Source organism: Thermogemmatispora carboxidivorans, from assembly GCF_000702505.1.
Taxonomy (GTDB): domain Bacteria; phylum Chloroflexota; class Ktedonobacteria; order Ktedonobacterales; family Ktedonobacteraceae; genus Thermogemmatispora; species Thermogemmatispora carboxidivorans.
Genome location: NZ_JNIM01000001.1, coordinates 2994972 through 3052642 on the forward strand (window position 1 = coordinate 2994972; position 57671 = coordinate 3052642).

46 protein-coding genes, 1 CRISPR repeat array and 1 riboswitch (2 of these 48 cut by a window edge) are annotated in these 57671 nt (G+C 61.0%); of the genes, 12 read left to right on the forward strand and 34 right to left on the reverse strand.

Annotated elements, in window-relative coordinates:
• Together N688_RS11765 and N688_RS11770 are read left to right on the forward strand one after the other, a co-directional pair.
• Nucleotides 1-2090, forward strand: partial view of a tetratricopeptide repeat protein gene (locus N688_RS11765; protein WP_052889466.1) — the 3' portion only. 775 nt of this gene lie to the left of the window's left edge; the window shows 2090 of its 2865 coding nt (coding positions 776-2865); its start codon lies beyond the left edge, outside the window; it ends in the stop codon at nucleotides 2088-2090.
• A 313-nt stretch (nucleotides 2091-2403) separates the two neighbouring features.
• On the forward strand, nucleotides 2404-5760 hold the full coding sequence (locus N688_RS11770) for a type ISP restriction/modification enzyme (RefSeq protein WP_202901903.1): 3357 nt from the start codon (nucleotides 2404-2406) through the stop codon (nucleotides 5758-5760).
• Between the two features lie 546 nt (nucleotides 5761-6306).
• Here N688_RS11770 and N688_RS11775 read toward each other — a convergent pair.
• Together N688_RS11775 and N688_RS11780 are read right to left on the reverse strand one after the other, a co-directional pair.
• Nucleotides 6307-6633 carry a hypothetical protein gene (locus N688_RS11775; RefSeq protein ID WP_052889468.1) on the reverse strand — a complete coding sequence of 109 codons (327 nt, stop codon included), beginning with the start codon at nucleotides 6631-6633 and terminating at the stop codon, nucleotides 6307-6309.
• A 405-nt stretch (nucleotides 6634-7038) separates the two neighbouring features.
• Nucleotides 7039-7863, reverse strand: a complete 825-nt coding sequence (locus N688_RS11780) for an alpha/beta fold hydrolase (protein WP_162179548.1) — start codon at nucleotides 7861-7863, stop codon at nucleotides 7039-7041.
• A gap of 737 nt (nucleotides 7864-8600) precedes the next feature.
• Here N688_RS11780 and N688_RS11785 point away from each other — a divergent pair.
• Entirely contained in the window at nucleotides 8601-9566 is a 966-nt protein-coding gene (locus tag N688_RS11785) for a MerC domain-containing protein (RefSeq protein ID WP_052889470.1), read from the forward strand.
• 290 nt (nucleotides 9567-9856) lie between these two features.
• On the opposite strand, the gene N688_RS11790 is transcribed toward N688_RS11785, so the two are convergent.
• The 6 genes from N688_RS11790 to nhaA all read right to left on the reverse strand — a co-directional run bounded on the left by N688_RS11790 (nucleotide 9857) and on the right by nhaA (nucleotide 17086).
• Nucleotides 9857-10753: a response regulator transcription factor gene (locus tag N688_RS11790; protein WP_052889471.1), complete on the reverse strand. Its 897-nt coding sequence runs from the start codon at nucleotides 10751-10753 to the stop codon at nucleotides 9857-9859.
• 89 nt (nucleotides 10754-10842) lie between these two features.
• Nucleotides 10843-11670 (reverse strand): helix-turn-helix domain-containing protein, encoded by an 828-nt coding sequence (locus N688_RS11795; RefSeq protein ID WP_052889472.1) that lies wholly within the window; start codon nucleotides 11668-11670, stop codon nucleotides 10843-10845.
• A 290-nt stretch (nucleotides 11671-11960) separates the two neighbouring features.
• A complete protein-coding gene (locus N688_RS11800) occupies nucleotides 11961-13331 on the reverse strand; it encodes a CBS domain-containing protein (RefSeq protein ID WP_162179549.1) in 1371 nt (456 codons plus the stop codon).
• Nucleotides 13237-13986 (reverse strand): respiratory chain complex I subunit 1 family protein, encoded by a 750-nt coding sequence (locus N688_RS11805; protein WP_238321115.1) that lies wholly within the window; start codon nucleotides 13984-13986, stop codon nucleotides 13237-13239. The genes N688_RS11800 and N688_RS11805 overlap by 95 nt, the downstream gene beginning before the upstream one ends.
• Nucleotides 13987-14155: 169 nt before the next feature.
• Nucleotides 14156-14221: riboswitch (Fluoride riboswitch) on the reverse strand.
• Between the two features lie 129 nt (nucleotides 14222-14350).
• The gene (locus tag N688_RS11810) at nucleotides 14351-15649 is read right to left on the reverse strand and encodes a cation:proton antiporter (protein ID WP_052889475.1); all 1299 of its coding nucleotides are present in this window, start codon (nucleotides 15647-15649) and stop codon (nucleotides 14351-14353) included.
• A gap of 33 nt (nucleotides 15650-15682) precedes the next feature.
• Nucleotides 15683-17086, reverse strand: coding sequence for a Na+/H+ antiporter NhaA (gene nhaA, locus N688_RS11815; protein ID WP_202901904.1), 1404 nt, complete (start codon nucleotides 17084-17086; stop codon nucleotides 15683-15685).
• A gap of 1245 nt (nucleotides 17087-18331) precedes the next feature.
• Between nhaA and N688_RS22815 the strand changes: the two genes are divergently transcribed.
• Nucleotides 18332-18613, forward strand: a complete 282-nt coding sequence (locus tag N688_RS22815) for a cupredoxin domain-containing protein (protein ID WP_156025391.1) — start codon at nucleotides 18332-18334, stop codon at nucleotides 18611-18613.
• 211 nt (nucleotides 18614-18824) lie between these two features.
• Here the strand turns inward: N688_RS22815 and N688_RS11825 are convergent, their stop codons facing one another.
• The 4 genes from N688_RS11825 to N688_RS11840 all read right to left on the reverse strand — a co-directional run bounded on the left by N688_RS11825 (nucleotide 18825) and on the right by N688_RS11840 (nucleotide 24938).
• Nucleotides 18825-20711: a chloride channel protein gene (locus N688_RS11825; protein ID WP_081838773.1), complete on the reverse strand. Its 1887-nt coding sequence runs from the start codon at nucleotides 20709-20711 to the stop codon at nucleotides 18825-18827.
• Nucleotides 20712-20790: 79 nt separating this feature from the next.
• Nucleotides 20791-21399 carry a TetR/AcrR family transcriptional regulator gene (locus N688_RS11830; protein WP_052889477.1) on the reverse strand — a complete coding sequence of 203 codons (609 nt, stop codon included), beginning with the start codon at nucleotides 21397-21399 and terminating at the stop codon, nucleotides 20791-20793.
• A 247-nt stretch (nucleotides 21400-21646) separates the two neighbouring features.
• A complete protein-coding gene (locus N688_RS11835) occupies nucleotides 21647-23062 on the reverse strand; it encodes an ABC transporter ATP-binding protein (RefSeq protein ID WP_202901905.1) in 1416 nt (471 codons plus the stop codon).
• Between the two features lie 85 nt (nucleotides 23063-23147).
• Nucleotides 23148-24938: an ABC transporter permease gene (locus tag N688_RS11840; RefSeq protein ID WP_081838774.1), complete on the reverse strand. Its 1791-nt coding sequence runs from the start codon at nucleotides 24936-24938 to the stop codon at nucleotides 23148-23150.
• 970 nt (nucleotides 24939-25908) lie between these two features.
• Between N688_RS11840 and N688_RS11845 the strand changes: the two genes are divergently transcribed.
• A complete protein-coding gene (locus tag N688_RS11845) occupies nucleotides 25909-27069 on the forward strand; it encodes an MFS transporter (RefSeq protein ID WP_202901906.1) in 1161 nt (386 codons plus the stop codon).
• A 225-nt stretch (nucleotides 27070-27294) separates the two neighbouring features.
• Here the strand turns inward: N688_RS11845 and N688_RS11850 are convergent, their stop codons facing one another.
• Nucleotides 27295-28047, reverse strand: coding sequence for an MIP/aquaporin family protein (locus tag N688_RS11850; protein ID WP_081838775.1), 753 nt, complete (start codon nucleotides 28045-28047; stop codon nucleotides 27295-27297).
• Nucleotides 28044-28481, reverse strand: a complete 438-nt coding sequence (locus N688_RS11855) for an arsenate reductase ArsC (RefSeq protein ID WP_052889478.1) — start codon at nucleotides 28479-28481, stop codon at nucleotides 28044-28046. Before N688_RS11855 ends, N688_RS11850 begins: the two co-directional genes overlap by 4 nt.
• Before the next feature lie 349 nt (nucleotides 28482-28830).
• Between N688_RS11855 and pstS the strand changes: the two genes are divergently transcribed.
• From pstS to pstA, 3 genes are all read left to right on the forward strand, one after another.
• Complete coding sequence (gene pstS / locus N688_RS11860) at nucleotides 28831-29955, forward strand: phosphate ABC transporter substrate-binding protein PstS (RefSeq protein WP_052889479.1); 1125 nt, start codon at nucleotides 28831-28833, stop codon at nucleotides 29953-29955.
• Nucleotides 29956-30103: 148 nt separating this feature from the next.
• On the forward strand, nucleotides 30104-31099 hold the full coding sequence (gene pstC / locus N688_RS11865) for a phosphate ABC transporter permease subunit PstC (protein ID WP_081839201.1): 996 nt from the start codon (nucleotides 30104-30106) through the stop codon (nucleotides 31097-31099).
• Nucleotides 31100-31224: 125 nt separating this feature from the next.
• Complete coding sequence (gene pstA / locus N688_RS11870; RefSeq protein ID WP_052889480.1) at nucleotides 31225-32016, forward strand: phosphate ABC transporter permease PstA; 792 nt, start codon at nucleotides 31225-31227, stop codon at nucleotides 32014-32016.
• A gap of 269 nt (nucleotides 32017-32285) precedes the next feature.
• Here the strand turns inward: pstA and N688_RS23175 are convergent, their stop codons facing one another.
• The 20 genes from N688_RS23175 to N688_RS23180 all read right to left on the reverse strand — a co-directional run bounded on the left by N688_RS23175 (nucleotide 32286) and on the right by N688_RS23180 (nucleotide 50909).
• The gene (locus N688_RS23175; RefSeq protein ID WP_162179550.1) at nucleotides 32286-32489 is read right to left on the reverse strand and encodes a helix-turn-helix domain-containing protein; all 204 of its coding nucleotides are present in this window, start codon (nucleotides 32487-32489) and stop codon (nucleotides 32286-32288) included.
• Nucleotides 32490-32831: 342 nt separating this feature from the next.
• A complete protein-coding gene (locus N688_RS11880) occupies nucleotides 32832-33374 on the reverse strand; it encodes a hypothetical protein (RefSeq protein ID WP_052889482.1) in 543 nt (180 codons plus the stop codon).
• Between the two features lie 108 nt (nucleotides 33375-33482).
• A complete protein-coding gene (locus N688_RS22820; protein ID WP_156025393.1) occupies nucleotides 33483-33920 on the reverse strand; it encodes a hypothetical protein in 438 nt (145 codons plus the stop codon).
• Between the two features lie 111 nt (nucleotides 33921-34031).
• Entirely contained in the window at nucleotides 34032-34472 is a 441-nt protein-coding gene (locus N688_RS11890; protein ID WP_052889484.1) for a hypothetical protein, read from the reverse strand.
• Between the two features lie 88 nt (nucleotides 34473-34560).
• Nucleotides 34561-35283 (reverse strand): DUF6908 domain-containing protein, encoded by a 723-nt coding sequence (locus tag N688_RS11895; RefSeq protein WP_052889485.1) that lies wholly within the window; start codon nucleotides 35281-35283, stop codon nucleotides 34561-34563.
• Nucleotides 35284-35286: 3 nt separating this feature from the next.
• Nucleotides 35287-35946, reverse strand: a complete 660-nt coding sequence (locus N688_RS11900) for a hypothetical protein (RefSeq protein WP_052889486.1) — start codon at nucleotides 35944-35946, stop codon at nucleotides 35287-35289.
• Nucleotides 35947-36309: 363 nt separating this feature from the next.
• Nucleotides 36310-36648 carry an ArsR/SmtB family transcription factor gene (locus tag N688_RS11905; RefSeq protein ID WP_052889487.1) on the reverse strand — a complete coding sequence of 113 codons (339 nt, stop codon included), beginning with the start codon at nucleotides 36646-36648 and terminating at the stop codon, nucleotides 36310-36312.
• A 362-nt stretch (nucleotides 36649-37010) separates the two neighbouring features.
• Nucleotides 37011-37400 (reverse strand): hypothetical protein, encoded by a 390-nt coding sequence (locus N688_RS11910; protein WP_052889488.1) that lies wholly within the window; start codon nucleotides 37398-37400, stop codon nucleotides 37011-37013.
• Between the two features lie 203 nt (nucleotides 37401-37603).
• A complete protein-coding gene (locus N688_RS11915) occupies nucleotides 37604-37924 on the reverse strand; it encodes a hypothetical protein (protein WP_052889489.1) in 321 nt (106 codons plus the stop codon).
• 42 nt (nucleotides 37925-37966) lie between these two features.
• Nucleotides 37967-39232, reverse strand: coding sequence for a DNA polymerase III subunit beta (dnaN, locus tag N688_RS11920; RefSeq protein WP_052889490.1), 1266 nt, complete (start codon nucleotides 39230-39232; stop codon nucleotides 37967-37969).
• Between the two features lie 99 nt (nucleotides 39233-39331).
• Nucleotides 39332-40756 (reverse strand): hypothetical protein, encoded by a 1425-nt coding sequence (locus N688_RS11925; RefSeq protein ID WP_052889491.1) that lies wholly within the window; start codon nucleotides 40754-40756, stop codon nucleotides 39332-39334.
• Between the two features lie 109 nt (nucleotides 40757-40865).
• Complete coding sequence (locus N688_RS11930; RefSeq protein ID WP_052889492.1) at nucleotides 40866-42809, reverse strand: ATP-binding protein; 1944 nt, start codon at nucleotides 42807-42809, stop codon at nucleotides 40866-40868.
• 441 nt (nucleotides 42810-43250) lie between these two features.
• The gene (locus N688_RS11935) at nucleotides 43251-43532 is read right to left on the reverse strand and encodes a hypothetical protein (protein WP_156025394.1); all 282 of its coding nucleotides are present in this window, start codon (nucleotides 43530-43532) and stop codon (nucleotides 43251-43253) included.
• Nucleotides 43510-43794 (reverse strand): hypothetical protein, encoded by a 285-nt coding sequence (locus tag N688_RS11940; RefSeq protein ID WP_052889494.1) that lies wholly within the window; start codon nucleotides 43792-43794, stop codon nucleotides 43510-43512. The genes N688_RS11935 and N688_RS11940 overlap by 23 nt, the downstream gene beginning before the upstream one ends.
• A complete protein-coding gene (locus N688_RS11945; protein WP_052889495.1) occupies nucleotides 43787-44269 on the reverse strand; it encodes a hypothetical protein in 483 nt (160 codons plus the stop codon). The genes N688_RS11940 and N688_RS11945 overlap by 8 nt, the downstream gene beginning before the upstream one ends.
• A gap of 523 nt (nucleotides 44270-44792) precedes the next feature.
• The gene (locus N688_RS22825; protein WP_156025395.1) at nucleotides 44793-44960 is read right to left on the reverse strand and encodes a hypothetical protein; all 168 of its coding nucleotides are present in this window, start codon (nucleotides 44958-44960) and stop codon (nucleotides 44793-44795) included.
• Nucleotides 44961-45012: 52 nt separating this feature from the next.
• Complete coding sequence (locus tag N688_RS11955) at nucleotides 45013-46026, reverse strand: PP2C family protein-serine/threonine phosphatase (RefSeq protein ID WP_052889497.1); 1014 nt, start codon at nucleotides 46024-46026, stop codon at nucleotides 45013-45015.
• An 857-nt stretch (nucleotides 46027-46883) separates the two neighbouring features.
• A CRISPR array of direct repeats spans nucleotides 46884-47289; the repeat unit is 37 nt; unit sequence GTTTCAATCCCACAGCGGGCTTCACAGGTATTCTAAC.
• Between the two features lie 746 nt (nucleotides 47290-48035).
• The gene (locus tag N688_RS22830) at nucleotides 48036-48191 is read right to left on the reverse strand and encodes a hypothetical protein (RefSeq protein ID WP_156025396.1); all 156 of its coding nucleotides are present in this window, start codon (nucleotides 48189-48191) and stop codon (nucleotides 48036-48038) included.
• A gap of 991 nt (nucleotides 48192-49182) precedes the next feature.
• The gene (locus tag N688_RS11970; protein ID WP_052889500.1) at nucleotides 49183-50013 is read right to left on the reverse strand and encodes a hypothetical protein; all 831 of its coding nucleotides are present in this window, start codon (nucleotides 50011-50013) and stop codon (nucleotides 49183-49185) included.
• A gap of 212 nt (nucleotides 50014-50225) precedes the next feature.
• Nucleotides 50226-50909 carry an FH2 domain-containing protein gene (locus tag N688_RS23180; protein WP_052889501.1) on the reverse strand — a complete coding sequence of 228 codons (684 nt, stop codon included), beginning with the start codon at nucleotides 50907-50909 and terminating at the stop codon, nucleotides 50226-50228.
• A gap of 820 nt (nucleotides 50910-51729) precedes the next feature.
• Here N688_RS23180 and N688_RS11980 point away from each other — a divergent pair.
• The 4 genes from N688_RS11980 to N688_RS12000 all read left to right on the forward strand — a co-directional run.
• Nucleotides 51730-52533 (forward strand): hypothetical protein, encoded by an 804-nt coding sequence (locus tag N688_RS11980; protein WP_052889502.1) that lies wholly within the window; start codon nucleotides 51730-51732, stop codon nucleotides 52531-52533.
• A 75-nt stretch (nucleotides 52534-52608) separates the two neighbouring features.
• A complete protein-coding gene (locus N688_RS11985) occupies nucleotides 52609-52857 on the forward strand; it encodes a hypothetical protein (protein WP_052889503.1) in 249 nt (82 codons plus the stop codon).
• Between the two features lie 99 nt (nucleotides 52858-52956).
• The gene (locus N688_RS11990) at nucleotides 52957-55959 is read left to right on the forward strand and encodes a helicase HerA domain-containing protein (protein WP_052889504.1); all 3003 of its coding nucleotides are present in this window, start codon (nucleotides 52957-52959) and stop codon (nucleotides 55957-55959) included.
• A 525-nt stretch (nucleotides 55960-56484) separates the two neighbouring features.
• Nucleotides 56485-57671 carry the 5' portion of a type IV secretory system conjugative DNA transfer family protein gene (locus tag N688_RS12000; RefSeq protein ID WP_052889506.1) on the forward strand. 2008 nt of this gene lie beyond the right edge of the window, so the window shows 1187 of its 3195 coding nt (coding positions 1-1187); it begins with the start codon at nucleotides 56485-56487; its stop codon lies beyond the right edge, outside the window.

Sequence of the window (57671 nt, forward strand, 5' to 3'; positions counted from 1 at the left end):
CCGAGATCGTGACGGTCCCCCTGCCCCCCTGGTCTGCCGCGGAGATCGGTCACCTGCTTCTGGAGGGGGGACTCCAGGCCGGCACCGCCGGCGAGCGCTTGCACGGGCTGACCGGGGGGCATCCGGCTCTGGTCCAGCTGGCCTGCGAGCAGCTCGCCCAGGGGGGCCTCTCCCTGGAGGAGCTGCAGCGCCTGGAGCCGGCGGCCTTTGCCAGCCGGCTGCTCGCCCAGGTGGCCGCGCTGGAGGAACCCCGCTCCTGGTGGCTGCTGGTCCTGGCCCACCTGCAGCCGGCGGCGGATGTGCCCGTGCCTGCCTGGAGGCTGCTCAGCGTCCTCCAGCAGCTCCCGCCCTTCCCAGGGCAGGAGCCGCCCGAGGCTGAGCAGCTGCTGGAGGCGCTGGCCCGCGTCCTGGGAGTCCGCCTGAGCCAGCGCGGCAACGACGCCGCCGGACCCGACGCCGACGGCGAGCCGGGCTGGCTCGCGTTGCAGCCGGAGCTGCGCCAGCTGCTGCGGCAGGCGTGGGAGCAGCACGACCCTGATCGGCGCTTCCGCCGCGCGCTCAGCCGGCTCGTCATCGCCTCCGCTGCGCTGCAGCAGGAGCAGGCCCGCTCGGAAGCGGCCTGGCAGGCCAGCCGTGTGGAGCTGCTGCATCATCAGCTCACGCTGGACCTGGAAGAGGGCCTACGGCACTTTCAGCAGCTCTTTGGACCCGCCACGGTCGGCTGGCGCAGCGGCTTTGCTCGCATCCTGCTGGAAACCGTGCGGGAAGAGGAGCCCATCTTGACGCCTGCCCAGCGCTGGCAGCTCCGGCTCTGGGAGGCCCAGCTGCTGCGCATTGAAGAACAGCCTCAGCTGGCGCAAACGCTGCTTGCACGGTTGCAGCAAGAGGCCGACCCCTCCTGGCTGGCAACCCAGCAAGAAGCGCTCTGCTATGAGTTCGCGCGTTGTTCCTTGCAGCAACAGCAGTTGCTGCAGACGATTCACTATTACACGCAGTGTCTGGAGCTGGCCCGGCGCCGAGGGAATGAAGAAAAGGTCAGCACGCTGCAGGGCCAGCTCGGGTATGTCTACCGTCGGCTGGGGCAGTGGGACGAGGCGCTGCGCTGCTATCAGGCCTCGCTGGCCTATCACCGGCAGCAGGGGAGTCGGGCCTGGTATGCGAACCTGCTCAATAGCATTGGGCATGTCTCCCGCTTGCAAGGGCGCATTGACGAGGCCTTGCGCTACTGCTTACTGGGGCTGCGGGTGCGAGAGGAGCTGTGGCGGCAGGGCAAGTGGAATGAACGGGCCGTCGGCCTCTCCCACAGCACCCTGGCTCCGCTGTATCTGGCCACCGGGGACCTGCCCCAGGCTGAGCAGCATCTCCGCCAGGCCTGGGAGTGCTACGCGCAGGTGGGCGACCGCAGCGGATTGGCTGCGACCTTGAACCGCCTGGGGCAGGTGGCTCTGCTCAAAGGCCAACTGGAAGAGGCTGATACGTTGTCCACGCAGGCCGAGGCGCTGGTGAGCGGCTTCGATGCGGAGGTCTCCATCGCCAGTCAGCTGATGCGGGGTCGGGTGGCGGCAGCGCAGGGAGACTGGCCGACGGCGGTGGGGCGCTTCCAGCGCGCCTGTGAGCAGGCGCGCCAGGTCCAGGATCGTGCGCAGCTCGCCACTGGCCTGGTGGAGCTGATGGGAGCCTTGGAACAGCTAGGCCGGCATGAAGAAGCCGAGGCAGCCTGGCAGGAGGCCCGCGCGATCGCTGAGGAGGCAGGGGATCGCTGGTTGCTGGGGCATGGCGAAGAGATCTGGGGGAACCTGGCCCTGGCGGAGAAGCGTGTCGAGGAGGCCTTCCAGCATTATGTGGCCAGTTGTGCCTGGATGGCTCAGCACCATCTGTTGGCATACCACCAAGCCCAGCGTCGCCTCCTGGAACGCCTGCTGGCCCTCCCGCTGGAAGCGATCCCGGCAATGGCGCAGCGCGTGCAGGAGGACTGGCGCCAGCGTGGCCTGACCGGGCGCTATCCTGAATTAGAGCAGGCCTGTGAGGAGATCCTGCAGCTCCTGCCAGCGGGCCTGGGCCGGCAGGAGGGACAGGAAGGGGATCGCTGAGAGACCCGGCCCGGCTGTCCACGCAGCGAGCGAGCGAGCGAGCGATCCTCGGAGGGCTTTCCTGACCGTCTGAGGGTCACAGTGGCTGGCAGCAGCGCCGCGCAAGAGCGGTCAGCAGTGACTGCGTGGGGGAGCATCGGAACGAAACGGCTTGACGGAGGCGGCTCCAGATGCTATCGTAGAGGGGTACCGTCAGGATCAGCGACACTGTCCGTCTGGGGTTGAAACTGGGATTGACTGAGATGGATGAAAGAATCAGGGCCTGGTCGGAACGCCGCTCAAGCCCGATGAGGATGGGAACGAGGAGCAACAGATGCCGGCGGACCCCTTGGGAATGTATCGGAACACTATTGCCCAGCTTGCCCAGACCGGTGTGGCCACGGAGCACACCTATCGCGCCGCACTGGCTCGCCTGCTCGAAGCGCTCGTCCCAGGGATCAGGGTGATCAACGAGCCCCGTCGCATCGCCTGTGGGGCCCCTGATCTGGCTGTGACGACCACGCTGGGCGCCACTTCTCTGACCATTGGCTATGTGGAGACGAAAGACCTGGGGCTGGATCTGGAAGGCATCGAGCGCGATGCGGCCCAGTCCCGGCCCCGGACCGAGAATGGACGTCAGCTCCAGCGCTACCTGCGGTCCCTGGAGAACCTGGTGCTGACGAACTATCTTGACTTTCGCTGGTATGTGGGAGGGTCCCTCCGCCTGCAGGCCCGGCTGGTGCCAGTGGACCAGCAGCGTCGCCAGACCGCTCTTCCCCAGAGCCAGCAGGAGGTCCGCTCCCTGCTGGAGCGCTTTCTTTCCCATCGGGCTGCCCCGATCACGAACCCTGCCGAGCTGGCCCAGCGCATGGCGCGGCTGGCCCATCTGATCCGCGACGTGGTCGTGGAGGCCTTCCGGGGCAGGCAGGCCTCTCCATTGCTCCGGGACTTGTATCGTTCCTTCCGTGAGGTCCTGCTGCCTGATTTGACGGAGCCAGCCTTTGCGGACATGTTCGCCCAGACGCTGACCTATGGGCTCTTCGCCGCGCGGGCTCAGCACCAGGGGCCACAGCCCTTCCGCCGCACTGATGCGGCCCGAGAGATTCCACGCACGAATCCCTTTCTGCGCAAGCTTTTCAGCACGATTGCAGGCGTCGAATTGGATGACGAACCTTTCGTCGGCTTTGTGGATGAGCTAGCGGAGCTGCTGGCGCTCACCGATTTGGAGCAGGTGCTGGCCGACTTTGGCCGGCGCAGCCGGCGCGAAGATCCGATGGTGCACTTCTACGAAACGTTTTTGGCAGCGTACGATCCCCAGTTGCGAGAAGTGCGCGGCGTCTACTATACCCCCGATCCAGTGGTCTCCTACATCGTGCGCTCCGTCGATCGGCTGTTGCGCGAGCAGTTTGGGTGCGCGGAGGGATTAGCGGACGCCAGCCAGGTCCAGGTGACCCTGCACGATGAACAGGGCGAGCCGCGCAGCGAGACCGTACCACGGGTCTTGATCCTGGACCCGGCCTGTGGGACGGGCACCTTTCTCTATCACACCATCGCACTCATTCGAGAGCAGTATCGGCACGCGGGCAACGCGGGACTGTGGTCCAGCTATGTGCGAGAGGCACTGCTTCCGCGCCTGTTCGGGTTCGAACTGTTGATGGCGCCGTATGCCATGGCCCATCTGAAGCTGGGCATGCAACTCTCGGGGCTGGATCTGCCGCCGGAGGAACGGGCCACCTGGGCTTACGACTTCCGCTCGGAGGATCGTCTGCGCATCTACCTGACCAACACGCTGGAGGAGGCCCTCAAGCGGGCCGAGCTGACCTTCGGCCATTATATTTCGGAGGAAGCGAACCAGGCTGCGTCGGTCAAGCGAGGCTATCCGGTCATGGTCGTCCTGGGCAATCCTCCCTATTCGGGCCACTCGGCGAACCAGGGGGCTTGGATCAGAGACCTGCTACATGGCAAGGAGCATGGCAGCGAGCGTCGGAGTGCGAATTATTTCGAGGTGGATGGGCAGCCGTTGCGGGAACGCAATCCGAAGTGGCTCAACGATGATTATGTGAAGTTTATCCGCTTCGGCCAGTGGCGCATCGAGCAGACCGGCTATGGGATTCTGGCATTCATCACGAACCACGGCTATCTGGATAATCCGACCTTCCGCGGCATGCGCCAGAGTCTGCTGAAGAGCTTTGACGAGATCTACCTGCTGAATCTGCATGGCAACAGCAAGAAGCGTGAACGTGCTCCCGACGGCTCGCGCGATGAGAATGTCTTCGATATTCAACAAGGGGTGGCCATCGGCATCTTTGTGAAGCGGCAGCGACCAGCAATTGGGGAACAGAAGCCGCCGGCGCGCGTCTTCTACGCAGATCTGTGGGGGCCGCGCGAGATCTACGAGCAGCAGGGAGAGGAGCGCCGGCTGGTGGGGGGGAAGTACGCCTGGCTGGCGGAGCACGATGTGAAGACGACACAGTGGGAGGAGCTGTACCCTTGTTCGCCTTTCTATTTCTTTATTCCCCAAAGGAGCACGCTGAGAGCAGAGTATGAACAGTGGCCACGGCTGCCTGAAATCATGCCAGTGAATGTCCTGGGGTTTCAGACCCATCGTGATCACTTTGCTATTGATTTTGACCGGGAACGGCTGCTGCAGCGGCTCGAAGAGCTTCGCCAGGGAGCCCTCTCTGACGAGGAATATGCAGCAAAATATGGCCTGAATCAGGGGCCTGCGTGGAATGTCGGCCTGGCTCGACAACGTTTGCGTCGCGAGCAGGATTGGCAGCGGTGGTTGCTCCCTTGCTTGTATCGACCATTTGATTGGCGGTACTGCTACTTGCACGACGCCATTATGGATCGTCCACGGAAAGAGCTGCTTCTCCATGTTGCGTGGCGAGATAATATCTGCTTGCTCTCCTCTAGGCAGCAGGCGACACCTCAGTATCGGCATGTCTGGGTCGCTCATAGGGTTGCCAATGACTGCGTTCTTTCTACAACAAGTCGTGAGGCCAACCAAGTCTTTCCCCTCTACTTGTATTCAGGGAATCAGAACCTTGCAGGTGCTCAGCAGCAAGCGTTCTCCGCTGAACGTCGCCCGAATCTTGCTCCCTCGCTGCTGGCGGACTGGTCGGCCCGACTGGGTCTGACCTTTGTGCAGGAGGGAGTCGGTGACCGCGAACAGACGTTCGGCCCTGAGGATGTCTTTCACTACCTGTACGCGATCCTCCACGCACCCAGCTATCGTGAGCGCTACGCTGAATTCCTCAAGAGCGATTTCCCGCGTGTGCCCCTCACCAGCAACCGCGAGCTCTTTGCCGCCCTCTGCCAGCTCGGAGAACGGCTGGTCGCCCTGCACCTGCTGCGCACCAGTGACCCGGCGCGTCGCCCCAGCTATCCCGTGGCCGGTTCCAACCGGGTCGAGCGGATGGCCTTCGTTGCTGACCCCTCCTCGGAGCAGGGGCGGGTCTTCATCAACGCCACCCAATATTTCGCGGGCGTCCCCGAGGAGGTCTGGACCTTCGAAGTCGGCGGCTATCAGGTCTGCGCGAAGTGGCTCAAGGACCGCAAAGGGCGGGTGCTCACTTTCCAGGACATCGTGCAGTATCAGCAGATCGTGGCAGCGCTGGCGGAAACCATCCAGTTGATGGAGCAGATTGACGACGTCATCGACGAACACGGGGGCTGGCCGCTCCACTAGCGGCTGGCCACGCAGGAAAACGACGCGCGGAGGAACCAACGCCCTCCCCAACAGGGCCGCGAGACGCTCCTCTGGTCGTTTCCCCAAGCGGAACAGACGCACTTCAGACGCCAGGCCGGCTCAGGCGTGATGCCTGAGGTTGGCGGCTATGGTCAGCTTTCCTGCTGCTGATACACTGGCCCAGGCTGCAACACAACCGGCTCGTCACTGCAGCTCGTATCTGCATTGATCCTGTGCTGCTGTGTTGTGGGTCCACGGCAGAAACAGGCCAGAGACCTCCTGTGTTGCTGCTGTGGACCCACTGTCACCAGATCCCCTCCGTGCCAGAGCAATTTGCCTCAGAGGAGAGAGCGCTTGGCCCACGTCCTGGGACACGACTCCCTGGGACTTCCTGGCCCCTAACCAGCCAGCCAATCAGCCCCCCTCATGCCTGAAGTCACGGTGGCTCAGAGATTCCCCCACGCAAGGGCACCCGAGGCCTGACTGAGCCTTCGTGTCACGGTGCAGGCTGCTGCACACAGGAAGGGAGAAGGGAAGAGGAGCTGCTCATGCTTGCTCATTCGTTCGGGGCAGCAGGCGGAACAGGCCCCACTCAAGCGCGGCCCGTGCCGCTACCACCTGTTCGTGGATCAGCCGGCCTGAGAGCAGAGAGAGAAACTCATACGTTCTCTCCGAGAATCGCCGCCGGCTATTGGCGGGGCGTTGCTCCCGCGGCTGAAAGAGCGCTTCCAGGAGAAGGAAATCCTCTTCACGCAGGGGCCAGTGAATAAGCGCTGCCAAACGCTGGCACCTCTCGCGATCAAGCTCTAACTCCAATGGAGGAGTGAAACGCTCCAAGAAGTGTAAGACATCCTTATCGCATTCGACAGGCATGAAGAAATAACCCTTTCTGGTGTGAATAGATAGATAGAAATTGACTGACGTTAATCATTATAATCGGTACGTAAAACCTTGTCAACTTTATCAAAGAGGTAGAATAATTAGATATTGATAACAATCGTTAACAGTTGCTAACAATGGTTAGCGATGGATAAGAAGAGAGAGAAGGAAACCATGACAGAGAGCTGCAGTGGTTTGCAGCGAGAGCAACCAGCGACTGGAAGCTTCTGGCAGGTGAATAGCCCAGCGTGCTGACCAACGAGGGAGGCCCGCTTGCGAGCAGACCCGACCTGGTGCAGGACCAGTCTGCCCGCAAGCGGCGGGATGGTTGCCACCCTGAGGAACTGACAGGCGTGAGCAGCTGGAGCGTGACCACCACGAGCTTGAGGAAGCGCTCACTTAGACCGGAAGCCGGATTGGTGTGGACGATGAGTGACAACAGTGCTGCCGGAGAAACAGGGTGAGATCCCTATTAAAGCGCTCCGGTTCCTCGATGAACGGGGCATGCCCAGTGGGATAGAGCGAGAGGGTGACTGTGGCTCCCGCGTCCTCGAGCTGCCGGGCGATCTGATGAGCCAGCATCTGAGGGACGAGCCTGTCATACTCGCCGTGGATGATGAGCGTTGGCAACCGGAAGTGGTGCCAGGGAAGGCTCTCTTTCGCCTGGACGGCTGGCAAGGGAGGAAGGAGGCCGGCCAGAGAAAGGCGCTGCTCGTTCACTGACTCGAGGAGCCTGGTCAGCGCCAGGCAGCTTCCGCCCAGATGTCGCTCAAACTCGCCGAACGTCGGCGGATTCATCGTCAGCCCGGTGGTAAAGCGCACTAACCACTGGGCAGTCAACGGCTCAGACAGGTCAAAGGGCGCGGGCGCATCTGTCCCTATGAACACCTCAGTGAGGTATTCGAGGAAGAGAGGCGTACCGACGAACACCAGGCCCGCAATCGTTGGCCTGGGCGGCGATTGACGGAGCAACTCACCGATCAGCACCCCTCCCAGCGACCAGCTGACGAGGACCATCGGGAGATGGGCCGAGAACGGCGAAGCCGCCAGGACAGTAGCGAGCTCCGCTGTCCAGCAACCCAGGCTCTCCGTCCAGCCGCCCTGGAGCGACCAGGAAGGGTCCCACGTCAGCACGTTCCATCCGGCCTCGGTCAGTGGGAGGATCTGCTTGCGCCAGCAGTAGGCGGGCTGGAGGAAGCCCGGCACAAGCAGCACGGTTCCCACGGCAGGGGAGTGCCTTGCAGGGGCGTAGTAGACGGAAAGCTGCATTCCTGGACGGTCAGGGAGAGTGAGCAGACATCGGGAAAGCGCGTCGAAAGACGGCTGCCCTTGCCCTTCCGACAAGAGGGGCTGTGTTTGGAACGTCTCAGGAATCATGGTTCCTCCTATGATCAAGAAGCTTGGTGAGCAAGCAAGGCTCCAGACTCCCAGATGTGTCTGGTGCCCCGCCGCTCATCGTTGTGCTGCCGGCAAGGGAGCCTGCCTTCAGAAGGCAGTGTTCACAGAAAGATGCCAATAGGTCCAGCAGGGATGCTGATGGCGAGAGGATAAGGGAAGGCTAGCAAGGAAGACAAGGAAGAGAAGACTGCACAGAAGATCAAGGCACTCAGAAGAGACGCCTGTTCACGATGGTGCTGACGACCAGAAGCCGTGACTGACCCGCTCCCGTTTGTCTCGCCCCTCCGTTCTGCAACGAGCCGACTTGGGAGGCTCCCTGGCCGTACCGTGTCAGGAACGCAAGACTGCCGCGCGCACCCGAGAGGCGAGCTGTACCTCCGGTACAGCGCATGTCGGCAGAGACGTGATCAGCCCTGCGCTGCCCAGGTCGCCACAGGTGCGAGGTACCTCTCTGTCTACCTTCACGTGTGATTTTCTCGAACTTGCATTTTAGTGCGAAAGATTCTATATTTGTTAGAGTAGATAACTCCATTCTCTATTGGTAAGTATAGAGGGGAGAGAATATGCTTATTAATCCAGAGGCAGTCGAGAAACTGCGAGACGTCACCACAATGGGGGGATACCCAGGAACCACTCACCGTCAAAGAAATGAGGCGATTCGGAGCTTCCTTGCTGAGGCAGGGCACTTACTGGATCGACAAGCTGAGTCCACAGTCAAACATGCGGTTGAGCGCTATGGTGCTGGGGAACTTTCCTATGAGGACTATCAGGCGCTCATTGAGCAGGTGGGCAGGGAAGAGGCGAAGCGAGGGGCGGCTCTCGCCGAGACCTTCGCCCGCAATCGCGTGTTTGAGCTGGCGCAACGCTTCCTGGACCAGGCGCAGGAGCACGCGCGCCAACTCCAACTCATCGAAGCCAGAAAGCAGCTGGAACAGGAGCAGCAGAAGACGGAGCGCCTGCTGCGTGACCTGATGCAGCAGCACACCGACGAGTTGCAGCGCTTTGCTCAGCAGATCAAGGAGGACCTGACCAGCACTCATGAGGCGGCCAGGGACGATTTGCTCAGCACGCACCAAACGCTCCTCGAACAGACCCGGCAACAAGTGGATCGGACCATTTTCCAGTACTTGCAGGAGGAAAGAGAGCGACAGCAGCGGGAAATTCGCGAGCAAGAAGAGCAGCGACCGGCGAGAGAGGCCGTGAGAACGGCGATCGGGCGGGTGAGGCTCCAGGAACAACGATACAGCCGTCATCAGTGGCGCCTCCGGGGAATGGTTGGGCTAGGCTTGGGGATCTTTCTCGTGTTCCTGGTCTGGCTCTTCTTTGCTCCCCCACTCTGGATTGAGATCAGTACTTCCCTCATCGCTGTGGCCCTGCTGGTGAGTGCTGCGCTCTGGAGGAATCCTGTTTCCGAGGAGAGGCTAGCCGCCGCCAGGCGGGAGATCGCTCTCTATCAGGCCAGCAGCGGCGAGTATGCTCTCCTCTCAGAAGAGGAGCGGCGGGCCTTGCTGTTACAGCGTATTGCCTGACTGCCTGCGGTTGGGTACGCATCTTGAAGCAGGATGGGGCCGAACGTCTGGCGGGATTGCTGCCGCTGTGAACAGCCTGCGAGGCATCAGAGGAGGATCAGCAGCGCGAGCGAAGGGACGTGACCATGCTCTCCGCCTGCTCAGGAGAGGAAGGTATGGATTGCTTTCTCCTCCTGAGCAGGGCCCCCGGCGTCATAGGCTGCACCTTTCCAGCGATCGCACACGTGATACAGGTTGCTCTGGCCTCCTCTTCCTGTCGCTTCGGATTCCTCTGCCCTGCACCCATGCTCTCAGCGCCGCATGCTCTCGCTACGATCAGGCTCAGACGGGCTCGTCTGCAGAGGAAGATCGTCGTCTGCGCCTTCCTCCCCCAGGAAGCGGTAGCCAATGCCGCGCACCGTCTGGATAAAGAATGGGTGGGATGGATCAGATTCGAGTCGGGTGCGAAGCCGATAGAGGGCCGCATCAACAAGACGCTCTTCCGCCGCTGTTTGTTTGCCCCAGAGGGCCAGGGCAATCTCGCTGCGCTGAAGCACGTTGCCGCGTCTCCTGATCAGGTAGACTAGCAGGTCGAACAGCAGGGTTGACAATTGGATCTCCTTCCCACCGCGGAAAACTCTTCGTCCGATGAGATCGACCTGCAGATCAGCAATGGTGAGCACCCGCGGTGGGTACTGACGTGGGAAGAGTGTGAGAGAGGGACAGCAGGCCTGACAGCGCCGGAGCAGCGCTTTGAGCTGAGCGCGGACCAGCGGCCACCAGAGCGGAGCCGCCAGGTAACCATCTGCGCCTACCTCCAATGAGACCACTGCATCCATGCTGTCGTACTGCTTGCCAATCAAGAGGATAGGGACCGCCTGCGTCGCTTCCCGGCTCCGCAGGAAGCGGCAAAGTTCCAGGCCGTCTCTCCCGCTCAGCGTGAGTTCTGCCACGACACCGAGCAGCGGCCGCTGCTGAGCAGCCTGCCAGGCCTCTTCTCCATTGTTGACCACCAGCAGAGGATAGCGCTCCGCATGTAGATGTTCCACGAGCAGGTCACGCAGCTGGGGATCACTCACTGCCAGGAGCAGACGCGGTTGCTCCTCATCTGGCAGGCCTGGATCTTGCTCTGCCAACCAGGGAGCTTGGGCGGAAGTCGTCCAGGAAACAGGCTCCAGCTTGAGAGATGATCGAGGTCGCTGGTCCATCGCTCTTCTCTCCCTCTGGCAATGCCAGTGTTGCGCAGGCAGCTCGTCGCCAGAATGGCTCCTGCGCCCGCTTCGCATGAGTCAATCAGTCAGGATTTGACCGGGCCTGGCTGCTGCTCCTGCGCGGCAACCAGGAGCAGAAAGGCTTGCACGCGTTGCCGGAGCTCCTGCGCTACCGTGAGAAACAGCGCCAGCCTCTCCTCCTCATTGCCCTCCGCTTCAAGTGGATCAGGAATACTCCAATGCAGCACCTGAGTAGGAGCAGCAAAGACAGGGCAACGTTCCCGCATGCGATCACAGACCGTGATCACGTAGGCAAACGGCTGCCCTGCAGCCTCCGTCAGGGCCTCTGCCAGCGAACGACTGCGTTGGTGAGTGATATCCAGGCCCAGAAGCGCGCCAGCACGTATGGCCAGCGGATGCACCGCTTGGGGCTGACTGCCGGCACTCACAGGCCGTACTCGTCCCTGGCTCAACTGGCGAAGCCAGCCTTCAGCAAGCTGAGAACGGGCACTATTGTGTGTGCAGAGCACAAGGACGTTCAAGGGGCTGGCTAGCGGCAGGCCAGTGCTGCTGGCAGTGGAAACCTTGCCGACAGCAGCCACTTCGCTCCCCCCGCGCAAGAGGGGATGCAGTTGTCCTCCTGCACGCCAGTAGGCCTGGCTGAGCTGCTCTAGATTGATGCTATAGTAGCGGACCCGCTCATCTGCGCTACTGGCTCGTTCCCTGACCAATCCGTGACGGATCAACTGCTGGAGATGATACGAGACCAGGTTTTGCGGCAGGTCCAGCAACCTGGCCAGCTCTTTGCCACGATGATCGCTGCGCGCCAGCAGCCAGAGGAGGCGCCAGCGTACGTCGTGTGCGAGCAGTCTTAAGAGCTCCGGCGGCGCTTCGATGCTCAGGGCCGACTGCATCTCTGTTTCTCCTCGGTCATTGATAGTTCAAATAAATTTGATTCAATTTTATCTGATCTTTCATCAGAAAGCAAGGGGGTACCCGCCAGGTTACGCTGGCTCTCTCTGGTCCCCTCAAACCAGAGTGGTTCGGGGGCAACAGGGGGAAAGGGCAGACAACCAGCCAGTCAGCCAGTCAAACTGGCAGCAAGCGGTTCAGGTAAGCCGGAGTCCTCTTCCCCCGGAAAGTGTTGCATTGAGGCATGACGAGACGAGGCAAGTAGAAAGGGGGTGAAGGATGATTCCCTCTGTCAATCTGCCTCTCCTTTCCAGGCGATGAGCGTCTGGAGCAGTTGCTGCCGATCTACCAGCCCCAATGGCGCTCCTTGCTCATCAACAACCACCAGGCGTTTGATCCGATGTGCTACCAGCAGTCGCACAGCCTCCGTCACCCTGGTAGCAGGAGTCACGCTGAAAAGTCGAGGGCGCATCACCTGGCGAGCAAGCAGACTTTTCGAGCGACCCTGAAGTGCCTCTTCTGGGAAGGCAAGACCAAAGCGCTGGGCAAGAGCCAGGAGCGGATTACGCCGGACGGGCAGTCGCTGGGCTGCGAGCACATCGCTGTCGCCAATCACCCCAATCGCACGACCAGCCTCATCAACGACGATGATGCGGCGTAAGGGCGTTTCTTGGAGACGGCGAAGTAGCTCGAAGAAAGGCGTATCCGCTGTCACCGCTGGTACTGGAGTGACGGGCGCTTCGCCGACCGTCTGCAGTCTCTTCTTCTGAAGAGGACGCTCAGGACGGGCAGAAACAGCGGCTTCATCTGTCAAATGATCGGCATAGTAGCGTAGGATCGTCTCTTGATCCAGCATCCCCACCAGTCGGCCCTGGGCATCGACGATTGGGGCGCGTGTGATCTGGTGGGCTGTTAACCAAGGAGCGGCGATCTCAATCGGAGTGTCTTCTCTCAGGACCAGAGGCTCCCGCATCACTTCGCGGGCCACCCGATTCGCAGTCAACAGCTGCTGGAGCGCGGCGGCTAGCTGTGGCCCATCGCTAATCTGCCGCCAGTCAAGCTGCTGGAGCAATCCGGTTTGGTCGAGGAGGGAGCCAAGCGTAATCACACCTCGCACCCGCTGGGTTGGATCAACAACGACCAGCAGCTTGCTTTCCCGCTCCAGGAGATGATGAGCAATCTCTCGCAGCGATGTCTCCTCAGTGACCGTGGTCGCCTGTGTCATAATATGCTGCACTTGCCGTTGTAGTATGAGTGGGCGAACCAGCATCGCTGCGCAGGATGCTTCATTGGCCACGCGGCGAGCCGTTCCGCCGCTCGTGGTACTCCAGGGGTGTTCCTGCCCTGTGGCACCGACAATGAGCAGATCGATCCTCAGCGCTCTGGCAAGATCCACCAGCACACTGCTGGCATGGCCACGACGAGCAAGGCTGTCAATATCGATCCCGGCCAGGTGGGCCTCAGCCTCGGCCAGTGCCTGAAGAGAGGTGATGTAAGCTTCCCAATCCCAGTGCAGCCTTTCGGCAGGTGCCTCTCCTAACGCCTTCGTTGGAGGCCTCATCGGCCCTTCAATCACTGAGGCAATATGGAGCGAGGCAGCAAGCCCTTTGGCTAATTGAAGGCCGATGCGAAACGCCTGCCAGCTCAGTGCAGAGCTGTCCAATCCAATCAGGATCTGGTGGAAAAGTGGTGGCTGTGGTTTCGCCCGTGGTTGAGGGATTATCGACCGGAATACGCCCACCTTCAGCCAGAATGACGAGCAACAAGGCCACCACCAGCAGCCAATGAGTCGGGCTATACAGGTAGGGAGGTGAGATGAGTGTCTGGTTGACAGCGAAGGGGATAGTCACGTGTGCGATCAACGCGACGCAGAAGAGCACCAGTATGATGACCGGCTCGGCGAGTAAGGAGACGACACGCGCACGGCTGCTCCCCATGCCGCCAAAGGTGCTGGCTGTATCCAGGGCCACCAGAGCGGAGAAAAACCCCCCGAGCGAGAGGATAAAACCACCAGCCAGCATGTCTCCCATAAAGGCATAGGGGAGAGGATAGGCTGTCAGCACAGGAATGAGCATGGCCACAATGAGGGGCGTGATGAAGGTCAGAAGAGGAGCTGCATGATAAACCCAGGTGGCGTGCTCAGAAACGACACTGCCCTTGTGCAAGTACTTCCATAGATCGCGATACGGTTGCCAGATGCTCGGGCCGTGCTTTGACTGAACTATCGCCTTGAGACGATTGATGATCCCCCGCAAGAGGGGCGCACAGAGCAGCACTGTTCCTATCTGGAACACTTGCAGGATCGCCAGAGACAGCACACCAGACAAGACTACCAGACCTCCCTTCTTTCTCGCTTCAGCAAGCAACACGAAGCTGCGAACGAATGTCGAAAGGGACTGCTGTGCCGCTCCGAGCCAGCAGGAGGGAGAGGGGGAGGAGAGTGCGCTACCCAATGAAAAAACCTCTACCTGCCGGCGCTCGTACCCGGCACAGGTAGAGGCTATCAGCATCTCGATCGGGATGCGTCAGGCGAGCCTCATCGCCATAAGTTATCAGGAGTTTCTCACTGTGAGAGTAGTATAGACCATTCTCCAAGAGATTGTTCAGGCGAGAGCTGTTCTGGCCAGTGCTCCCTAGAGGGGCGCTCCCTGTGAGCTGAGCTGGTAGCGATCAGAAAAGGAATTAGTGGACAGGAGGGAGCGAAGTGGCATCAGGCTGATGCATCTTGGGAAGGCGTATCAAGAGCCAGCGTAGACTCATCCCCTGCACAAGCAAGGTGAAGAAGACCACCGCATAGCACGAGATGAGTAAAATGGATCGCTGCGGTATCTCTGCAGGGAGAGCAAGGACGAGGGCGAGTGAGAGCGCTCCTCTCAGTCCGCTCCAAAAGATGATAAGCTGCCAGGAGCGAGGAAACGATGGCTGGCGCCGCTCTTTCCCCTCCCGCCTCTGAATGGGTGAAGCCAGCAGCGAATATGGTCCGAGGAAGAGCACGAGTATCAAACGCGCGAGTAAGACGACCCCAATAGCAAAGAGGGCGATGAGCAGGCTGGCCAGCTCTCCCCCTGACCTCGAAGGAAGGGAAAGAGGGTTTAATTGGGCGCCTATGAGCAGGAAGATGAGTGCATTAGCCAGAAAGGCCAGCACACTCCAGAAATTGTCGACTGCCATCCGCGTACGCTCTGACATGCCGATGCTGCGACCATAATTTCCGACGACCAGCGCTGCTACGATCACTGCTACGATCGCAGAGAGCTGGAGCAGATCAGCCAGCAGATAGACCCCGTAGGCAGTCAACAGTGTCATTGTCGTCTCCACCAACGGCTCATCGATGTGTCGAACCGTCTGGCTGATGAGCCAGCCAGAGGCCAGGCCAAGCGCAATGGCTCCCCCAGCTTGTAGAGCAAAGAGCAACAGGCCCCTTCCCCAGATTTCAACCCCTGCGCTCCCCTCGCCGTGCACACTCAGCAGGACTACCGCAAGAAAGGTCTGATAGAGAGACCCGGCCACTCCATCATTGAAGAGGCTCTCTCCCTCAATGATGACGGCAAGCCGCTCATCCACACGGAGCTGACGAAATAAGGATAGGACAGCTACCGGGTCCGTGGGAGAAAGGATTGCCGCCAGCAGGAACGCTGTCCCCCAGTCTAATCCATCAAGGAGATGAAGAATGCTGGCAGCGATCACCAGTGAGAGCAGCAAGCCTGGCCCCGCCAAGAAAAAAATGACACGCCACTGAGACCGTACAAGGTCCCAGCGTAATGACCAGGCTCCTTCAAAGAGCAGGGCTGGCAGAAAGACGAGCAGAACAAGATCAGGGATCAGATGGACGTCTGGAAGCAGCCCCGACATGCTCAAGATGAAACCAATGATGACCAGACCTAACGTATAGGGCACGGCAATCCTGCGCGTCAGGAAAATGGTCAGGAGTGCAATAATGAGGAGAATGATGGCGTACTCTTCGAGCTTCAATATGGGCATGCTTTCTCTCCCTCGCTCAAGGGCTTCACTGTCTCACCGTGTTGCTTTGGCCTCAGTAGTCGCTGGAGATGAAGCCTGTGATGGATGGGTCGTTCCGCTCAGACGTAACAGCAGAGCCCCCAGACTGGAGGCCATTACTCCAGAAACCAGAATCGCCAGCTTGGCCTGGGTCAGCGCCAGCGCCTGCGTCTCTTCAAAGGCGAGGTTGGCGATAAAAAGTGACATGGTAAAGCCAATGCCGGCCAGTGTGCCCAGACCTGGCAGGTGGCGAAAGCGGACTCCCTCCGGCAACTGGACAAGGCCCAGGCGGCTGGCCAGCCACGAGGCCGAGACAATACCGATGGGCTTACCAAGGAGCAGCCCAAGGGCAACACCCAGGCTCACAGGGCTGAGGAGCTGAGCAAGAGATCCCTCCAGACGGACGCCAGCGTTGACCAGAGCGAAGAGCGGAATGATCACAAAGGGGACCCACCGCTGCAGAAGGTGTTCCATTCGTTGCAGCGGTGCCTGTACATCCTTACAGACCAGTTCAAGTGCATGGATGAGGCTTTGCTGACGCTGATCCAGAAACCACTGTGGTGAGGCTCCAACGACCTCGCGGGACCCCTGGGCAAGCAGCTCCTGGGTTTGAGCCATAAAGGCTGGCAAATCCAGCTGCGCCCGGGCGGGCATAAGGAAGGCCAAGACTACGCCAGCGATACTCGCATGCACTCCCGAGAGAAAGAAGGCCAGCCACAGCACCAGGCCCAGCAGCGTGTATGGCCAGAGTCGACGCCATCCCAGCCGGCCTAAGAGAAACAGCCCACCAGCAACTCCCCCAGCGATGGCCAAAGCCACCCAATTCAGCCCCTGGGTATAAAAGATGGCGATCACCAGCACAGCGATCAAGTCGTCAGCGATGGCCAGAGCACTCAGAAAAACTTTGAGAGCCGGCGGGAGCCGGCGACTCATCAGAGACAGAACAGCCAGCGCCAGGGCAATATCGGTCGCCATAGGAATGCCCCAGCCTCGCGCCGCAGGCGAACCAGCGTTCCAGAGCAGGTAGATGACTGCCGGACAGGTAGCCCCACTAATAGCTGCCAGAACAGGTAAGGCAGCCTGCCGCGGCGTCGACAGCTCTCCGACCAGGATCTCACGTTTGAGCTCCAGGCCCACTAGCAGAAAGAAGATCGTCATCAAGCCGTCGTTGATCCAGGTGTGCAATGGGTAATCAAGCTGGGTCCCAGCCACGCCGACCGTCAGGGGAATTTCTAGTAGGTGAAAGTAGCTTGCAGACCAGGGCGAATTGGCCCAAAGAAAGCCGAGCAAGAGGGCGCTGACGAGTAAGAAGCCGCTGGCTGTTTCCGTCTGAGCGAATTCCTGAAAAGGAAGCAGAGGAAGACGCCTCACAAGAGAGCGCTGATCTTCAGCTCCCTGCCTATGCCAAAGGTTCCGCACAATATCCCTCCTCTTGGGGAGACAAGACGAAGAACAAAAAAACGCCGGGTGCCGACCAGGCTTCCCGGCGCTCCTTATGAGGTCGTAGCTATATTTCTATTATTGTACTCGGCCCAGTGAGAGCTGGCAAGAGGGCAATCGTCCCTGTCCAAACGAGCGACTCAGGGAAAGCTCTGCAGATGGCTTCCCCCCCGGTCCCGGAGGCAAGGGCCTGTACGCTTGCTTTCACTGTATCGGTTTCCTGGCCAGCAGCGCTATATAGCCAAACTGGCCGGCGCGGATCGCAGCCGACGCCTCCTTTGCCAGCATCTTCGCCTGCTCCAGATCCAGAAAGGGGGGAGGGCGATTCGCCGGAGCTTCATGAGCAGCTCTACGCTGAGTAGCTTCCCCTGGATCTCACGTACCAGTGCATGGAGCGCCTCGTCGTGCCGCTCAACGACCTCAAGCACAAAGCCCGCATTCCTCAGAATGGTCCCGTAATGCTCAATTGGCTGTGCATCCGCAATGCAAGCAATCCAGGGAAGCAAGCCCTGCAATCCTGCTGACATTTCCCCGTTGCGCACGAGATCGCTCAGGCCGAGCCGTCCTTCTGGCTTAAGCACTCGGTAGATCTCGGAGGCGATCCGCTCTTTATCAGGGAAGGTACAGAAGGAGCACCGCAGAGCAGGGCGTCAAAAGTGTTGTGGAGCTCAAACGCAGTCCGCTCGGTGGCCAGAGAGCCATAGTCACTTTGCTCTCTGGGAAATCAGGTATTCGCCTGATCCCCTAAGGTGCTCTCTAGTACTTTCTCCTCCCATTGAACAGCCACGGGGCGTGGGTCCACTAGCCGCAGGGGCAGCGCTCTTTCCGGCAAGGAGGCCATAATGACTCGTGTGCCAGGGAAATCAGGCATGCACCTGATTGCTCCGTAGAAAGGTGGGCCTATGATAGCTTTAGATGAGCCCGAGTGCAGTCGGAGAAAGTACTCTGCTAGTCAACTATAGCATCAGCAGGCTCTCGATTTCAGGAGAGCGTCCTTGCTCTTCCTGATCTCATAAGCAGGCAATACATTCTTCGTGAGGCTGTATTATGGATCAAAAAACGGTTCGCGTGCTCGTGGTGTTCCTGGCCATTTTCACTCTCGGGAGCGTTCTCCTGGTGGCATGCACTCGCCCAGGTGCTACCAGTGCCAGTAGTAGTAATACAAGTAGTAGTGCGTCTTCATCGCCAACTGCTGGTAGCGGCTCCTGCCCAGGTGGAGACACTGTGCAAACAACCGTGGACAACTTCGCGCAATCTTGTATTACACTGAGCAAAGGGGGAACGTTGAAGGTGGTCCCAGGTCCGGGCTCCACTCTTCACATTTTGGACTATGGCCAATGGAAGAACGGCTCCGCCGAGCCTGCCACCCCCTCCGGGGCACCTCCTCTGAAGGATGTCCAGGTGACCTCGTCAAGCGTGAGTATCGGCCCATTCACCACCGCCGGAACGTATCACATTTATTGTACGATCCACCCGGGTATGAATCTGACAGTCATCGTCAAATAAAAGGGTAATAGCACCAGAAGCAAGACTCGCGTCTGAGGATCTGTTTGCTCAGGGGAACTGCCTACTATGGCAGGACTGTCCTCGCTGTCGTTCGAAGCGCTAGAGGCAGGCTAGCCTGACGACCGAGTCTGATGACGTGCTATCTCGCTTGCAGGCAAAGCTGCCCCTGTCAGACATGCCAGAGGGAAGGGAGAGCAGGCCAGGCGTGCTGCTAGCCATGCCCTGCTTCCTGTGCCTGAGAGGCTGATTGGGCCTTTTGTCGCCCCCTGCCCTCCTGGGGTTGAGCGGCAGCCGAGGCTGTACGATCAGCCTGCAGAATGACTTGGGCGGTCAGATAGCCGATCAAGTGGGAAGAACCATTACGGGTCTCTATCACCGGCAAGCACTCGAGACAATGCTGGCTGAACAAGGCCAGCGCCCGATCCAATGAATCTGAGAGGGTCACTGCTGTCTGGTTCTGGGGTCCCAGGACCTCGGCCACCCGTCGCTGCCCCCGCTCGGCGGGAGCCACCTGCTGCACCTGAGCCAGCGTGAGCATACCAAGCCAGCGTCCCTGGGCATCGGCAACAGAGATAACGGGGATCTGCAGGGTTTTCAGCAGAGCTTCGGCCTCAGAGAGAGGGAGGTTGGGCGTGAGGACAGGCTGGGGAGGCAACAGGGCCTGCTGCACCTGTTGCACTGCAAGCCTTGCAAGATTGGAATGCCTGCGATGGGCAGGCGAGCCCTCCCGTGTCGCTAGCTGACTCCTGTAGATGGACTGCTGGCCCACGACCAGCAGCGCCAGGCTCACTGCCAGCATCGCCGGAGCCAGTAAGGAGAGATTCCCCGTCATTTCGGCAACCATCAGCATCACAGCCAGCGGCGCGTGAGCGATTCCTCCAAAGAGCGCCATCATGGCCACGATTACCAGTGGCGCTGGTGTAGCAGGCAGCCCTGGCAATAGCGGATAGCCCAGACGCCAAAAAGCTGCTCCCACAGCAGCCCCGATCACCATTCCAGGCCCAAAAATCCCTCCCGAACCACCAGACCCAATGGAAAGGCCTGTCGCGATGATCTTCAAAAAGGGTAACAGCAGCAGTATCCAGAGCGGCCAAGCTGCCAGGCCCTCCCCCATCCACAGCTGGACCCAGCCATAGCCCATGCCCAGCACCTGAGGCACGAGCAGGCCGATAAGACCGACAAGCAACCCTCCGAGAGCTGGCTTGAGCCAGCGCGGGAACATGAGCCGCGAAAAAGCTTGCGTTATACCGTAGAAACCACTCGCATAGGCCCTTCCGACCAGTCCACAAAGCAGCCCCAGCAAGCCATACCAGGCAAGCTGCAGGGGCGAAGTGAAGCCGAGGTTGGATGGCACAGCGAAGATCGGGTTCCAACCGGAGAAGGCTCCAAAGACGCTATAGCCGACAATAGAGGCAATCATGGCTGGCAGCAGGACCTCCGCCTCCAGATCATTCCGATACAGAATTTCGGCAGCCAGCACCGCTCCGCCTAATGGCGCCCGGAAAATCGCGCCAATACCGGCCCCGATCCCAGTCGCAATCGCCAGCCGGCGATCACGAACATCGAGGTGGAGCAGGGAAGCTAGCAGAGATCCAAAACCAGCACTGATCTGAGCCGATGGCCCTTCGCGCCCTCCCGATCCGCCCGAGCCAATAGTGAGCGCTGAAGCGAGCAGCTTGATCAGGGGAACACGTGCCCGAATAGGTTGGCCATGATGGAAAGCCGCAATGGCAGCATCTGTCCCATGCCCTTCAGCTTCAGGGGCCCACAGGAAGACGATGAGGCCGGCAAGAAGACCTCCCAGCGTCGTCACCACTGGTAAGAGCCAGGGGCGAGGCGCCGCCCACAGAGGAATCCAGGTAGTGCTTCCCTCTCCTGCCGGATCAGGCGCCTGATATCCCACCAGCCGGCCAAGCACAATGGCGCTTACCAGTTGAATGGCCCGGAAAAAGGTGATGGCCCCCAGACCTGCTACCAGGCCAATAGCCGTGCTCAGCAGCAGCCATTTCCAGAGCACATGAGGACGCTCCCAACCACTCCCTCTCCTCCCGCGCTCTTTTTTCAGCGGAAACCCTCCAACGATACTCTTCACCGACATACTTCAGATCCTCCTTACGATAATGAGTGGTTGGTCAGTCAAAAACGTAGCCAAAAGAGAGGGCGCGCCTCGCCTGCCACTAGGTCGCTGGAGATTGCAGGCCATTCAAGATAAAGCCAGCGACGACTTCAGCCTGACGTGCAAGAGCTGCAGGAGAAGAACCCAGGACACGCGCTGCCAGCACATAGGACTCAGTGGCCGTCAGCACCAGAAGTGCGCTGGTTTCCAGTTCCTGCACAGCGATCTCGCCACGTGCCTGCCCCTCCTCAAGTAACCGGGCGATGGCAACCACATACTCTCTCAGGAGCGCAGTGGCTTCTTGCTGGAAGAGACGGTTGACCCCATAGAGTGCACTCATGAAGACATGGAAACTATCGCTGTCCTGTTCCGCTAACCTGACAAAGGTGAGAAACAGACGTTTCAGTCGCTCGCGCAGTGACCCTCCCTCGCTGAGAGCTGTTCGAATTTCTTGCAAATGGACCTGGGCGATAGCGCGTAACATTTCGACAAACAGCGTCCGCTTATTCTCGAAGTAGAGATAAATCGTCCCCTTGCCGATACCGGCCTGCTCGGCAATCGCATTAATGTTCGCCTGCTCAAAGCCCAGGCGCGCAAATTCCGCGGCAGCAACGCGCAAAATGCGCTGACGGGTGGCTTCGCGCATCTGCTCATCGACGATCTTTGGCATAGCCTACTCCTGCTGCTTCGCCACTCACTGGCGATTGTGGGTGACCAGTCACCCATATTAAGGGTACAACAGCCTTCAAATGCTTGTCAAGGGTGGGGGGAGAACTGTCGAGGACCGCTCGCCCTGGTGTGATTGGGCCAGAGAGCTTCGTTGCTCCCTGCCCTGCACGTTGACGAGCAAAGACAGGGCCAGCGCATGAGTGGTCACCGCTGCGCTCTCCCTGGCTTTGCTGATCGCTCGGCCCGGCCTATGACGAGGTCGTCTGAGAGCCTGCAGCGGCTGACTTGCCCTGTTCTTCCTCCGCCTCGCGCACGAAAACCCCTTCCTCTTCCAGATAGGTGAAGATCTCAGCGTAGCGCCCCCATTCGACAATGGTCTGCAGCTGGGCCTCGGCCTCCTCCTCGCTGAAGTGCTCGCGCAGTCGCTCCAGATAGCGCTCCTCCTCGACCCGCCCATCGGGAGCCGTCGCCAGGTCCTCGGCGATGCGGCGCAGCAGGGCGACACGCGCCAGGGCCTGCTGGCGGAAGAGGCGCTTTTCTTCCTGCACATCGGCCTCAGCCAGTTGCTGCCCAACGGCAGTCAGCACCAGCTTGCCCTCCTCCGGGCGTGCCAGCTGCAGCAAGTCCGCTGCATCAACCAGCGGCAACAACTCGTCTAGCTCCAGCTGCAATGCTCGCCCCAGCTCTGACAGCTCTGCTCGTCCTCCTTTGGCCTGCACCAGCTCCAGCAGGCCGATGATGTCTGCCGGTGCCACATGCGGCAACAGTTGGTAGGGGCGGGCGGATCGCGGCTTGCCGCGGCGCAGCAGCGCTGGCTCTCTGGCCTCCAACAGGGCGCTCCCATCCTCGTCCGGGCTGGTCATCAGTCGATAGAGCAGCTCCACGAGATGGGCATAGGCCGGCTGGTGGGGCTGCCGCTGCTCACGTGGTAGCCCCCGAACCTCGGCGCGGATGTGGCCCGGGTCAGCCCCCAGGATCAACAGGCGATCGGCCATACTGACCGCCTCATCGATGTTGTGGGTGACCAGCAGCATCGCGCGCGTAGGGATCTGGCCCTCGGTCCAGAGCCGCAACAGCTCGCGTCGCAGATTGGCGGCGGTCAGCACGTCCAGGGCGCTGAATGGCTCATCCAGCAAGAGCAGTTCGGGTTCGACAGCCAGCGCTCTGGCAAAGCCCACGCGCTGGCGCATGCCGCCCGACAGCTCCTTGGGGTAGGCCTCCTCAAAACCATCCAGCCCGATCATGTCGATGACCGCCAGGGCACGTTTGAGACGCTGCAAACGTGGCAGGCCCAGCGCCTGCAGGCCCAGCTCGACATTCTGGAGGACGGTCAGCCAGGGGAAGAGGGCAAAATTCTGGAAGACCATCGCACATGAGGGCGTCGGACCGAGCAGCCGCTGACCGTGTACCAGGACCTCTCCCTGAGTTGGGCGGATGAGACCGGCCAGAATGCGTAACAGCGTCGATTTGCCGGAGCCGGACGGGCCAAGCAAGGCCACTAGTTCGCCGGCATGGATCTGCAGCGAAACATCTTCTAACACCACAGGGGGACGACTCCCGCGCGCCTCTCCCCCACGCGCCTGGTAGAGATGGGTAATGTGGCGCGCTTCTAGCAGCAGCGCGCCATTCATCCGTCCTGTCTGCTGCTGTCCCATGAGTTCCATGAACTGCCTCCTTTCTTTCGTGTGCTCATCTGCAAGCCGAGCGGAGAAGCACCTGCCTGTTTCGGGTGCAGAGCCGCTCCTTGTCTCAGGCAAGCCGATAGCGCTGCTCGGCCAGACGGTAGAGGCGCTTCCAGATCAGGCGATTGAGCAGGACCACCGCCGCTGCCATCAAGAGAGTGCCCGCCAGCAACACAGAGTAATTACCAGCAGCGGCAGCCGCGGCAATTTCGGCCCCCAGGCCGAATGTCTGGAACGTTTCCCCGTGGAACTGTACCAGCTCTGACACGATGCTGGCGTTCCAGGCGCCGCCGCTGGCTGTGATCAGTCCCGTGACCAGAAAGGGAAAAATGGCCGGCAGGATGAGCGTGCGCCAGCGGCGCCAGCCCTTCACCTCGAAGAGGGCTGCGGCCTCCAGTAGATCACGAGGGATAGCCATCGCGCCCGCGATGACGTTGAAGAGCACGTACCACTGCGTTCCAAGCAGCATCAGCAGGATGGCGGCCAGGGAGAGGCTGCCCGGTAGAGCCAGCAGCACGGCTAGCAGGGCCGGAAAAAGGGCAGTGGCCGGAATGGAGGCCACAATCTGGACCAGGGCTTGCAGGCGGCGCGACCAGCGCGGCGAGAGGCCGATGGCGACTCCTACAGGCACTGTCCAGAGCACTCCGATGGCCAGGGCCGCAAGCGTACGCAGCCAGGTGGCGCCTGTTGCCAGGAGCAACCGCCCCCAGGTGGCAGCGGGCACCTGCAGCAGCAACTGCCCGCCCTGCCAGAGCACCCAGCCCACCAGCAACCCCAGCAAGGTGAGCACCAGGCCCGTCATCCCACGCCTGACCCCCACCCGCATCCTGCGCTTCCATCCGGCTGTGGTGGTGGCTGGGATCTCCTGCATAGTCGGCAACGGCTGCAGCCGGTTGAGCACCATCGTGAACGCCTCCCAGAGCGGGCGCCCTAGCCGACGTCGCAGCCAGCGCAACACGGATGAGGCCCGTAGCAGCTCCAGCACAACCGAGCGCGGGGGGGCTACCTCGGCCTGCTCTTCCAGCTTGAAGCGCTCAGCCCAGGCTACGAGTGGGCGCCAGAGGCATACATCAAGCGCCACAATCAGGCCGATGAGGGTCAGCAGGCCGAGCGCCAGCGCTCCCAGATCGCCGCGATCAGCAGCGAGCTGCAAGTAGGAGCCAAGACCGGGCAAGCGGAACGATTGCGCTCCCAACGTGAACTGCTCAGCGGCCATCAGGAAGAACCAGCCGCCAGCCCAGCTCATCAGGCTGTTCCAGACCAGTCCGATCAAGGAGGCGGGCAGCTCCAGTGTAAGAAAGCGCTGCCAGGGGCGCAGGCGCAGTAGCCGACAAACCTCCGTGAGATCGCGAGGGAGCGTTAATACTGAATGATAAAAGCTAAAAGTCATGTTCCAGACCTGGCTGGTGAAGATGAGCAAGATGCTGGCCAGTTCCAGCCCCAGGTTGCTATGGGGGAAGGCCGCCACCAGAGCCAGTACGGCTGCTGGCAGAAAGGAGAGGATCGGAATGCTCTGCAGTACATCGAGGAGAGGAATGAGCACGCGCTCAGCCTGACGGTGAGTGGCAGCCACGTGGCCATAGAGCAGGGTGAAGAGTAATGCCAGCCCATAGGCTAGCAGCATCCGCAGCAGGGAATAGCCGGCGTAGAGCGGCAGCGCCAGCGGTGAGAGCGAGAGCGTCACCACTGGCGTCAAGGGAGCACTCCAGCGAGCAGCAGCCAGCACCAGCAGAGCGCACACGATGAGCAGAAAGCTGCCGCCCCCGATGACATCGAACAGCCAGGACCAGCGGCGGCGTCCAGGCTGACGGCGCATTGGTTGCTGCAGCAGCGGTTGTGTCGAGAGGATGCGAGCCATCACGTCTCTCCTGGGTGGGTAAGAATAGGACCCCAGGGAGGAAGGCTCAACCAGAGCTGGACCCGGCGCCATGAGCACAGTTGTGGCGGAGCGACAGCTCGGCACGCCGTCACTGCAGGACAGGCTGCCGTGGGGGCTAGAGGGCACGGGATGAGGCAGAGTCCAAGATTCTCTCCTCTAGCCCAAACAGGAACTGGCGCGCACGAGATTGCCATTAGGCCTCCTACAAAGGCCCAAACCAACGCGCCAGCGCGCCGGGAGCAGCCGCATTAATTACGGGTGGGCACAAGCAGGCTCGTTGGATGCCTCATCCTCGGAAAGGAGGACTGGGCAGCGTCCCCTCTACTCGCAGACGACTCTGGACCGTGAGGGAAAGTGACTACCTGGCTGACCCACCCCGATGGACAGGGTTGAGACAAGGGTGGCGAAGGCAGGGAAGGGGGCGAAGGGGCGGAAGCGAGGAATGAGGAGTGATGAGGGGCAGCCACTGCATATCATGGAAGATCGGGTTCACGTGCCGATCACCTTCGGGTTGCCCTCACCTCCCTCGTCCGGCCCTCCCATGTCCAGCTCACCAGCACCACCTTGCTCATGGTCAGGGAACGTTGCGGCGGCTCTGAGCAACGACTAGCCGGGTCCATAGGTTTGATGATCCTCCCTGGGTCTCAATTGCACTGCCGCCCACACCTTCGACGTCGCCCCGGCTGAGGTCTTGACTTCGTCCAGGGCCACTCAGTGTTGTGGTCGGTCAGCACCTGTCAGTGAGATCAGTCGTCATCTCAGTAGAGGATTGTATACCTGCCACTGATGAACCGTCAAGAGCAAGAGATGAACAGCTGCTCGCTCGCTGAGCGAACCCGCGTCATGGGCAGATTCTGCCGGATGATGCCCGGTAGCTAGATTTTCATAGTAGTATTATGATACCGTTTCAGGCAATACCGATGAAGAGCAAAGTGGGAGGAGTATCATCATGTCTCAAGCAGGAGACCAGGAGAACAACGAAGCACATCCGACAGAAGAGGGGAAAGAGCTGGCGCGGGATCGCTGGCTGACTCCTGGCGTGTGGGGAATCGGCCTGGCCAGCTTCCTGGCAGACCTGGGGCATGAAGTGCCGACAGCTCTGTTTGCCAGCCTGATCGTGGGCCTGCTGGGAGGATCGGCAGCGATCCTTGGTCTGCTAGAGGGACTGGCCGATGGCCTGGCAGGGGTGGCCCGTCTCGGAGGCGGCTTGCTTGCGGATGAGCCTGGAAGACGTCGCCGCATTGCGGTTGGAGGCTATGCCTCAACGGCGATCTGTGCCGCCCTCATTGGAGCTGCGTGGGCAGTCTGGCAAGTCGCGCTGCTCCGCATAGGGGCCTGGGTGGCGCGCGGCCTGCGTGTGCCCGCTCGGAATGCGCTCCTGGCTGATCTGGTCCCAGAGAACAGGTATGGGCGCGCCTATGGCTTCGAGCGGATGATGGATAATCTGGGCGCCATTGGCGGGCCGTTGCTGGCCCTGGGATTGGTGGCGATTGTCGGCATTCGTCCTGCAATCCTCTTATCTGTGATTCCTGGCCTGCTTGCCGCGCTCTCTATCCTGTTTGCTCTCCGCTTCCTCCCGCCGGTCACACGCTTCGAACGAGTGCCGTTCTCCCTCAACATCCGCCCCCTCCTGGAGAAGCGCCTCCGTCTCAGACAGGTGCTGCTGGGGGTTGGCCTCTTTGAGGCGAGCAACGTCGCGGCCCCGCTCCTGATCTTGCAGGCGACGCAGCTCCTGACGCCAGGTCTCGGGCTGCAAGCGGCCACACAGGTCGGGCTCGTCTTGTACCTGGGATACAATGTCACCGCCTCCCTGGCATCGCTGCCTGCCGGGCGCCTGAGTGATCGCTGGGGGCCGTTGGCGGTCCTGATGGCGGGCACCGCCTGCTTTGCCCTGGCTTTTCTGTGCTTTGCCGGCAGCCAGGCCAGCGTCTGGCTCCTGGTGCCGGCCTTTCTCCTGGCAGGTCTGGCCATCGGTGGAGTCGAGACCAGCGAGCATGCGGCAATCGCTACGCTCGCTCCTCCGGAGCGGCGTGGCTCGGCCTTTGGCCTCCTGGCTGCTATTCAGAGCTTTGGTAATATTCTGGCCTCTAGTTGCGCAGGACTCCTCTGAAGCATCTTTTCACCATTCGTAGCGTTCACCTACCTGGCGATGCTCTCTGCCCTGGCCACGCTCGCACTGTTGTGGTCTGCGCGCCTCTTCACCCAGGCCGAGGCCTTGCCTGGCGCTGGGGAGCGCCAGACACAAGGGCCACAGCGCCCATAAGGGGGCCTCTGCCGGCACTGCGCTCTTCAGCGAGCCTGGCCCATGTCTTGACTCGCTCGGACACCTGCTCTGCTACTCCTGGGTACCAGGGAATGACGAAGGTATCCACCTGGCGTGGCAGTCTTCGGGGGAGTGGAAGGAAGATCTTGGGCGGGAAGGAGCGCGAAGCCATTGGTAGAGGCCAGCACCGAGACAGGCACCCAGCAGAGGGCCAAGCCAATAGACCCAGTGATCTTGCCAGGCGCCAGTCAGCAGTGCTGGACCGAACGAGCGCGCAGGATTCATCGAGGCGCCGCTGATCGGCCCGCCCCAGAGTGCATCCAAGGCTACAGCAGCCCCGATCGCCAGCGCTGCGGTCTGACCGACAGCCCGGGTATCAGTGGCAACAGCCATGATAACGAACATGAGGACTGCCGAGAGCAGCACTTCCATGCCCAGAGCCTGCCAGGGACTCCCATGGGGAACGGTGGCACCGAGCTGGGCAGCGGTTCCTACGAGCAGACGTAAGATCGCGGCGCCACCACTGGCTCCCACGAGCTGGGCGCCGACATAGCAGGGAACCTCACGCCAGGGGAAATGCCGCGTGAGAGCGAAGGCCACCGTCACCGCAGGATTAAAGTGAGCTCCAGAGAGGTGTCCACAGGCAGCGATCAGGACAAAGATGACCAGGCCGAAGGCGAGGGCCACTCCCAGATGGGTGAGAGCTCGCGTCTGAGCCTCAACCACGATTGAGCCGCATCCTGCCATCACCACGATCGCCGTCCCCAGCAGCTCGGCTCCTGCACGACGCAGTAGTCCTGGTCGCTGTTTCTTCGACTCGCTCATACAGTAGCTGCTCCCCCCAGGTGTTCTTGGGCCAGCCACTCGCGAATGCGCTGCTCCAGGCCATCACGCACAGCCCGGAAGGCCGCGAGCTGCTCCTCCTCACTGCCCGTAACTGCCGCTGGATCGGGAAAGCCCCAATGCAGTCGCTGCGCCTTGCCAGGGAAAATCGGGCACTGCTCTGCTGCCTGGTCACACACGGTGATCACCACATCAAACGATTGTCCGCGGAACTCATCGACAGACTTGGCTCGCTGGGCACTGATATCGATCCCACGTTCGGCCATGACGCGCTGCGCCAGAGGGTGGACCCGAGAAGGGGCAATCCCAGCACTGGCAACCTCGAGCTGATCCCCTGCCAGAGTCCGTAGCAGTCCCTCGGCCATCTGAGACCGGGCGGAATTCGCTGTGCAGAGAACAAGTACACGCTTACCCATCGTCGCTCCTGACTTCCTTTCGGTTTGGGGGCCTGATGCTCCCAGATTCCTACAAATGAGATTGAGGCAATTTCCTTTGTAGAGTATAGGCCCTGCGCAAGGGAAAAACAAGGGATAGGTAACAAGGAGGGAGTTCGCACCGTTATTTAACATCCTCTTAACAAGAGAGGCGTGCTCAGGTGATCATCTGTTCCAGAAGACTTTACCAATCCTTTGGGCAGAGTTAACTCCTACTCCTTACAGTTGAGATGAGGCCAGGCGGGGCAAGCTCATCGCCCTGCCCGGCAGGACGGCGTGTCGGTTTCGTTGTGGCCAGAGAGACGACGCGATCAAAGGAGGAGTATCAGTCATGGAAGGTAGCATAGGCCGCGCCTTTCGTCTAAAACACAGAAAAATCCTATGGCTATTTGCTCTCTTGCTGCTCTCACTAGTCCTGGAAGCATGCGGCAGTCCTTCGGCAGGGAACCAGAGTTCAGGCACCTGTCCCTCTGTCAGCATGCTGACGGGAGCAGGGTCAACCTTTGACTTTCCTCTCTTCTCAAAGATGTTTACCGAATATGCGAAAATCGGCTGTCATGTGCAGGTCAACTATCAATCGGTCGGTAGCGGTGCTGGGAAAACCCAGTTTCTGCAACAGACTGTCGACTTCGGAGCTTCTGACGGCCCAATGACAGACGAGGAAATGGCCAAAAGCCAGAATGGTCCCATTCTGCATATCCCTGTCACGATTGGGGCGGAGGCCATTTCCTATAACCTGGCCAGTGTGCCTGAGGCACAACATGTTCGCTTTACTGGTCCCTTGCTGGCAGATATCTATCTAGGGAAGATCACCTACTGGGATGATCCGGCGCTCAAGCAGCTCAATCCGGATCTCTCTTTGCCTCATCAGGCGATTACGGTGGTCCATCGCTCTGACGGAAGTGGGACGACCGCGATTTTCACAAAGTATCTTGCGACAGTCAGCGAAGCCTGGGCTAACCAGGTGGGAGCGGGTTCAACTGTCAATTGGCCGGTGGGCGTAGGGGGCAAAGGGAATGAAGGAGTTGCAGCAGCGGTGCGCACGACCGCGGGAGCCATTGGCTATAATGAGCTGGCCTATGTCCTGAAGAACAATATGCAGTATGGCATGGTCCAGAACCGCGATGGGGTCTTCACGCTGCCCTCGCTTGAGACGGCCAAAGCTGATGCTGCCAATGCGACGAATATCCCTGCAGATCTTCGCTTCTACATTGTGAATGAGCCAGGGAAAGACTCCTATCCGATTACTGGCTACTCCTGGGCCCTGGTCTATCAAAATCAGCGTGATCCCGCCCGGGGAGAGGCACTAGCCAATCTGCTCTGGTGGATGGTCCACGATGGTCAGCGCTATGCGCCTGATCTGGCATATGTGCCGCTGCCAGACGCGATCGTGCAGCGGGACGAGGCTCAGATCAGAAAGATGCGCTGTGGTGATCAGGGCTGCTATCACGGCTAACAAGATCAATCCTGGTGGAGAGGCAGAGGGTGCCCTTTCTCATGCTGCCTCTGGGCGTTTCCTTCCCCTCCTCACCCACGGCGGCAGGAACTGGCGCTTGCTGCCTCTCTGCTCTCTGCAAGTTTATCAGAGCTGTTTGGAGAAAGCGATGCTCCTTCACTCTTCCCGCACAGGCAGCAAATGGCAAGAGCTGCAGAGCCGCCTTCGCAAGGCGTATCGTCTGGGGCGCAGGTACCCAGGGGACAGTTTCTTCCGGGGAATAGTGCTCCTGGCTGGGCTGGCTGTCCTGGTCATTGTCGGAGGTCTGATCCTGGTGCTGGTCAGCAACTCCTGGCCGACGATTAGCACCTTTGGCTGGCGCTTTCTGGTAAATGAGGCCTTCGACCCCATTCATCAGAGCTATGGGGTGCGCCCTGCCATCTTCGGCACGGTGGTGACATCGACCCTGGCTCTGGCGCTGGCTCTCCCGCTAGGGATCGGCGCGGCCATCTATCTGGCCGAATTCTGCCCCCGCCAGCTGCAAGTGGTGTTGACTTTTCTGGTGGATAGCCTGGCTGCCATCCCAAGCGTGGTTTTGGGTCTCTGGGGCTTCCTCACCTTTGCCCCGTGGCTGCAGCAAAATGGGGAGCCGTGGCTGCAGCAGCATCTGGGATGGCTCCCCTTCTTCCAGGGCTCCCCTCATGGCCTGGGACTGCTGGCGGCAATCTGCATCTTGATGGTCATGATTCTGCCCATTCTGATTTCTCTCGGGCGGGAAGTGTTGGAGACAGTCCCGCGAGAACAACGAGAGGCGCTGCTGGCGCTGGGTGCTACAGACTGGGAAGTCATTCGCCATGCCGTGCTGCCCGCGGCGCGCTCTGGCCTGGCCGGCGCTGCCATGCTGGCGCTGGGGCGCGCACTCGGCGAGACGATTGCCGTGACACTTGTCATTGGGAATCAGGCGGCTCCCCCCAGCCTCAGCCTTTTTCAGACAGGCTATACCTTGCCCAGCATCATCGCGAACCAGTTCGGAGAGGCGACTCCCGGCCTGTTTCTCTCCGCTGTTCTTGAAGCAGGCTGCCTGCTTCTGCTGATCACGTTGCTGACCAATATCCTGGCTCGGCTCCTGATTACTCGGCTGACCCGGGGCATTCCCAGGACGTGAGGAGTGTGATGATCAAGATGAAAGGCAGGAACACAAGCAAGAGCATGCGCATGCCCTTTCTCCAAAGGGATTCAGGGCGTGCTCTGATACGACGAGGATTCTCAGTCCTGTTTCGTTGCCTGTGCATGATCGTTGCTATTTCAATCACAGTTTTTATACTCTATCTCATCTTATATGTGGTTCATGAAGGATTGCCTTTCTTAAACCTGGATTTCTTTACCCAGCCACCCACAGCGCTGGGGGACCCAGGGGGTGGAGTGGTAACGGCGGTTATCGGCTCCTTGCTCATTGTCGGCACTGCGACCCTGATAGGAGCTCCGCTCGGACTACTGACCGGGATCTACCTGGCGGAGTTTGGCAACGGGAGCCTGGCTATGGTGATTCGTTTCCTGGTGGATTCGCTCGCAGGTTTGCCGACGATTATTGTCGGTCTCTTCGTTTGGGTCCTGGTTGTGGTCCCAGCTCACTCCTTCTCGGGGCTGGCCGGGGCACTGGCGCTAGCGATCATCATGATCCCCCTAATGACGCGGACGACCGAAGAAGTCATTCGGCTGGTCCCTACTGAGCTCCGTCACGCTTCAGCGGCGCTTGGAGCCACGCCGACGCAGACCATGCTACGGGTCATTCTCCCTGCTGCTCGGAATGGCCTCCTGACCGGCCTCTTTCTGGCAATTGCCCGGGTAGCAGGGGAGACTGCTCCTCTGCTGATGACCGCCATTGGCAGCCCATTTCTGAACACGAACCTGGCGCTGCCAATGGATGCCTTGCCGCTCCGCATCTTCACCTTTACCCTGAGTCCTTATGCGTATCAGATCCATCAAGCCTATGCTGGTTCGCTGGTGCTCCTGGGGCTGGTGATCCTGGCTTCGCTTCTGATTCGCTGGGTCCTGCGCCGGACCTTGCCAGGCCAGCTCTGAAGAGGCCGCTGGCTAAGGGTCTGCAAAGAGCTGGTCATCAACCAGCAGCCTCCTTCTGAAGAGAGACTCAGAAAGGGACTCTCTCTCGTGCACCTGCCTGGGCTTCCTCCTCCCTGCAAGCTCGCTGCCGGTGGGGCTGGGTAATCTCGCGAACTCCTCCATCGGTGAGCGTTTCGGCCTTTCCCTGCAAGGGCCGGATCTATGGCTTCGGCCAGGACAGGGCACCGCTCTGCCCTGCTGCTCTTCTCTTCTGACCAAGGAGAGGCCTATTACGACCATTCTCCTTGCAAGAGAGACCCCTTCTGTTGCAGCTCATGCCAGGCACGTTGCACGCGCCGCACGCTTTCATAGGAGACGCCGAACTGCGCTGCGACTTGGCGCAGGGAGACTCCTTGCTTGAGGAGGGCCAGCGCCTGGGGCCACTCGGAGAGAGGGATAAGGGGATGCCAGCGTCTGCTGGTAAGGTTCCCCACCTGATCAGTCCTCTCCTGTGACTGCTGCTTTCTCTTCTGATCGTGCCATGCCGGTTTCTGTCTTCCCAGGATCAGTTGCTTCCTGTCGTTGCTGGTCCGGTCCACCAGCGAACAGGTCGCCTCCCAAAAATAAAAAAAAGCCTCGACTCCTACAGCAGGAGAGGAGGAGAGGCGGCTGGACAGGGAAGCTGGCCTCCGTCGCCACACCACAGGTCGCCTCCCTGTCTCTGACCGCTTCGTCATCACGGTAGTTGGACTAGGCCACTGGGCTTTTCCTTCTCCCTGGACAGCCGTGCTCTGAGCAACTCGACTCGACCGCAATCGGTCCTGCTCTCCCCCACCCTATTCCTCCCGCAGCGCCTGCACCAGGCGAGACCAGTCGACTGCATGAGCATAGCTCTCAATGATGGATCGGGCCAATGTTCCCAGCGGGCTGGTCTGCAGCCGTAGCTCTGGCTGCTCAGCCCAGCGGCGAGCCAGGCTGTCCCACCAGAAGGAGAGGGAGAGCGATGGATCTGAGGGCAGCTCCTGCCTGGCAGAGCGGAGCGCCTCTACTGCTGTCGCCTCTAGGGGCGTCAAGGAGCAGTCAGCTCCCTCTCCCTGCAGGGCCGCTGCCACGCGACTCCAATCGATGCGCCGCGCGGGATCGGTCGCCCAGTGAGCTGCCAGGAGCACTACTCCGTGGGCCACAGGCTCGGCACCCAGAAAACGCTGGAGCTGGCTTTTCACCCACCGCTGGAGGCACTGAGCTGCCGCGGCGGCATCAGCGATCGAGTCGAGTTGCTGCCGGGTTTCCTCGTCAGAGGTGAGCACCGTCCAGCAGTCCCAGGTGGGGCTGTTAGGCCACCCCTGGTACGGTAGCCAGGGTGGTTCTTGTGAATGCATCGCTCACTCCTTCCTTTCTTCCCCTTCTCTCTTCCATCTTCCATTCACCAGCTCAGTATAGCACAGGAGCCCGCCAGATCCACTCCTGCTGGGACCCCGCCTGGGGGATCACTGACTCTCATGGCGGGCTGCCGCTTCCGCTATGCTTTCACAGGCAGGGTGGTTCCTTTCAGCAAACGATCCCCTTCGAGCAGGCAAGAGCAGGAAAAGCGCGCAATCAGGTTGCTGCCTCGCCAAGCCTGCCAGCCTCACCTCCCCACACCTCCTCTGGCCACAGGCGCCCCTGCTGACGGCGAAAGCTGTAAGGGAACGCTCCGCCTCCTCCAGACGGGCATCATCGTGACACCACAGGCGGCCAGTGGACAGTTCATAGCCGCCCTGCGCCTGGGGAACGAGGGGACGAGAGACGACGAAGAGGTCTCCCACCTGGATGCCCGCCTGCCGGGCCCGTTCCAGGAGGGAGAGACAGGCTGGCGGTGTGGGCAGGCGCAGGCGACGCCCTCCCAGCTGGCTGGAAAGCCCGTGCCATTGTTCCTCAATCGTCATAGCAGCTCCTTTCGATTCTTTCAGCAAACCATTCCCCCACAGCTGGCAGGCAGGGAGGGGAACAGATGACACCGGCAGAGAGCGGCGGAGCCTCTGCCGGGCACGGCACGCTCAGGAAGTCCCAGCATCCTGACCCGCCCCTCGGGAGCGGCTTGCGCTCGCGGGCCGCTGCTGAAGGCAGACTGTCATCGTGCCGACCTGGGCACGGAAGACCCCTTGCGTCTCTCCGCCCAAGAGACGGTGCAGCGCCCGCCCAAGTTGGAGGAAGACGGGATGGGCCAGAACGGCTTCGCCGCACAGGAGCCAGTGCTCGGGAAGCTGGCCGATCCTCTGGCGCTGGAGCAGCATGCTCCGCTTGCGAGGAACCTGCCGGAGACCGCTGTCAGCATGCACCTGCAAGCTCCAGGTGGTGTCGATGTCCGAGAGCGTCAGGCAGAGCCAACAAAAGTCAGGGCGTGTGCAGAGCCAGGAAGGATCGAGGAGAAACTGGAGCTGTGAGTCCCGCTCGACCTCCTTCCAGGAGGAAACGGCCAGGTGGATGGTGATGCGCAAAGTAAGTACCCTCCTTTTTTCTGGTGAATCAGCATTAGCAAAGCGGTCCTGAGAGCACAGGACTGGTGAGTCTCCCAGAGCGCGTTGGTCATCCCTCTTCCTTCCGTGCCGCGACCCGGAAGGAAACGCCCCACGAACGGAGGGCAGATGCCAGCCTGTCCATCTGGTTGCAGCAGAGAAGCTGGACATCAGCCCCTCCTTGTCGGAGGGCACTGCGTGGGGCGCTGATCAGCAGGTGGGCCTGGTCCTCCCGTAAGAGCGGCACCGTCTGGCACAACGCTGTTTCGAGCCAGTGCGCATCCGCATCGTCATCAGGTGACACCAGCACGGTCTGCAGTCGGGGCCGGGCCTCCGCGGCGGCTTGCTCCCAGCGCTGCCAGCGGAGTGCTCGTGCCCAGGCGCTCCACAGCTCGGAGGCATCTCGCACTGCCCGTTGATCCTGAGAGAGATCAGGCTGGAGGAACGGCGTTTCTCGGATGCCGAGCACTGTTTGCCTCATGCGGACGGGCAGCGGCGCTTCCCCAGCGGCCATGACGGCCAGTTCAAGCTCAGGGTCAGGAAAAGGCAGCCCTCGGCTGGTCCAGCCCACATGGGCCACCTGTAGCCGATAGCGCTCGCCGGGCAGGGGTGCTGGTAGAATCCACGCCGCGATGATCAGAGGCTCATAGGGCTCATGGGCCAGATCCAGGCGAAAGAAATGGGCCGGGGACGCGGGCACGGCATCCAGGAACGGGAGGAGTCCGGCAGCCTCCACAATGGCCCGAGTGCGCTGAACGAGTTGGACCAATGGAGAACGTTTCGGAGGTTCCATCGCTTACGCTTCCTGCTCTTCTTGTCTGGTTCCTCCAGAGCCGCCTGTATCCTGGGGTCCAACAGGCAGGCTCAAGGGAGGGAGCCGGAGCCACTCCGCTATGACGGCCTGGGCTGCAACAGACGCGGAACCAGCCAGTCCTGTGCGTTGGCAGGCCAACACACTTGCAGCTACCAGACAACTCCTCTGATACGCCTTCTGATAGCTTCTCAACGCTGCTGCTCGACCGTCTGTCCAGATCAGCGGGAGGGTGTCCGTCTGCGTGAGTAACTGCTCCACTTTGGGCTGGCAGTAGCGCACCCCTGGAAAGTAGAGGGTCCAGATAGGGAGGGGGTGCATCAGCAGCTCTTGCGCCAGCGTTGGGTCCAGAATGCCCGTTGATCCTCCGTCGGCTTCCACTTCCAACCAGCCATGCTGGCTGAGCGTGACGCTGAGCGAGCCCATCAGCGATCCAAGCCGGGGATGGTACTGGGCCTCCTGGACCAGGACGACGTACCATCCTTCCACATAGCGCAGGTCAGACCGCTGTGAGGACCGGAGCACCCGCAGAGCGTTCGCAAAGCAGGCTCCTGCGGGTGCTGCTTCCAGTAGGAGAGCTTCCAGCGATTCCACGAGGAGCAGATGTTGATGGGTCTGACAGGACCAGGATGATGAGTCGTGCATCGTTGTTCTCCTTCAGGTCTTCCAGGTATCCTCCCTGGGGCCTGATGGTCCCAGGGAACGTTCAAGAGCGCGCTCTGTCAGGAAGAGGCCCTCGGAAGCAGGAGAGAGGGGGGAGATAGTTCTCCTTCAGAGCCTGTCTCGTGCAGCAATCAGGCGGCAGAAGGGATACGGCACTGGTCTCCTGCGATCGCCTCTCTCTGCACATCAGTGGTCCTCCGACCAAGACGCTGGGCTATTCCTTCCATCGCCTCTTCCCTTTCGTCTCAGCGACGTTGACGCACCCAGGCTCTTGCCAGGCGAGCTCCGCTGGGAAGCCTGGGTAGGGTGGTGGGGCAGGGGGTGGTCGCACGAGACCCCAGGAGGTCAGGAGAGATCCGCAATGATCTTGCCAGCCCGTTCGAGCGCCTCGCGCTTCACGTAGTAGTAGGCCCACAGCCCCTGCTTGTGGCAGCCCACCAGCCCGGCCTCGCGGAGGAGGCGCAGATGATGAGAGATGGTCGATTGTTCCAGGGTGCAGGCGCGTGCCAGCTCCAAGACGCAGATCACCCCCCCGTGCTGGCGCAGCAGACTCAGCAGACGCAACCGCTGCGGGTCCGCCAGCGCCTTGAGCAGGCGAGCCTGCTCCTGGGCCTCCGCCTCGGACAGTGGTGGCATGAAAGGGGATAGGGCCTCATGATGCATTGGGCGTGTTGGTGCTTTCATAGGGATGGTCCTTTCTGGTTCAGGAGAGCGAGTCTCGTTGAGAATGCCGGGCCCGCGCGAGAGGAGTCGGACGGTGAGGCACCCCGTGCGAGCCGGGCTGGATGATCGTGCGTCTGACCGAATCAGCCCAGACGCTGGCATCGAGAGCACACGGTGTGCGCTTGGGGGAATGGCTCGGGCAGAGAGGGAGAGTCGCCTTCCTCCCCTGGATTCATCCAGGGGTTCCCGGCGGCCTGTTCGAGGATCACGATTTGGCCGCTGGCTGCTCTCTCAGCATGCTCTGGGGCCGGACAGCGCGCCTTGAGGATGAGCAAACGCTCGCGCCATCGCTCCCGGAGGACAGCAGTGCTCCGCTTTGCTCTTCAGCAACCGCGTCCGGGCTCGTGGCGAAGGCAGATTATCATCGGGCCTACCTGGGCATGGAAGACCCCACGCAGCTCTTCGCGGAGGAGCCGGTCGAGTTCCCTCCCGAGCCGGAGAAAGACGGGATGGCCCACCAGCTGCTGTTCGTCCAGGGTCCAGCTCCAGGCAGGCCGTCCGCTTTGCCGGTACTGGAGCAGATAGTCCTGCCGCAGATCGGGGCAGGCAGGAGGTACCTGCACGCTCCAGGAGGTCGTGTCTGGGAGAGTGAGCGTGAGCCAGCAAAAGTCCGGGCGTGTGATCAACCAGGGAAGATCGAAGAGAAAGGGAATGTTCGGGTCTTGCTGGGCCTCCTTCCAGGAGGGAATCACCAGCTCGATGGCGATGCGCATAGCCACCTCCTTCTTTCCTGGTCAGCAGCAGTAACATACAAAAGAAGATGACCCCAATGGGGACAAGCGCACAAGGAGAGGCTAGACCGGCCTGCTCCTGCGCTGGGAGGGAAGAGCAGCTGCGCAGAAGGCGCTCACGGTGTTCACTCTCAGGAGCAAGGCCAGCGCGGGTCCGTGAGCAGCGCTCCCTGCATGCAGGAGCGTCATTCCTCTGCTTCCTCGCTCTCCCCCTCGTCATCCTGCTGACTCTCCCAGGCCACTTCAGTCTGGTAGCAGCAGCAATCTTCGTCACAGAGCCGCGTGTGACAGGCGCCGCAGTACTGGGCGTGGAGGTCCTCACTGAAGCGAAGCACGACCCCGAGAGGGTTGCCTTCGTCATCCAGGAGCTCGCCAGCAGTGTCCCTGTCCTCCACCAGGTCCTGAATACCAGGGCCATACCGCTTGAGCGCACAGGAGACGCAGTAGAGGTCCGCATCCCCCACAATTGCTGCCACACCAGGCCACTTTGGCTGATTCTGCTCCATCCTTTGCTTCTCCTTTCTTTCTTGCTTGTTTGCCAGACGGCCTCAGAGTGAGGGGGACCTGCCCGGCTCTGCCCCGCCGTGGGTGGGAACAGAGCTGGTCCGAGGAGAGGAGGAGATCATGGGCATGATCAGGTAGGCGGCCTCGCAGGAATCGACAGGACGCAGCACGATCGGACGACTGGGCGTGATCCATTCGATGGCCACCTGCTTCACTTTGGAACAGGCCAGTGCCTCGAGCACCTCGAGGAGGTAGAGGATGTTACAGCAGATTTCGGTGGCCGCAGGGAACGCTAGCCCCTTCACCTCGATCCTGGCCTTGAGGGAACTGCTGGTCTCTCCGAGCTGGTCTGCGGTGGTGGTGATGACGACCTTCCCTGGCAGCCCTGATTCCCCCGACGATTCTGCCTCTTCTGCATCGAACGCTTCAAAGCGCAGCCGCACGATGAGCGCGCTCTCCTGCGCAACAACCGCTGCCGTTTTGAGCTGTGCCAGGAGGGGTTCGCGTTCAAGCACGACCCGGAACGGGTAGGGATCCTTGGGAAGGATGCCCTTATACGCCGGGTAGGTGTCAGGCAGGAGACGAGCAGCCAGGGCTATCTGCTCAGTCTGGAAAAGCACCCGGGAGGGGAGCATGCCCATCTCAATCGTTCCTGCATGCGGGAGCAGACGGGCAAGCTCCGCCAGCGCCGAGGCAGGAATCAGCAGCTCCTGGCCCGCTTCCGTCTCGTCAGCCTTGCCGACGCAGGGAAGCGCCGTACAGGCAAGCCGGAACGGATCAGCCGCCACGAGGGTCATGGTGGTCCCAAGCTGGCACAGGACCCCCTGTAACGCGGGTCTTGATGCATCTCGGGCTGCCGCGAAGATGATACGCTGGATGGCTTGGCGAAGCTGGGAGGCCTGAAGTCGCAGCGGGCTGGCAGGCATAGTCGGCAGACGGGGGAACTCGCTGGGATCGGACCCTTGCAAAGTCACACACATGCCGGTACTGGACGAAGCATCGGAGAAGATGGCCTTGTCATCAAGCAACCGGGCTTCCACTGTCAGGAAGCCAGAGGAGGGGAAAGATCTGAGCACTTCCCGCAACGGGCGGGCAGGGACCGCAATCTGGCCTTCCTCCTGCACCTGAGCGGCGGGCAGGTAGGCGCAGAGGCTCAGCTGGAAGCCGGTCGCCTCGACCGTCACCCTGCCACCGGCTTCCGCCGAGAGCAAGAGGTGGTCAGCCAGAGGCCAGGGGCCCCTCCTGTCGATGGCCCGCGAGGCCAGGGCGACAGAGCGTTTGAGGCTTTCAATACTGGTGACAAATTTCATGCGTTGCTCCTTTCGAACGGCTTTTGATAGTTCAAGCCTGATCTATCGAGAGAAACACGTCCCGTTTCCCCGGCAGCCAGGCTTGAGCAGACCAGCAGGCTAGGAAGCACTCATCCGCGGCGCACGCGGCGGCTCCTGCCACAGCGTTTCGGGGCAGTCAGCTCCAGGAGCAGCGGCTTCGGCGCGCTGTTGTCGGAATGCCAGCTCGTCCGTATACAGACCAGCGGATGGCAGCATGGCACGATCCAGCCCCAGTTCTGCGCGGGCCTGACGGACGGCGGCCTCAGGCACCAGGAGCAGATCAGGCACCTCCACTTCATGAGGGGCTCGTGGCTCCTCTTCCAGATCCAGCAACGTCTGCCGGGTGGTGATGGCGATCGATCGCAGCACCCGTTGAATCTCTGGGAGGCTCCGTTGTCGCTCCGCCGGACGGAGCTCGACGATCTCCTGGAGATGCTCCATGATCCGCTCTACCTCCTGATCGCCGTAGAAATTCAGGGAGCGAATTTGCGTCATCAGGTGCTTGAGCTGGACGACCGAACGAGGAGAGAACGAGGTGCCCCCACGCCGCTGCAAGGTGGCAAGCAGATCGGTCACCGCTTCATAGATGAGCGTGCGCAGGTGACCAACCACAGAGGCGAGAACATCCTCTAGCGCGTTTGCACGCGTCTCAGCCTGGGCGCGCAGGTCCTGCCTCATCACCGCTCGCTGGCGCGCGTACTCCTGCCCCTGAATGCTTGCTGCGATTGCTTCCCCCTGGCTGTCAGTCGCCGTGTCCTGACCGGGCATCGGTGTGCCAGCTCCCCCTAGCTGCGCGCTTCCCTCCGAGACCATGTACTCGAACGCGAAGGATTGCTCGATCCGCTGCAAGGAAGGAACTTGCTGCTGGATGCGACCGCAGTAGGCGCTGACAAAGGCTTCCTGGCTCGAGGGAAAGGAGAGGGGGACAGAGTCCGTGGCCTGGCCAGGGAGCGCTCCAGGGAGAGACAACCGCTGGTAGATCTCCCGAGCAATGGTCTCGTACTCGTCCATGACCTGGCGGAGCAGCACAGGGTAGAGACGGAGAATCTCGTCACGGAGGGCGAAGTACTCCTCTTGGAGTCGCGCTGCAGTCGTGCGCCAGCCCTCATAGGCAGTGACAGGGACAAAGGCTCCCAGCTCGGTCCAGAAGGCTCGTTCTCGTAAGGCATAGCGAGCACTACTCTCGATCCGACTCAGCGCCCTCATGTAGCGCTCGGGCAGCAACCGTTTCTCGCCCAGCACCAGCCAGGTTGCCAGTTTCTGGCGGATCTCCTCATCTGAGATGTGAATCCCCAGATCATCAAGCGTGAGGCGTGCAGTAAAGCGGCAGCGCCGGATACGCAAACGAACCAGGACGCCTTGTTGGAGCAGAGCCCGCCAATTGATGGCTTCGAACGAGTGTGCTCCTAGCAGCGTGGCCACCACCTGCCGTCGAGAACTGGAAGCAGCGGGCCCAGCCTGAGTCGGGTTCACGGGCGTGGAGTGAATCAGTACATGATCCATGAGTAGAACACCTCCTGATGTAAGATGCATGAGGGGAGTCGGAACGGAAGTGGAGGATGGAGCCTGGAGCAGATGGGAGAGCCGCTGAGCGATCAGTTGACCAAGCGAGTTAGAGATAACGGGCCTGACGGGCATCCCCCTCCTGTCCCTCTGCCCCCTCGTCTTCACGCGTGTGCCCACGAGCACGCTGGTGCAGTCTGGCCAGATGACGACGCTCCCGCTCTTGAGCGGCGAGCGCTGGTGGCAGGAAGCGCAAGTTGTTACAGGCCTCCAATGCGCGGCGTGTGAACTGTTCCACCTGGGCCAGAGTCACCGGTCGAATATTCTCCAGAGCCGTCTGGGCCTCAGTGAGCGTAATGGAGGTGTCACTGCCGTTGGCCAGAAAGCGTGCTTCCTTGAGGACCGCTTCCAGATCAGCGGGACTATAGCTGTCCGTTTCGCGCGCAAGCAGCTCCAGCGCTTCCTCACTCAGCGTGACCTGCAGGAGACGCGCCTGGACCTGCAGGACGCTGCGCCGTCCGGCCTCATCCGGGCAGAGCACGGGGAAGATGACATCGAAGCGTCCAGGCCGTAGGAGGGCTGGATCAAGCAGATGCGGCTGATTGGTCGCCGCTACCACCAGCACGCGCCCGCGCAAGGCCTCGTCTCCCATCCATTGCAAGAGCGCCCCAAAGAGATTGGCCGCCACCGGGCTGCCAGAGTGGGAGCCGCGCTGTGCCAGATGGGTCTGATCCAGCTCATCGATAAAGAGCAGCATGGGGGCCAGGCTCATGGCCAGGTCGAAGATGGCCTGCAGGTTGCGCTCGGAGGTGCCCACCACTCCTCCCAGGATACTGGCCATGCGGAGCGCCATCGCGTTGTAGCCCAGTTCCTTGGCTGCAGCCTCAACGTAGCGCGTCTTGCCCGTCCCAGGAGGTCCCACCAGCAAGACTCCTTTGGGCACGTCGCGCAGTCGTCCTTCACGCAACGGTGCAATGACCTCCTGGCGCGTCCAGGCAATCAACGTGTCCAGGCCGCCTAGACCGGCGAACCCTTCCGGCAGGGGGTCGAGCATGACCACGGTCTCGCTATATTCCTGACGGATCAGGGCATCCTTGCGCGCTTTGACCAGTTGACGAGTGACTCCTGGCCGCCGGGTCTCCCCTCCTCCCTCCAATGGCTTTTCCGAAGCCCCCGCTGACAGCCTCTGGGACGCGTCTGGCCCCAGGCTCCCAATTCCTGCTGCTCCTTCCGTCCCAATGGCGCCGACTAAGAGAATATCCTCAATCTGGCGGAGATTGAGGCCGGCGGTATTGCGAGCCAGGTCTTCGATCGTCAGATCGAGCAAGGCAATGGGCTGCTCCTGGCGATAGTCCTGCAGGTACCAGGTAATGTAGGCCCGGCGGGTTGCCTCGTCAGGGAGGGCCAGCTCGATGACACGATAGCCGCTCGCATTCGCGCGCAAATCTGGGTGGAGACTGCTCAGCCGGGGACTGAGCAGGAAGATCGGATTGTTCTGCCGCCCCAGGCTGACATCCTGGCCCCAGTAGAGCAACGTTGCCAGCAGGGCCAGCCGCTCCTCGCTCATCGGTGCCACCAGCGGGCCTGGGCAGATGAGGTCTACTCCATCCAGAATCACTGCGACCCGTCCGCAGGCAGCAGGATGACGCAGGAGCTGATCAATGATCGCCAGCGCCTGCGCCGGGCGTCGCGCGCTGCTGAACAGATCCTCCTGGTGGACGGCTCCTCCCGCTGCGGCTGCCGGTAGTCCTGCGTTGAGCGCGGTGACCAGAGGACCGGCAGGAGCAGCAAGGGCTGGCTCCAACAGGGCCAGGGCCCGTTCGCGCATCGAAGGCAAGGCAAAGGTAATGCCAACTGCCCGGTGATACGTCAGAACGATATCGCGAGCGTCTGTATGCAGTGTGCCCTGCAGAAACCGCAGGTGAGAGATTCCCTGGAGGGCAGTGACGCCCTGCACATCGCCGGTGAGAATGAAGCCGTGACTTGCTCCTGATCGAAAGAGCGTGAGAAATTCCCGGTACCAGGTGGGAAGCGCCTTCCTGGAAAGTTCCATAACGGGACACTCCTTCCATGACGTGAAATGAACGTGGGCTGCAAGCCAGGGAGGAGCGGGGGCGGAACGAGACCCGAAGACCTCTCATCCCCCACCCCCATCACCGCTCCCAGAGGATACCCTGGAAGCGTCAGGAGCAGCGGACAGGATGGTCTTCAACCAGGCCGCTACTCCCCCCCACGATAGTCCCTCAGTCCCTCAGCCCGAGAAGACCCCTGCCGCAGCCCTGGACAAGGCTCAGCGTGGAGCCCGCCTGTCCGTCTGGGAGGCAGCCTCTTCGTCTGCCTCCCAGATGACTGGCTCGTGATCATCCTGATCAGCTGGCCTCCCTGCCCACCTCCCTCCCGCTGCCCTCAGCTCGCTGCCGATACGAAGCAGAGGGCCAGGGGAAAGGAGACAACAAGGGCAGAGGTGGATTGCGTCGCGGGGAACGCCGGGCCGTTACGGGCAGATGTAGGCTTGCTGGCGAGCCATCTGCACACCGAACGCCTCCAGGTGCGCAAAGAGGGCCTCGCGGTCAAAGTCGAGCTCCCGGTCACCAGCTGCATCCCAGGCGCGTTCCGGGCGTTCTCTCTCCTGCAGCACGCAGGCCCGACAGGTCCCGACTTTCCAGGACCCATCCGCCGAGAGCGCCAGGTAGAGTGCAGCAGCCTGACGAGGAGAGGCTGCCGGGCAGGCGCCGGATGCGTCCGGTGTCAGGTCAGAAAAGGGTTCCATGGTCATCGTTATGCTCCTCATGCTTCTCCAGCGTGGTCGTCTGATCAATCGTAGCAGCCTGCTCGCTGGCAGTCGCCTGGTCCAGAGCGGTGAGCAGGCCCAGTTCCGGCTTGGGCATAAACGCTGTGCGTTGCACGTGAATGCCCAGCTGATGCAATCTGGCATGCAGCTCCTTCCCGGCTTGCAGGCAGGCTGCTCCCTCAAAGTGCTGGTAATCGACGCGCGTCTGCCCATCTGGCAGGACGGCAATGGTAATGCGTTCAGGCATAGCTCACTCCTGTAATCAGGATGCGTCCTGTCTCTGCCTCTTCCTCCGAAGTCACCTGATACCCCATCTGGCGGAGGGCGGCAAGTGTGGCCAGCGCAATGTACTTTTGCACAATGGCGCGTTGCACGTCCTGACAGAAGTTCGTATCGACTCCCCAGAGGTCGCCCTGGAAGACGAGCTGACCAGAGGAGGTGATGTCCACCCCCAGGCCACGTGGGAGTGCCTGACTGGGAGAACGGTGGGGTGATCGAGGGATGCAGATGGCCAGCCCGAGGCTGGTTCGATACGCCTTGCCCCAGTAGTCTTGATAGGAGGCGGTCACCGCCCCCTCATACTGCTGAGCGACCAGAGCAATCGCCTGGCGCAGCAGCGTGAGACAGGGGTGCTGCGCCAGCGCCTGATGGTTCCCCTGGCCAATGAGTTCAGGCACATCGGCAAAGACAAGGTTCGTTGTTCCTTCTTCAATATGGCTCATACACGAGTGCTCCTTTCGAGGACAGGATAGTTCGAGGACAGGATAGTTCAGAGAGACACCTTGCAGGCCGCAGCAGGTGCCCGGGAGACACAAGCCCGGGAGGCGGGCGGATCTCACTCCCCAACAGGATCAGGGGGAGTGAGATCCCTCATCCCTGCATCGCTGCCTCCAGTGATTTCAGCGTATGGTGGCTGGCATCAGCCAGATCGTCCCCATACGGCAGCAGGAAAAATGGGAGAGAACAGCGCGTCACCGGCTGACCAGGATGAATCTGACGGCAGTGCAGGAGAGCAAGCGGAGTTCCGGGCTCGACGGAGGAGGGACAAGGGATGAGCAAGGGGGGTGAGCGCAAGCGATGCAGAGAAGGCTGCCTCCTCCTGCGGAAAGCAGGCAGCGCCCTCCACCGACCCCCGAGGCCCGAGCGACGATGGAAGACGCTCTTCCAATGCCGTCAGGGCTATTTGCAGGACAGGCGAGGCATCAGCAGAGCGAGAGGCAGGCGAATACGGCATGACGGTTTCGCTCACCTCCTCCTTTTTCGCCGGCAACGCTGGTCCCGGATGACGAGGTCGAGCAGGCCACCGTTATGGCTGGAGCGCCTCAGATGCTCAAAGAGTACCAGCACCCCCATGCCCAGGACAACGAGGAAGGCTGGGATCAAGAGCAGCGCCGCCAGAAGCTGTAGATACATGGATGCTTCTCCTTGAGGTCGTGTCCCCATGCGATGCCACGAGATGGGGCCATCACGGATGAGGGGCTGCGCCTGGAACGCACTCGTTTCCACACGGATCGGGTTGGTAGCGAGCCACGATCAGGCCGATGTTATCTCTGCCCCCACCAGCCAGCGCCAGTTGAATCAGGCGTTGCGCCATCTGCGCGGGCGAGAGCTGGGGAGAGGCAAGCACAGCCGCCAGCTGCGATGGGTCAGGCACCATTTCCCAAAGGCCATCGGAGCACAGCAAGAGGCAATCGCCTGCCAGAAGCTGCCGGCGGAAGAGGTCAACGGCCACTTCTTCCGTCTCTCCCAGGCAACGGTAGATCTCGTTCCTGCGCGGGTGCGTGTAGAGCTGATCCGGCGCGAGCCGTCCGGCAGCTACCTGGTCGAAGACGTACGAGTGATCCGACGATAGTTGCGCGAGGACTCCTTGCCGGAAGAGGTAGGTTCGACTGTCCCCCACATTGGCGATGAGGGCCAACGAGCCGACACAGAGCGCCGTTGTCAGAGTGGTCCCCATCAACTTTCTTCCGTCCGCTCCCGCCTGCCGATTGCGCGCATAGACGGCGCGATTGGCCGCCTGCACTCCCTCTGTCAGCAGCGTACGCAGCTCATGGAAGACGGTTGCGCGGCACTCGAGCAGACGTGGCAGGAGCGTCTCGATGAACGTATGGACGGCACACGTTGCCGCCACGTCCCCGTGAGCATGGCCTCCCATGCCATCCGCAACGGCAAAGATTCCCACCGTCGTCCGCTCCTGAGACTGGACCTGACGAACGTCGGGCATGTCAAAGGTGACTGCAAACGGATAATCCTCATTGACCGACCGCTGGCCTGTATCAAGGCCGACCCCTACCGACCAGCAGCGACAGGGCAGGTGCAGTGGGGCCTCTGCGAACCGGGCCTGGAGCCAGGCCGTGGCTTGTTCGAGCAGGGCGGTCGCGCATCGGGTTTGATTCATCGCCAGGAGTGTCTGGGCATGACGCAGATAGGCCAGTGCGACTGCCGTGTCCTGCGACGAACAGGAAGACATCCCAGACATCAGGTTGCTTCTCCTTTCTGTTTCACCTCCGCAGGGAAGGGACCGCTTGCTGTGAGTGAGCACAGCAAGACCAATCGATCAAGCAAGCATCGGCTTCCGGAGCAGCACAAGAGCCGGAACCCTCCTGGCCACGATCTCCTCAGCACCTGCTGGTCGCTGTTCTCGTCCAGCAACCAGATGCGCGGTAGACGGTAGATAGCAGCCCACAGGCCACGTTACCGGCCTGCTGCTCGCCTCCTTGAAAGGAGGCCATCAATAGACAGGACACAGAAGGAGACAAGAGTGAAGGCAACAGCAACAGAAGCCAGGCGATAGGTCAGGAGAGATCGCTGCACGTGAGCGACCTGCCATCCTGCATCGCTGTCATCGTGTCGCCTGTCGCCCTGTCGTCAGATCACGCGAGCGCCGCAGAGCGCTGTGCATGCTCGCAGAGAGCCCGCGGCTTTTCGGGACCATGACTGAGAGTCGTGTCCGTCCAAATCGGAGGGGACACGGGGATTGCCTCTCTCTCAGGCGAGGCAGGCGTGCATCCGCCTGCTGGATGGACGCCACGAAGGTGCTGCCCCTTCGTGGGGGCCGTCCATCATCACATCACCCCCACTCTACCCGAGGGCAGGGGGAAGCTCCTGGGAAGCAGACGGGAAGAGAGCGGGAAGCAGGCGGGAGGCACTGGCTCATACCAGGGGTAGGGCGGCCTTCGCCAGCGTGATGAGCGTGAGGCGACTACAGAGGGCAGCAGAGGGGAAGAAGCCTTCAGGAAGCACGCCACAGCCGGCCTGGTCAACACTGAGCACCAGACGTCAGCAAAGCTGATCCTGACCAGGGACGAAAAACCGGTTAGAGATTTTATCGCCGGCGTTTCAATCCCACAGCGGGCTTCACAGGTATTCAAACCGCGCCTCTGGGGATAGGGGGAGTCATCCAGGGATCGTTTCAATCCCACAGCGGGCTTCACAGGTATTCTAACTCGAACATGCAATATTCAATCTATGCAAATATTTAGTTTCAATCCCACAGCGGGCTTCACAGGTATTCTAACGGAGACCGATGTCTTTAGTGCCGATGGGGTAACGAAGTTTCAATCCCACAGCGGGCTTCACAGGTATTCTAACCCTGACGGGGGAAAAATGGCGTGTTGGGTGAAAAAGTGTTTCAATCCCACAGCGGGCTTCACAGGTATTCTAACGAAGCCGCTAGTGAGTTGTCATGGTTATTACCATGTGAAAGTTTCAATCCCACAGCGGGCTTCACAGGTATTCTAACGGTACCCCCTCTAGAATAGCATTCCAGGCGGTCTCCGTCAAGCCATTTCGAGCATCCCAAAAAAGCGGTCAGCAGTGACCGCTCTCATGCGGTCATGATGTCAGCCACTGTGGCCTTCCGACGGCCTGAAGAGCCTTTCGAGGATCGCTGCGTGAGCAGCCGGGTGCCGAGATCCTCGAAGCGAGATGCAATTCTATCAAGAACATGATATTCATTATATGAATAACATAAAAATAACATATAATTACAGGATGGTCACCAGCGAGGGGCCTGGGTCCGTCCACCCCGGCTCGTCGCCTGAACTGGACCTGCCCTCACTTGTGCCGGGCAGGTCCAATCCCAGCGTTGAGCCAGCAGTCTCCTCCGCCTGGTCTCCTCTGCTTCCAGGCAGGGCCTGGAGCATAGTGATCCGGGGGGCCCGTCACGGCCCCGTCGAGGCGAGGGCGCTGGGGATAGCCCTCCTGCTGCATCGAAGCCCCTGGCTGGAGAGCCTGGGCGGGGCCCTGTGCTCCGGCCCTGGCCGACTCATTGCCCCAGGCAGGCTCAGGCCGCCAGGCCCGCACTCGCCGGCAGCCTGCCGGACAGGACACCATGCGCTGCTCAGAAGGAGCCCTCTACCCATCGGGCCTCCGTACAGCTCAGAAGCACCTTCCTTTTCCGGCCCCGATTCGGAGACAGGACAAAGGACAAAGCCTCCTTGAGGCCATCCAGCAGAAAGGGGGTCCCCTGCACTGCACCGATGCCCCTCACCTGATCAGCCCTGCGCTGACAGCCTTCTTCCCTGGCTCCAGCAGGAGCGGCAGGCCCTGAGTCATGGCCGCTCTGATCGATGGCGAGACCGTCGGTCCAGGATGGGCGATGGCCCTGCTCTCCATCGCCAGCCAGCCGGCCAGCTCGGTCACGTGTCACGTAGCTATCCGCCGGGTCTCTGATGACTGGTTCCCGGAGCGCAGGCCTCGTGGAGCAGCGTGGCATCCTGCTCTGGCTCGCAACAGAGCTCGATCCAGGCGCCACGGATCGTCTTCGCCAGGAACGCCGTTGACATCGCTCGCTCGATGGATGCTGTGGAAGCTGGCGAGCTGTTCTCACCAGGGTTGCGGCGGTCCTGCCTGGCCGGCGGGCGGTGATAGCGGCTTCCCTCCCGCTCGTCAGCCCCCTCGATCAGTCATGGGGTGGGTCATCGGAAGTTGAGGAGGCTGCTGGAGCAGTCGCAATATCAGGGGATCTTTGAGCTGGCTGCCCGTGAAGGAGGACCGTGGGCAGTGAGATTGGTACATCTCGCTCCGGTTGAGGAAAAGACAGAGGAGAGGGGAGCAGGGCACTTCAAGAGAGAAGAGAGATGGGAACTGAGACGCATCCTTTCCTGGCTGCCTCTCTTGAGGCAGCGACAGGATACAGACAGACAAGGACAAGACAAACCATTTCAAGAGAAGAGGAGGAACCCTGTCGGGTTCAACCACACTCTCTCTTGAAATGGTTGCAGCAGGACCAGCATCTGAGAGAGGGAGCGCAAGCAACGCACGCTCGACTCAAGACAGACCCCGTCTGGCAACGAGCCTCTGCCGAAGAGCGCATTGCTCCACTCAACCACACACCTCATCCGCACAGTCAGAGTAGCCATTCAGGCATACCTGCCTGCCCAGGCTCAGGGGAGCGTGCAGGCGTTGCCGCCTTCCCAGCATCTCGGGAGAACGATCTGGACGCTTCCCGTCCACCCTGTTCACGGGCGCGCACTGCGCCGCTCTCTGAGCTGCACAGGCACTGGAGATCCTGTTCTCAGGCACGCGCCTCCACCCAGGATCGAGATGGCACCGTGGGCACGGTCGCCCTCACTCCCCCGGCTCAGGGAGCCGCCAGGAATAGCCCTGGTCTGGGCATCCTCTGGCGAGGAGACTAGTAGAGATGAGTCAGGATCAGGTAGCACAGCAGAAGCAGCAGTGGAATGGCCAGCACCATCGCACAGGCACACCCCAGTCTGGTGCCCCATCGTCTCCTGTTCAGCCGCCAGACCGCTTCTTCGACCTCGACCTGCTGCCGCTGGTGCGTTGCGCGCAGCAGGTCGACTGCGCGGGACTGGACCTGCCCGGCGAAAGCATACATCTGCTGCACCCCCTGTTGGGCCTGTGAGACACCGGCCTGTGCCTGCTGGATGCCCTGGAGGGCGACATCCGACCAGCGGGCCGCAATGGTCTGACCCTCCTGCAGGACCTGACGATGCTGGAGCAGGCCGTCGTAGGCTGCCCGTTGCCAGAATTGCTGGTGAGCAGCCTGGTCCTGGATGAGCTGGCGAATGAACGGCTCCCAGTGGGTGTTCCGCTGGACCTCGGCCCGTGCTCGTTCCTCATGTCCCTGGGAGAGCAGAACGGCGAGTTCTGCCACCAGGCTGGCCCGTTGACGCTCCAGCCGGTGCCAGAACCCCTGACGCAGGTTCTGGTCTGCCGGATCGATTGAGTCGCCCGGACTCAGGAGGAGCACCTCACACGCCTGCTTCACAGCCCATTCCTGCAGCAGCACATCGAGCGCGGCAGGCAGAGCAGCTTCGTTGCCTTGCAGCGCCAGCTGCTCTAAGACCGCCCGTTGCTGGTTGAGTGTCGCAAGCTGCTCATCGCGCAGCCGCTCCAGCATGGCCTGGGTCGCCCCCTGTTGTTGGGAAGCAATGGTCTGCAAGAAGGCTGCGAACGCCGGCTGTAGATCGATAGAGAGTCGATGTGCCAGATCAGACATGGATTCCCCTCGCTTTCTTCGCGCTGGTCCACGCTGAGCAGGCGCTTCCGTTGCCAGACGAGGGTTCCCTGCCGATGGAGTCGTACCACCTGCATGCGCTCTCAGTCTGACGCCGGGTCGCCATCGCGCAGGTGGTACGCTCTTTCACATCAGTGCACAAACACTACAGGATCATCGTGACAAATGTATGAACAGAACAATCAGCGTGCCTGTCAGATCAGCCCCTGTGCATAAGAGCAGCAGAAGAGAGCGACCTGCTGCTGCAGAGACCGGGCATACTGCAGACACAGCTCCGCTGGGACGCGCTCCTCCATATTCTGGAGGGAGAGCAACCAGAGCGCTCCCTCCAGTTCTCGGAATCGCTTCTGTCCGGTAGCACAGAACCGGGTTCCCAGGGCCGACAGATCCTCCTGGGCTGCAGAGAGGAGCTTCCAGACCTCCTGGCGGTCCTGCCGGCTCTGCTGAAGGCAGGCAAGGGAACGGGAACGCCGCTCAACGTCTGAAAGCCATGTCTGCAAGAACTCTACATCCCCCGGTTGGACCCGCGCGCTGTCCTCCAGGTGGGAAAGGACTTTGACCAGATCTTGCAGCTCCTGAGTACATCCTCTGGCTGCGCGGTCCCCTTCGAGATCAGTCAGCGGGGTCAGGCGACAGTTGAGCTCCCAGATCGCTTCGTGCAGCCGACGCAGTTCCTCTTGAGACCGGTCGTTCTGACATGGTGCACGGAATACCTGCCTCATTCGCCTGGACCAGCCCAGGCACCGGTCTCGCCAGCTGCGCAGATTCTGCGCACTGGCCGAGCGCCAACGCGGACGACACAGCAGCATCGCTTGGATACTACTGGCACACGCCATCAGCAGCAGGATCAGCGTTTCAACGAGCAGCAGATGAGACATAGAACCCCTCCTGAATACCGTGCTCATTCCCCCACCAGGTTCACCCTGTCGGCACCGTGTCCCCTCGTGCTGCCCGGCTTCCACCGTGCACAGGGGACACTCCTCCAGGTGTCAACCCTGTGCAGGGGAGGCTTCATACAAACCAACATCCTGTTGCCCTTGCAAGGACATGGCTACTGTAGCAGACAAGGACAGGAAGGATACTGGCATGGAACGGGAACGGCCCGGAGCAGTGCAGGGTTCTCCACGGGAATCACAACGGGGCGAGTGCAGGAGCAGAAGGTGCACCTGACTGGGGCCCCCGACTCAGGGACTTCACCTGAACCCTCTACCTGGGGAGTACCAACGCCCGTAGCCTGTCCTTCAAGGCCCACCAGAACGCACAGGATGGGAATGGCTCCTCTCTCTTTCTCTGCAATGGCATTCTTGATGACATGCCACACTCGCCTCATCGGCCAGGCGTGCCAGCCACACCAGAAGAGCGCAGGACCTTGCACTGCCAGTGTGCCTGGGTTCCATTGAGGCGAACAGCCAGGCGATCAGGCGTCCACGTGAGCACTCCCACTCCCTGCACCCAGGCAGGTCAGCATCGCCACGCCTGGGACCAGGGGCGCCAGGGATCAGACATGGCTTCCACCAACGTCCTCTCCTGTCCTGTCTGCCTCCTGCCCGCTACCAAACATCTTCCCAGCTCAGGCCGTCACCTATCCCAGGCGCTTCCCGAGTCTGTTCGCTACGCTGTTTGTCGCAACAGACGCGACACTCACGTTGCAGCCTGCAAACACCTGCAAACACTCGAAACGCAGCAGGAGGAATAGCTGTGGACCCAGTGACATCGCTCTTCCAGACCATGCAGACCCTGGTCGATCTCCTTATCACGACTCCTCCAGAGTTCACCACGGCGAACCGCGTGGTCATCGGAACATGGACCACCATGACAGCCGTGGCCGATGCCTTTTTCGTCCTGACGCTCATCATCGGGGCGACCCAGATCATGTACAGCCAGAGCACCGGTACGCTCTCCATGCCGGTGAGTCAGTTCATAGCCAAAGCCATCGTGACAGCGTTGCTGATTCATCTGAGCTTCTTCATTGGACAGGATCTTCTCATGCTGAATAACCTGCTGTGCGCCCTGCTCCCAGCAAACGTTCAGGACCTGATCCGCCAGATGAACGGCGGCCAATCGTTCAACAATACCCAACTACTGAGCCTCTCCTTTGTACTCACACTGGTCTTTGGACTCAGCTTCATCCGTGTTATCTTTCAGGCAGTCAAACGCATTGTCTTCTTTAATGTATTATTCGTTCTCAGCGGTCCCGCCTTCCTTCTATCGTTCCATCCCCAGACGGCCCCCTGGTTCGCCTTCTGGGCCCGAACCTATGTCGTCACAGTATTTACTCAGTTTCTTCAATTTTTGACATTCGAGCTGGGTTTCCAATTTCTCATTGCCACCGAACGCACCGGTTTGACAGGCATGATTCTGGCCATTGCGCTGCTCAATCTGACGGCGGAGATTCCGGGCCTGCTCTCGCGCTTTGCTGCCACCGCTGGCGCGACCACAACGGGGATTGGGAACCTGGTAGGGATTGCCATCAGGGCCGCCGCCTTGCTGGCCACGGTCTGAGGGAGCACAGGCTCAGGCCGTCGCCCCCCTCTTGGTAGAAGATCGACCACACCTGAAAGCAAGAAAGGAGGAACTATGGAGGCACTCAACGCTTTGAACGGTATTGTGAGCCTGCTGCAGCAGAATGCTGCCAGGGTTGGCATCACAGTCGCTGGCCTGATGGTGGCGGTGTATGCGATCGCCATCATGCTCGACAACGATCAGTCCCCGGCAGCACGGACCGAGCGGTGGGCAAAGCTCAAGCGCGTCTTCATCTGTGCCGGCATTATCGCTGGCACCGGCGCCTTCGTGACGGCGGCAACGAGTCTGGGAAAAATGCTGTAACAAGCGGGAAGGAGAGATGCGGACAATGCCCGTGCCTTCGGCGCCGCCGGCTCATCTGTCACATGCAGGCGCCGAGGGCGGGCACCCGCGGCACATCGTATGCAAGAACACGAAGGGAATCCGCTGGTCAAAGCTGTCCCGACCCACCTCTTCCAGTTTGAAGAGAAGATTTTCGGGATGTCTTTGCAGCAGCTGCTCACTGACATTGGTGCAGGGGTGGGCCTGTTCACACTCACTGCAGAACTCTCAGTGGTCACGCGCATCGTGGTGTGCGTACTGCTCGCAGTGCCAGTACTCATTCTGGTGCATGGGCAGGTTGACGGCCAGCCATTGTTACAATGGCTCTACCTGTATGCCCGGTTCCTGTTTCTCCCCAAGGAGACGAGCTGGCAGTCTACCGAGGCACGTGCCTTGAACAGATCGAGCAAGGTCCCTACCGTTCAGACGACCTGGATTCACCTGGATCACCTGTCTGGGGGAATGATGGGATACAGCGAGCCAGGTGGCACAAGCAGGAACCGAGGGCGTTACTGGGTAGTCCTGGAGGTGGAAGGTCGCAACATCCGCTATCTGCCGGATGCAGAACAGGTTCGGATCTACGGGCACTTCGAGCGCTTCCTGACGGGCTGCGAGTTCCGGCTCCAGTTCATCTCGTTGATCGAGCAGGTACAGCCGGCAGCCTACCCGGCGCTGAGTGCGCAGCGGGAGGCTGTGCTTGCTCTTCAGAGGAGCACACCGCGTCTGGCGAGGCTCCAGCAAGCCAGCGTCGCGTTCCAGCAGCGGCACCTGCAGAGCTGCACCATCACGCGCCATTTCGTGGTCATCTCCGTCTCGGCTCGTGAGGAGGTGCTTCGGCGTCGCACCGATGGAGCCAGGCGGGGCCTGATCAGTACACTGCTCCGCCTGCTCGTGCCCAAGGCAGAGGGGGTCATCACTCGCGAAGAGGTGCTCGATCAGTTGCGCATCCGCACGTCGGTCGTGAAAAAGCTGTGTCAGCAGCTCGAAGTTCGGGCGTGGCTGCTCGATGACCCGGACCTCCTTCGCCTGTTTGCATCCTGCCTGGCGCCTGGGGCCGAGGTTCCCACCTTCCGCGCGGAGGACCTGGATGAGGCTGCTCAAGCGGCTTGCTCTCTGGCCAGGCCCGGAGGGGCAAAGGGATCAGGCCAGTTCGGGCCTGGACACCGCTGGAAGTCCCTTCGTGGGCTTCATGGCACAGTGGTCTACGAAAGCAGAGGCGAAGCAGACTGCTTCGAGGCCGCAGCCCGCCACCTGGCTGATCTGGTAGCGCCATCCCGCATCAAGATTCACCCAGACATGCTGGAGGTCACCGTCCGGGGCAAGACGCGCTACCAGCGCTACTTGAGCGTGACCGGGTACTGCCATCAGTTGCACTGCGGCTGGCTGGCAGATCTCTCCGAGCTGGGGCTGCCGATGGTAATCTCCAGTTCCTTTGAGCCTCTCGATACCGCCTTCATGATCGCACGCCTGGAGCTGCACCTGGTCAAGCTAGAGAGCCAGCGGCTCTCGGACCAAAAGATGCTCAAGATCACGAAGGCCAATCAGAGCGTCGAGGCGGAGCAGGTGCGCCGCGTCTTGCGTGAGCTGGCTGCACGGCGCATGAAGGTCTTCGCCACGAACCTCATCATTGGCATCCATGCAGGAAGCCGAGAGCGCCTGGAACAACGTTCCCATTACCTGCTCTCGCACCTGCGCCAAAAGCAGCTGCGCGTGCGCGCGTGTCGCCGACGCCACGATGTCGGCCTTCAGCTGAGTCTGCCGGTCTGCCCGCCTTTAGACCTCTCCCAGACGGTGAACTTGCCCAGCGACGCTCTCTCCACGTTCCTGCACGCCAGTTCAGGCGTGGTGGGCACGCCGACGGGCGTCTTTCTGGGGTTCATCGGCTCTGGGTTCAGCCGCCGCCCGGTGTACTTCAATCCCTGGTCGGAGGAGCGTAAGATTCCCAATCCCCATGTCGTCGTGGTCGGCGAGACGGGCATGGGCAAAAGCTGGCTGGGCAAGACCTTGGTGACCGGCTTGATGGGCATGGGCATCGCTGACGTGGTGGTCCTGGACCGCGACGATGATTACTTGCCGCTGCACGAATTCCTGGGAGAGGAGTGCCAGCGCTATAATCTGGCGCGCGGCTGCCCGATCAACTTTTTTGATCTGCCCTTTGCCCCCAGCGATGTCGATCCAGCCGATCCGTTGGATCGACTGGCCGAGTTTCTGGATAATCACCTGTTGGTAGGACTGGCTCTCCTGATTTGCGATACCGAGACCACGCTTTCGAAACTCGAAGAGGCGTATCTGATGGCCGTGGCGCGCGCAACGTATGCCGCCAAAGGCCTGACCAGCGAGGCGATCCGACGCGATCCAACGACGTTACTGCTCCCAGCTCCGACACTCGCCGATTTTCTGCAGACTATGAAACAGATGCCGGCGTCGTCCAAGACGATGCGCCAATCGCTCATCGAGCGTCTGGAAAAGGCATCTTATCTTTTTCGCAGCGAAACGAGTATTCGGCTGCACACACCGCTCACGATCTTCTCCATCCATGACCTCGACGAGAAGTGGTATCCGCTGATGACCTTCGTAGTCCAGAACTTCCTGTATCGTCACCGGGCGCTGCGAGGAGATGAGCGCTACCTGGCTTACATCGTTGAGGAGGCATCCTACATGCTGCGCCATCCAGCAGGGCGCAGATACCTCGAAAGCGGGTCCCGGGGGTTCAGAAAGCTCGGGATCGCTCAATTCACGCTCTCGCAGCATCCACGGGACTTTCTAGAGGAGGGGCAAGTCATCCTGGCCAACGCCGGTACAGCGTTCTTCCTCGGCATGCAGCGCAACGGTGCGGAAAAGCTCCATCTTTCGCCAGAGCTGGAGCGCACCTTGACCGAAGCTGTTCCGGGCCAGGCAGTCATGCGCTGCGGCAACGAATACGCGGCCATCCAGATTGCAGCCATTCCTCTGCACCGCACGCTCTTCACCACCGATCCCCAGGAGCGCAAGAAGATTCGTGTGCCTGCCAGGAGGGAAGAGCAAGCGTCTGCTGGCACGAATCGCTCCCCACGAAAGGACGAGGTGCATGCGAAACCCTCTTAAGGCAAAGGCCGGAGACGCTCAGCCGATCCCCTGTCTTCGCCTGATTGCTTACGTGCTACAGCGGCTCAAGAAGCCGTTTGTACAGCATCTGATCAGGCTGGTGCTCATCACGCTACTCGCCGGCGCGATTGGATGGACGCTGTGGCGTGCAAACCCCGGGATCTCCTTTCCCTCGCAGGCGCTGCTCCTCGCGGGCAAGATCGGCTGCTGGGTGGGAAGTGTGGGAAGAGCTGTGTTGCGGTAACACCCACACGCTCCGGTGCACGTTCTGCCGGGTCAGGGAGGCACGGAACGCGGTACTGGAGCGTGGCCGGGGAGAACACAGATGATGACCTCTCTCATTTCGCCCGACCTCATCCGAGGTCTCTACCGGGATGGCTGCTCCTTTCGCCCCTCCCGGTGGGACCCACGGAGATCATGCCCGGCTGCAGGCCGATGGCCTCCCACACTTGTTCGGGGTCACGCTGCGAGCCGGGTCTTTCTCGGCTTCATTGAACATCAGTGTATAGGGAAAGAGGCAGGATCATGCGAACATCATCGGGGCTGCCGCAGCAAGGCAGCAGCCCGCCTGAAGCGCTATTAGCCAGGCAGGGTCATTTACGTGGCTCCCCTCATCTGCTCATGATTGTGCCGCATGCGGAAGGCGAACGTCAGGCCGCCGCGATGGAGAACTGGTTTCAGGCGTGCTCGTCAGACGAGGCGTTTGCCCTGGAGCTGGCAGGAACTCGTCGCGAGCAGGTGTTTCTGCTTCGCGCCTCGTCGCATGAGCAACTGACGCTCCTTGCTCAGCAATTCCATGCCCAATACCCACAGGCGGAGCAGCAGCGGGTGGTGTCCGGGGCCGACCCGCTGCTGCTCCGTCCGGGAGAACATGCAGTGGTCGGTGAGTTCGCTCTGGCTCAGCCCGCCTGGATGCCGCTGAAGCATTTTGGCGGGAAGGCGCTCGCTGAGCCAGGCAATGACCCGCTCGCCGGCATTCTGGCAGCAATGGAGCCTCTTGCTTCCGGGGAGCGGATTGTCTCTCAACTGGCCTTAATGCGAGCTCCAGAGGGGTGGATCTCCCGCTATGTGCGCAAGAGCGTCGAGCACCCGCTTCAGGAAGAACGCAACCAACAGACGGCCCTGCGCTACGGAACAAGCCCTGACGTGGCGGAGAGCAGGGAAGGGCTGAAAGTATTGCTCGGCCTCTTCGGGGCACTCGCGATCATCGTTGGTTTACGGTGGTACCAGGCGGGGTTCTGGCCTCTTCTGGTCACCCTGGCAGTTCTGGCGTTTCTCGCCGCGGTCGGCCTTGCCTGGTGGCGGCTCAGGCGGAAACGCGGCGAGATCTATGATATGAAGCTGGTCGCAGAGAAGCTGGTGCGGGCAGCGTTCTACTGTCAATTGCGCGTCATCGTCATTGGACAGGTCACACTCTCCTCCGAGCAGCAGCTCCGCACACATCTGGCTCGCCTGGAGGTGGCATATCGGCAATTTACCCTGGCCTCCGCCAACAGCCTCTATCTCAAGCATGTCCGGCACCTCACAGCGACACAGAGGCGAGCCAAGTCGCTTCTTGACCCTGGTTCCGCGTTTCCTTATCACCACCCCCTTCTCCGCCTGCTGCATGGGGCACCAACCAAAGATGTATGGAATGGCTTAGAGCTGTCGGGGGCCTTCCACCTCCCACAGGAAGTAACAGATCTGCCGCTGGTCAGACGCCTCACAGTCAA

Coding starts and splice junctions, on each gene's coding strand:
- N688_RS11770 (WP_202901903.1), top strand. CDS start 2,404: ATGCCGGCGGACCCCTTGGGAATGTATCGGAACACTATTGCCCAGCTT.
- N688_RS11775 (WP_052889468.1), bottom strand. CDS start 6,633: ATGCCTGTCGAATGCGATAAGGATGTCTTACACTTCTTGGAGCGTTTC.
- N688_RS11785 (WP_052889470.1), top strand. CDS start 8,601: ATGCTTATTAATCCAGAGGCAGTCGAGAAACTGCGAGACGTCACCACA.
- N688_RS11790 (WP_052889471.1), bottom strand. CDS start 10,753: ATGGACCAGCGACCTCGATCATCTCTCAAGCTGGAGCCTGTTTCCTGG.
- N688_RS11795 (WP_052889472.1), bottom strand. CDS start 11,670: ATGCAGTCGGCCCTGAGCATCGAAGCGCCGCCGGAGCTCTTAAGACTG.
- N688_RS11810 (WP_052889475.1), bottom strand. CDS start 15,649: ATGCCCATATTGAAGCTCGAAGAGTACGCCATCATTCTCCTCATTATT.
- N688_RS11825 (WP_081838773.1), bottom strand. CDS start 20,711: ATGTCGGTGAAGAGTATCGTTGGAGGGTTTCCGCTGAAAAAAGAGCGC.
- N688_RS11830 (WP_052889477.1), bottom strand. CDS start 21,399: ATGCCAAAGATCGTCGATGAGCAGATGCGCGAAGCCACCCGTCAGCGC.
- N688_RS11835 (WP_202901905.1), bottom strand. CDS start 23,062: ATGGAACTCATGGGACAGCAGCAGACAGGACGGATGAATGGCGCGCTG.
- N688_RS11840 (WP_081838774.1), bottom strand. CDS start 24,938: ATGGCTCGCATCCTCTCGACACAACCGCTGCTGCAGCAACCAATGCGC.
- N688_RS11845 (WP_202901906.1), top strand. CDS start 25,909: ATGTCTCAAGCAGGAGACCAGGAGAACAACGAAGCACATCCGACAGAA.
- N688_RS11850 (WP_081838775.1), bottom strand. CDS start 28,047: ATGAGCGAGTCGAAGAAACAGCGACCAGGACTACTGCGTCGTGCAGGA.
- N688_RS11855 (WP_052889478.1), bottom strand. CDS start 28,481: ATGGGTAAGCGTGTACTTGTTCTCTGCACAGCGAATTCCGCCCGGTCT.
- pstS (WP_052889479.1), top strand. CDS start 28,831: ATGGAAGGTAGCATAGGCCGCGCCTTTCGTCTAAAACACAGAAAAATC.
- pstC (WP_081839201.1), top strand. CDS start 30,104: ATGCTCCTTCACTCTTCCCGCACAGGCAGCAAATGGCAAGAGCTGCAG.
- pstA (WP_052889480.1), top strand. CDS start 31,225: ATGATCGTTGCTATTTCAATCACAGTTTTTATACTCTATCTCATCTTA.
- N688_RS11880 (WP_052889482.1), bottom strand. CDS start 33,374: ATGCATTCACAAGAACCACCCTGGCTACCGTACCAGGGGTGGCCTAAC.
- N688_RS22820 (WP_156025393.1), bottom strand. CDS start 33,920: ATGACGATTGAGGAACAATGGCACGGGCTTTCCAGCCAGCTGGGAGGG.
- N688_RS11895 (WP_052889485.1), bottom strand. CDS start 35,283: ATGGAACCTCCGAAACGTTCTCCATTGGTCCAACTCGTTCAGCGCACT.
- N688_RS11900 (WP_052889486.1), bottom strand. CDS start 35,946: ATGCACGACTCATCATCCTGGTCCTGTCAGACCCATCAACATCTGCTC.
- N688_RS11905 (WP_052889487.1), bottom strand. CDS start 36,648: ATGAAAGCACCAACACGCCCAATGCATCATGAGGCCCTATCCCCTTTC.
- N688_RS11910 (WP_052889488.1), bottom strand. CDS start 37,400: ATGCGCATCGCCATCGAGCTGGTGATTCCCTCCTGGAAGGAGGCCCAG.
- N688_RS11915 (WP_052889489.1), bottom strand. CDS start 37,924: ATGGAGCAGAATCAGCCAAAGTGGCCTGGTGTGGCAGCAATTGTGGGG.
- dnaN (WP_052889490.1), bottom strand. CDS start 39,232: ATGAAATTTGTCACCAGTATTGAAAGCCTCAAACGCTCTGTCGCCCTG.
- N688_RS11925 (WP_052889491.1), bottom strand. CDS start 40,756: ATGGATCATGTACTGATTCACTCCACGCCCGTGAACCCGACTCAGGCT.
- N688_RS11930 (WP_052889492.1), bottom strand. CDS start 42,809: ATGGAACTTTCCAGGAAGGCGCTTCCCACCTGGTACCGGGAATTTCTC.
- N688_RS11935 (WP_156025394.1), bottom strand. CDS start 43,532: ATGACCATGGAACCCTTTTCTGACCTGACACCGGACGCATCCGGCGCC.
- N688_RS11940 (WP_052889494.1), bottom strand. CDS start 43,794: ATGCCTGAACGCATTACCATTGCCGTCCTGCCAGATGGGCAGACGCGC.
- N688_RS11945 (WP_052889495.1), bottom strand. CDS start 44,269: ATGAGCCATATTGAAGAAGGAACAACGAACCTTGTCTTTGCCGATGTG.
- N688_RS22825 (WP_156025395.1), bottom strand. CDS start 44,960: ATGTATCTACAGCTTCTGGCGGCGCTGCTCTTGATCCCAGCCTTCCTC.
- N688_RS11955 (WP_052889497.1), bottom strand. CDS start 46,026: ATGTCTGGGATGTCTTCCTGTTCGTCGCAGGACACGGCAGTCGCACTG.
- N688_RS11970 (WP_052889500.1), bottom strand. CDS start 50,013: ATGTCTGATCTGGCACATCGACTCTCTATCGATCTACAGCCGGCGTTC.
- N688_RS23180 (WP_052889501.1), bottom strand. CDS start 50,909: ATGTCTCATCTGCTGCTCGTTGAAACGCTGATCCTGCTGCTGATGGCG.
- N688_RS11985 (WP_052889503.1), top strand. CDS start 52,609: ATGGAGGCACTCAACGCTTTGAACGGTATTGTGAGCCTGCTGCAGCAG.
- N688_RS11990 (WP_052889504.1), top strand. CDS start 52,957: ATGCAAGAACACGAAGGGAATCCGCTGGTCAAAGCTGTCCCGACCCAC.